Consider the following 55,587-nt stretch of genomic DNA (forward strand, 5'->3'; position numbering starts at 1 on the left):
ACAACGTCGTCGAGCCGCACGAGTACGAGCAGATGTTCCCGCCCTTCCTCGAGGACCCGTCGCTGCGGCGGCGCAACATCTTCGCCTACATCGACACCCGCGACCTCGGGCAGCTGACCCTGCGCGCGCTCGAGACCGACGGCCTGGGGTTCGAGGTCTTCAACGTGGCCAACGCCGACCTGTCGGTCGCCGCGACCGCGCAGGAGGTCATCGAGCGCTTCTACGCCGGCGTCGAGGTGCGCAAGGAGATGGGCCGCGACGAGACGTTCTACTCCATCGACAAGGCCCGTCGTCTGCTCGGCTACGAGCCCGAGCACTCCTGGCGCGACGTCCTCGCCGCCCCCCGCGCCTGAGGTCCGCGGGCCCGACCGGCGACCCCTCCAGCCTCAGCTGGACCACGCCTCCCGGGTCGTCGTGACCGGGGACCCGGTCCGGGCCGACTCGAGGATCGCCAGCGAGACCTGGTGGTCCTCGCAGGCCTCCTCGAGCGGGTAGGGCGCGGGCCCCTCGCCGCGCGCCCACGCCCCCGTGGCGGCGAGCAGCATCGCGACCGCGAGGTCGTCCTCCGACATGCGCGATCCGCGGAAGGGGTTGCGCCAGAGCACGCGGCCGTCGAGGCTCACGTGCTGCAGGTCGACGCCCTCGAGGTCAAGGTCGATGCCCGCCTGGCGGCGGACGAGCGAGGACGTCACGGGGGTGAACGCGTCGACGAGGCGGGTCACCTTCTCGTCGACGATCTCGCCGCGGGTGCCGCGCACGACGATCCGCCGGGCACGCAGCGGGTTCCACCACTGGTTGTCGGTGAAGTCGTAGAGCCCCGTGCGCTGCCCGCCGAAGTCGAGCGTGGCCAGCACGGTCTCGAGGTCCTCCGGCTCGTCGGAGCCCGACCAGCCGGCGGGGCTGAGCGGGTTGGCCAGCGGGCTGGTGAACGACTGCGCACGCACCTCGACCGGACCGCGGCCGACGCCGAGGAAGCCCCGGATCATCGAGACCGCGTGGTAGAGGTGCGTGGAGCTCACCTGGACCGACGTGACGTCGCCGATCACGCCCTCGCGCACCGCGGCCATCCGCGCCGCGTGCTGCGGCATCAGCAGGTACTGCTCGGCCACCTGCACCAAACCGGTGCCGCCCACCGCGTCCCACAGCGCGCGGAGCCCCTCGAGGTCGGCGGCAGGCGGGGTCTCGGCGAGCACCCGGACGCCGGCCTCGGCGAGCCGGCGCGTGGTCGGACCCATCTCGCCCCACGGCACGCAGGGCACGACGAAGTCCGGCCCGGCGGCGAGCAGCTCCTCCTCCGAGCCGGCCGTCGGCACGCCCCAGGCGCGCGCGACCTCGGCGGCCCGGTCGGGGCGCCGGCTCAGCACCCCGGTGACCGTGAAGGCGTCGGGCGCCTGCCGGGCGAGCCGCGCGAAGAACTCCGAGCGCCACCCGGTGCCGATCAGGGCGAAGCGGACCGGCGTACGCGGCTCGCTCGTGGTGCTGGCTGACGGTCCGGTCATCGCGCTCCTCGTGTCCCTGGCCCACGCCGCGATCGGGCCGAGCCTGTCCGGACAGGATCGACCCTGGCTCTTCACTTCATCGACCGGGTCTGATAAACCTTCTTACAGTGAGTTAGAAGGATAGCCGGCGAGCGGTCCTGCTCGTGCCCGGCGCCCCCACCTGCACGCCCTGTCTCGACGAGGAGATCCCGCCATGAGCGACCCGACCACGCCTGCGCAGCCCGACAGCACCGCCGGCACCGACCCCGGGGCGGGCAGCCCCTTCCAGCGCCGGACCTTCCTGCGCGCGGCCCTCGGCGGGGCGGCGGCGATCGGCGCCGGGTCCTTCCTCGCCGCGTGCGGCAGCGACGCCTCCTCGGGCAGCAGCGGCGGCCAGAACGCCGGCGGCAACCCGGCGACCGTCCGGCTCTGGAGCTGGTACGGCGAGCAGGAGAACGAGTTCCCCAAGCTGATCGACAAGTTCCAGCAGGCCAACCCGAACATCAAGGTGGAGAACCGCCTCTTCGGCAACCCCGACCAGTACCTGCCGGCCCTGCAGGCCGCCGTCTCCGGCGGCGACGTGCCGGAGATCTTCGCCCCGCACACCCGGGCCCTGACCTACGGCACCGGCGGCATCTCCGCCGACATCACCTCCGACATGTCCGACGTGCTGGGCGACGTCTTCGAGTCGGCCAACCAGGAGTACTCGCTCGACGGCAAGCAGTACGCGATCGGCTGGATGGCGCAGACCTTCGGCATGTTCTACAACCCCGACCTGATGGCCAAGGCCAAGGTCGACCCGGAGTCGCTGGAGACCTGGGACGACCTCATCGCCGCCGCGCCCAAGTTCAAGGACGCCGACACCTACGGCGTCTCGATCAGCTGCAACCCGGGCACCAGCGCCATGGACTTCTTCCTGCCGCTCATCACGCAGGTCAAGGACGACCCGACCTTCTTCCTCAAGCTCGACCAGGGCCAGGACGGCCTCACGTGGGAGGACCCCGCGGTCGTGGCGGCCCTCGAGCTGCAGAAGCGCATCGTCGACGCGGGCGTCTTCCAGCCGGGCGCCACCGGCACGTCGGGCGACCAGTGCGCGCAGATCTTCTACACCGAGAAGTCCGCGATGCTGTTCAACGGCTCCTGGAGCCCGCAGGGCTTCATCAAGAACGCCAGCAAGGACTTCGTCAGCAAGTACAAGGTCATGAAGAACCCGGCGATCAGGGCGGGCGCCAAGCACTGGACCGCCAACCAGGCCGGGGCGGGCTTCGCGGTGTCGGAGACGAGCAAGAACAAGGACGCGGCGATCACCTTCCTCAAGTTCCTCTACGACGAGGCCAACTACTCCCCCACCATGAACAACTCGAACTCGATGCCGGCGACCAAGAGCGCCGCCGCCCGCATCGAGAACCCGGTGATGAAGCAGATGACCTCCTGGCTCATCGAGGGCGAGGGGTGCCCGCACATCCCCTTCGGCAACGGCACGACGGCGGCCGCCGACCCGATGGTGCAGACCTTCGAGGGCAAGGGGACCCCGGCCGACGTGGCCAAGCAGATGCAGGCCGCGGTCGTCAACGCCCGGGGCTGACCGCATGACCACCACGGCGACCCCACCGCCCGTGGTCGCTCCGGGACCCGTGCCGCCGCCCTCCGGGTCGCGGTTCGGGTCCCGGCTCAAGCGGTCGCAGCGCCTCGCGGGCTACCTCTTCGTCCTCCCCACGCTGGCGCTGTTCCTCGCCTTCGTGGGCTGGCCGATCGTCCAGACGATCTACCTCAGCCTGTCGCGCTGGTCGGGCTTCGGCGACAAGACCTTCATCGGCGCCGACAACTACACGCGCATGCTCGGCGACCCGGTCGCGCACCGGGCCCTGTTCGTCACGGTCGTCTTCACCGCGGCCACGACGATCCTGCAGACGGTGATCGGCATGGTCGTCGCCGTGCTGGTGAACATGGTCTGGCGCAGCGTCGGCATCGTCGTGCGCACGATCCTCTTCGTCCCCGGCATCGTGTCCTTCGTCGTGACCGGCGTGCTGTGGAAGCTGATCTACGACCCCAACGTCGGCACGCTCAACCGCATCCTGGGCTCCGTCGGGCTGGAGGGGCTGCAGCACACCTGGCTCGCCGACCGCGGGACCGTCCTGCCTGCGCTGATCGCGGTGGCCGTCTGGGGCGGCGTCGGCATGAACATGCTGATCTTCTTCGCCGGCATCCAGGGCATCGGCCCCGGGCTCTACGAGGCCGCGGAGGTCGACGGCGCCGGACCGTTCCAGCGTTTCTGGAACATCACGGTCCCCCAGCTGCGGGTCGTCACCGGGATCGTGGTGAGCCTCGGCCTGCTCAACGGCTTCAAGGTCTTCGACCTGATGTACGTGATGACCGGCGGCGGGCCGAACCACGCCAGCGAGGTCTTCGGCACCTACCTCTACAACCTCGCGTTCGGCTCGACGTCGGGCGCGCTCCCCCAGTTCGGCTACGCGTCGGCCTTCAGCGTCCTCGTGATGGTGCTGTGCATCGTCGCGGTCGTCGTGCAGATGACCATCACCCGGAGGTCGGAACGATGAGCGCCACCCTGCGCCCGGCCCGCGCGACGTCCCGCGCGGCCGCCCGGACCACGCCCACCAGCACGTCGCGGCGGACGGGGACGCGTCGCCGGCTGCCCTTCGGCAAGACGTTCGCGACCTTCCTGCTGCTGCCGCTGTGCGTGCTGATGGTCTTCCCGTTCGTCTGGCTGCTGCTCACCTCGCTGCGGCCGCAGAACACGGTCTTCTCGGGCCCGTTCTTCCCCGAGTCGTTCACCGGGACCGCGTACGCCACGGCGTGGACCTCGATCGAGTTCCCGCTGCACTTCTTCAACAGCCTCTGGATCACCGCGGCCACCGTGGTCGGGGTGACGGTCTTCGCGACGCTGTCCGGCTACGCCTTCGCCAAGCTCGACTTCCCGTTCAAGAACACCCTCTACCTGCTGCTGCTGACCACGCTGATGATGCCGGGCACGGCGTTGATCATCCCGCTCTACCTCGAGCTCAAGAGCCTCGGCCTGCTGAACACCCAGGCCGGCCTGCTGGTCCTCTACATCAGCGGCTCGGCGCCGTTCTCGATGTTCCTGATGCGGGCCTTCTTCGCGACGCTGCCCGACGAGCTGATCGAGGCGGCCCGGGTGGACGGCTCCAGCGAGCTGTCGATCTTCGCCCGCGTCGTGCTGCCGCTGGCGCGCCCGGGCGTGGCGACGGTGGTGATCTTCCAGTTCCTGCAGACCTGGAACGAGTTCCTGATGGCCAACACGGTCCTGCAGGACACCGACAAGCTGCCGCTGCAGCCCGTCCTCTTCACCCTCACCGGGCAGTACTCCACCGACTGGCCGACCCTCACCGCCGGCCTGGTGCTGTCGATCATCCCGGTGGTCCTGGTCTACGTCCGCATGCAGAACCAGTTCGTCGCGGGCATGACCCTGGGCGCCGTGAAGTAGGCCCGCACCCCCCCCCGCGCACCCCCCAGCCATCCCCCTCGCGTAGCACCCCCCGTACGCAGACGATCAAGGAAGCAGCTCAGCCATGCCCATCTCCACGGTGATCATCAACGCCACCGACGTCCGGCGCTCCGCCGACTTCTACACCACCCACCTCGAGGCGCAGGTCGTCGAGTCGGGCGACGACCGCGTCGTCCTCGACGTCGTCACCGCCCGGATCGAGCTGCGGGCGACCCCGGCCGACGGCCCCGCGAGCACGTGGGTCCCCGACGACCAGCGGCGCGGCTTCCGTCACGTCGGCTTCAAGGTCGACCGGGTCGACCCGCGCGCGGCGGCGCTCAAGGCGGCCGGCGTCCCGTTCCACCTCGACCCCCTCGACGCCGAGGGCGGCGTGCGGATCTGCTTCTTCTACGACCCGGACGGCACCCTGCTGGAGCTCGTCGAGGGCGACCTGCAGTACGTCGAGGTGCTCGACGCCGACCTCGTGGCCGCCGAGCGCGCGCTCGGGGTGCCCGACCGGCCGCGCTTCGACCACGTCGCCGTGACCGTCGCCGACCGCGGCGCGACCGACGCCTTCTACGCACCGCTCGGCTTCGGCTTCATGGGCACCATCGAGCAGCCGCACGACCCGCGGGGGTTCCACATCGGCTACCTCAAGTCAGGGCCTACCGTGCTGGAGGTGTTCACCTACGACGCCGGCACGCGCGGCCGCACCCCCCAGCCGGACGTCCCCGGCTTCGCCGCCGCGGAGGTCGCCGGGCTCGACGGCCCCCGCCCGGACGGCGCGGTCGCGCTGCCGGACGCCCCGGGGGGAGACCGGCTGACCGACCCCGACGGCCTCGTGCTCGCCGTCACCGAGAGGATCGACGCATGACCACCCCCAGCAGCCCGGACTGGGTCCGCCCGCTCGGCGCCACCGGCCTCCAGGTCACCGCCCTGTCCGTCGGCGGCGGTCCGCTCGGCAGCATCCCGAAGCAGGCCGGCCGCGAGGACGCGCAGGACGACGGGGTGGCGCTGGCCGCACACGTGCTCGACTCCCCGTGCCGGGTGCTCGACACCTCCAACGGCTACAGCGACGGGGAGAGCGAGCGGCGCATCGGCGGCGCGATCGCGCTGCGCGGCGGGCTGCCCGAGGACTTCCTGGTGATGACCAAGGTCGACGCGCGCGGCCGCGACTACTCCGGCGACCGCGTCCGTGCGAGCGTCGCCGAGTCGAAGGAACGGCTCGGGCTCGACACCCTGCCGATGGTCTTCCTGCACGACCCCGAGTACTTCGACTTCGAGCAGATGTCGGCGCCGGGCGGTGCCGTCGACACCCTCGTCCGGCTCCGTGAGGAGGGCGAGATCGGCCACCTCGGACTGGCCGGCGGTCCGGCGCCGGAGATGCAGCGCTACCTGGCGCTGGGGCCCTTCGAGGTGCTGCTCGTCCACAACCGCTGGACCCTGGTCGACCGCAGCGCCACGGCGCTCCTCGAGCAGGCCGAGCAGGCCGGGATCCCGCTGGTCAACGCGGCGGTCCACGGCGGCGGCATCCTCGGCAAGCCGGGCACCACGACGCAGTACGCCTACCGCGAGGCCGACCCGGCCGTGCTCGCCGCGGTCGACGCCATGGCCCGGCTGTGCGAGGAGCACGGCACGACCCTCGCGACGGCGGCGCTGCAGGCCTCCGTGCGCGACCCGCGGGTCACGACCACGCTCGTCGGCCTCAGCTCCCCGGCCCGCCTGGACAGCCTGCTCGCCTCCCTCGAGGAGGACCTGCCCGACGAGCTCTTCACCGGGCTCGAGGGGCTCCGTCCCGCCCCCGAGCACTGGCTGGAACCGCCGCGAGCCTGACCCCCGGCCCGCGGCGCCCGCCGCGGGCACCCGCACCACCCGTAGGAGCACCTCATGGCACACCCCGCCCTGCCCGCCGACTTCGTCTGGGGCACGGCCACCGCGTCGTACCAGATCGAGGGCGCGGTCGCCGAGGACGGCCGCGGCCCCAGCATCTGGGACACCTTCGCCCGGGTGCCGGGGGCCATCTCCGACGGCACGAACGGCGACCGCGCCGACGACCACTACCACCGCTACGCCGCCGACATCGCACTGATGGCCGAGCTCGGCTTCGGCGCGTACCGGTTCTCCGTCGCCTGGCCGCGCGTGGTACCGACGGGCACCGGCGAGGTCAACCAGGCGAGCCTCGACTTCTACCGCCGCATCGCCGAGACCTGCCACGAGCACGGCATCACGCCGTGGGCCACGCTCTACCACTGGGACCTCCCCCAGCCGCTGGAGGACCGCGGCGGCTGGCTGGTGCCGGAGACCGCGCAGGCGTTCGCGGAGTACGCGGCGCTGACCCACGAGGCGCTCGGCGACGTCGTCTCGCACTGGATCACGCTCAACGAGCCGTGGTGCTCGGCGCTGCTGGGTTACGGCAACGGCGTGCACGCACCCGGGAAGCAGGTCGGCAGCGACGCGCTCAAGGCCGCCCACCACCTGCTGCTCGGCCACGGGCTGGCGGTGCAGAAGATGCGGGCGAGCTCCCACGACTCGACCCTCGGCATCACCCTGAACCTCTACTCCGTGCGCCCGGCCTCCGGCTCCGCGGCCGACGCCGAGGCCGCCCGGCGTACGGACGGCATGGGCAACCGCTTCTTCCTCGACCCGGTGCTCCTCGGCTCGTACCCCGACGACGTGCTGGCCGACGCGGGCGTGCAGGAGTGGTTCGCCGAGCGCTCCGGCGACCTCGCGACGATCAACCAGCCGCTCGACTTCGTGGGGATCAACTACTACAGCCGCCACACCGCCGCGGCGCCCGAGGACGGGCGGTTCGCCGACCCGTCGATCCCGAGCGCGACGCCGGGCAGCGAGCGGGTCGTGCACGTCGACACGGGCGCGGACAAGACGTTCATGGGCTGGGAGGTGCACCCCGACGGCCTGCTCGACGTCGTCGCCATGGTCGCCGAGCGCTCGCCCGGCACGCCGGTCTACATCACCGAGAACGGTGCCGCGTACGACGACGTGGTCTCGCCGGACGGTTCGGTCGAGGACGAGGACCGGCGCCGCTACCTCGAGCTGCACGCGCAGGCGTGCGCCGACGCCGTCGCCGCCGGGCTGCCGCTGCGCGGCTACTTCGCGTGGAGCTTCCTCGACAACTGGGAGTGGGCCTTCGGCGAGAGCCGCCGCTTCGGCATCGTCCGCGTCGACTACGAGACCCAGGAGCGGACGGTGAAGCGCAGCGGGTGGTGGTTCCGTGACCTGCTCGCCGCGCAGCCGAAGGGCTGATCTCCCACCACCCGTACACCGGGTGCCCTCGCACCCCCTGCCGCTCCTCGCACCCCTTACGGCTCCTCGCACCCGGTCTGCCCGGTGCAGGGAGCGACAAGGGGTGCAGGGAGCGCCAGGGGTGCCGGGCGTACGCCCTCAGCGGGCCAGGGCCAGGCGGCTCGAGGTCTGGTGCGGGGTGAGGCGGCTGTGCAGGACGAGGGTCGCGGCGCCGAGGGCGGCGGAGACGTCGCTGGACGCGGACAGGCTCACCGTCGTCGGGTGGACCGCGCGGACGAAGCTCAGGCGCTGCAGGTCCTCGCGGGCCTGGCGCAGGTAGATCTCCCCCGCCGCGGCGAAGCCGGGCCCGGCCAGGATGATCCGGCCGAGGTCGAGCAGGTTGGTGACCGAGACGAGCGCACGGGCCAGGTGCCTCGCCGACTCCTCGATCACCGGGAGGGCCTCGGCGTGACCGGCGGCGGCGGCCCGCGCCACCCGGTCGGAGTCCTCGCGCACCGTGCCCTCCTCCCCGTGCAGGCCCAGCTCCCCGGCGAGGCCGCGCTCGATGGCGAGGGCCACGATCCGCCGCGGCGCGGCCAGCACCTCCAGGCACCCGCGGCTGCCGCACCAGCAGGGCGGCCCGTCGATGTCGAGGACCAGGTGGCCGATCTCGCCCACGTTGGACGACGCGCCGCGGTAGACGTCGCCGCCGGTGACGAGGCCGAGCCCGAAGCCCGTGGCCAGGTAGACCGTGGCGAAGTCGGCCGACGCGGGGATGCGCCCCACCCAGTACTCGCCGATCGCCGCGCAGGTCGAGTCGTTCTCGACGACGACCGGGAGCCCGGTCGCGCTGCTCAGCGCGTCCTCGATGTCGAAGAGCTCCCAGTCGGAGGCGTTCGGGTTGCTGCGCAGCACGCGGTGGGCGCTGTCCTGGCGCCCCGCCGCGGCGACCCCGACGCCCATCAGCGAGGCGCGGTCCACGCCGGCGGACGACACGAGGTCGTCCAGCTCCGCGGCCAGCCGCGGCACGACGTCGCCGGGCGCGGCCATCCCGATGCCCTCGCCGTCGGCCCGGGCGACGACGGTCCCGCCGAGGTCGGTGACCACGTACGTCACGCGGGCGAAGTCGAGCGCGACCCCGGCCGCGTGCCGCGAGCCCGCGTTGAGCTGGAGCAGGGTGCGCCGCTTGCCGCCCGTGCGGTCGCCCGTCCCGATCTCGGCGACGAGGCCGTCGGTGAGCATCTGGCGCACGATGCGCGAGATCGACGCCTCGGTGAGCCCGGAGAGGTCGGCCAGCTCGACGCGGCTCACCACCCCGCCCGAGCGGATGAGGTCGAGGATCGCGCTGTGGGTCTGGGCGGCCGTCACGCCGCGCAGGGGTTTCGACACGGTCACCTCGGAACTTTATTCCACAGGTTAAGGAACCACCTCGGGCACGAGATACCCCTGGGAGCGACGAGGGACGTCCTCGCCGGCGGACCCCTTGTGGAGCGTACGGGCTCCGGAGTAAGTTCTCGCGCTTGTGCGTGCGACCGCGAGGACCTACGCCAGGCTGCTGGCCGCGGGCTTCCGGCGCGGGTCGGCCTACCCCCTCGCCGCGCTCGGCGGGCTGGTCGCGAACGCGACGTTCGGGCTGCTCAAGGTCGGCATCCTCTTCGCCACGCTCGACGCGGCGGGCGGTGAGCTGAACGGCTACGACGTGGGCGCGATGAGCGCGTACATCTGGCTGAGCCAGGGCCTGCTCGGCTCGGTGAACCTGTACGGGCGCACCGACGTCGCCGAGCGCATCAAGAACGGCGACATCGCCGTCGACTTCGCCCGGCCGCTCGACGTGCAGGCGGCGAGCATCGCCCTCGAGGTCGGCAGCCGGCTGTTCGCCCTGCTCCCCCGCGGCCTGCCGTCGGTGCTCATCGGCGTCCTGCTCGTGGGGATGAGCATGCCGACGACGCCGCTGCCCTACCTCCTCGGCGCCCTCAGCGTGCTGCTCGGGATCACGCTGTCGTGCACCACGGTCTACCTCGTCGCCGCGTCGCGCTTCTGGCTCGTCGAGGGCCGGGGCCTGGAGATCCTCTACATGGTCGCGTCGGGCTTCCTCGCCGGGCTGTTCGTGCCGGTCCCGCTCTTCCCCGGCTGGCTGCGCACCCTCGCCTCGGCCACGCCCTTCCCGTCGATGCTGCAGCACCCGGTCGACGTCCTCTCCGGACGCGTCGACCTCGCCACCTCGCTCGGCCTGGTGGCCGTGCAGGCGGCGTGGCTCGTGGTGACGGCCGCGCTCGGGGCCGTGCTCACGCGCGCCGGCCGCGTACGGCTGGAGGTGCAGGGCGGATGAGGGGCACCCTGGCCGCACGCACCGCCCCCTACCGCGCCGTGCTCGCGTCGCGGGTCCGCGCGCAGCGCAGCTATCGCGCGTCGTTCCGCATGGACCTGCTCGGCTCGCTGCTCGTCGGGCTGGTCGAGCTCGCCGAGGTCTGGGTGCTCTTCCACGGCGTCGGGCGCATCGGCGGGCTCGACCTCGGCCAGGTGCTCCTGGTCTTCGGGCTGGCCGACGTCGCGTACTCGGTCGCCGACCTGCTCGTCGGCCACTGCGACGGGCTCGCCGGCTTCGTCCGCCGCGGCACCTTCGACGTCTTCTACCTCCGCCCGCAGCCGCTGCTGCTCCAGCTCGTCACCAGCGACATCAGCCTGCGGCGGCTGGCCCGCGCGGCGGTCGGGATCGCCGCGCTCGTGACCGGGCTCGTGGTCAACGACGTGGCCCTCACCCCGGTCGCCGTCGGGCTGCTGGTGCTCGCCCTGGTCAGCGGGATCGCGGTCTCCTCGGCGATGTTCGTGCTGGCCGCCGGCGTGCAGTTCTTCGTCGTCGACGGCGCGGAGCTGACCAACGCCTTCGTCTACGGTGGCCGCTACGCCTCGACCCAGCCGGCCAGCGTCTGGTCACGTCCGGTCAAGGCGGCGTTCGTCTTCCTCTTCCCGGTCGCCTTCACCGGCTACCTGCCCGTCGTGACGCTGCTCGGCCTGCCCGGCACCGACTGGCTGCCCGCCTGGCTCGGCTGGTGCGCGCCGCTGGCCGCGGTGTGGGCGTGGGGGCTGGCCCTGCTGTCCTGGCGGGTCGGCGTACGGCACTACCAGGGAGGTGGCGGCTGATGACCGAGCCGGACGCGGTGATCGAGAGCCACGGCCTCGGGCGCGACTTTCGGGTGCGCGACGGCCTCCGGCGGCGGACCGTGGTCGCCGTCGACGACCTGACCGTGCGGGTCGGGGCGGGCGAGGCGGTCGGCTACATCGGCGCGAACGGCGCCGGCAAGTCCACGACGATCAAGATGCTCGTCGGCATCCTCGTGCCGACCCGCGGCTCGGTGCGCACCTGCGGCCACGACCCCGTCCACGACCGCCGCCGGCTGGTCCGGCAGGTCGGCGTGGTCTTCGGGCAGCGCTCGCAGCTGTGGTGGGACCTCCCGGTGCGCGAGTCGTTCCGGATCCTGGCCTCGATCCACGCCCTCGGCGCGGTGCGCGAGCGCGAGCGGACCGACGAGCTCGTCGAGCGCCTCGAGATGGGCGCGTACTGGTCGACGCCCGTGCGCCAGCTGTCGCTCGGCCAGCGGATGCGCGCCGAGGTCGCGGCGGCGCTGCTGCACGCGCCCCGGCTCGTCGTGCTCGACGAGCCGACCATCGGGCTCGACGTGCTGTCCAAGCAGCGGCTGCGCGAGTTCCTCGTGGCCGAGCGGCGCACGCACGGCACGACGCTGCTGCTCACCACCCACGACATGGGCGACGTCGAGCGGCTCTGCGACCGGGTGCTGCTCGTCGACCGCGGCCGGCTCGCGTACGAGGGCACGCTCGCCGGGCTCTCGCGCACCGTCGGCGCGGAGCGGGTGCTGGTGGTGGACCTGGCGGAGCCGGGGGCGGACCTGGTGACGGTTCCGGGGGCGCGGCACCTCGGGAGCGAGGCGGGCGGGCTGCGCCAGCGGCTGGCGTTCGACGCCGAGGTCACGACCGCGGCCAAGGTCCTCGCCGCCGTCGCCGAGCACGCCGAGGTGGTCGACCTCTCGGTCGAGGAGCCCGACGTCGAGGACGTCGTCCGACGGGTCTACGCGGCGCGCCGCTGAGGTCCGCACAGGCTCGAGGAGCGTCCCGCGGCTAGCGGTTGAGCAGCGCCGCGAGCGCGACCACCCCGGCGGTGGAGGTGCGCAGGACGTGGTCGCCGACGCGGACGGTCCGCGCGCCGGCCTCGTCGAACGCCGCCAGCTCCTCGGGGCTGATGCCGCCCTCGGGCCCGACGACGACCACGACCTCGCCGGCGGCGGGGAGCGGGACCTCGGCGATCGGGGCGCTGGCGTCCTCGTGGAGCACGAGCGCCAGGTCGGCGGCGGCCAGGCGGGCGGCGAGCGCCTTGGTGCCCACCGGGTCCGACACGAGCGGGACGCGGAGCCGGCGCGACTGCTTGGCCGCCTCCCGGGCCGTGCTGCGCCAGCGACCGAGACCGCGCTCGACGCGGTCGGCCGACCAGCGCGCGACCGAGCGCGACGCCTGCCACGGGACGACCTCGTCGACGCCGACCTCGGTCAGCATCTCGACGGCGAGCTCGGCCCGGTCGCCCTTGGCCAGCGCCTGCGCGACGACGAGGCGTACGGGACGGGCGGTCTCGGTGAGCACCTCGGTGACCCGGACCCGCAGACCCGCCTTGCTCGCCTCCACGACCTCGCCACGGACCCCGCCCCCGGAACCGTCGGCGACGAGCACGCGCTCGCCCGCCCGCAGGCGCCGGACGGCGACCGCGTGGTGCCCCTCGGACCCGTCGACCAGCACCTCGCCGCCGACCTGCGGCGAGGTCGAGGCCAGGCTCTCCAGGAGGAAGAGCGCGTCGGTCACCCGCGCGTCACTGCCCGGCGAAGGCGTCGCGCAGGCGGCCGAAGACGCCGCGGCCCTGCTTCTGCACCGTCACCTCGGGCCCGGTCTCCTCACGGAGCTCGGCGAGCTGGCGGAGCAGGTCGCGCTGCTCGTCGTCCAGGCGCGTGGGCGTCTGCACCAGCAGGGTGACGCCGAGGTCGCCGCGGCCGTTGGACCGCAGGCGCGGGACGCCCCAGCCCTCGAGGGCGACGCGGGTGCCCGACTGGGTGCCGGCCGGGACGCTGACGTGCACGTCGCGGTCCTCGTCGTCGGTGTCGGCCAGGTCGGCCTCGAGCGTCTGGACCGTGACCTCGGTGCCGAGCGCGGCCGCGGTCATGGGGATGCGCACCGTCACCTCGAGGTCGTCGCCCTCGCGACGGAACACCTCGTGCGGCGCGACGGCCAGCTCGACGTAGAGGTCGCCGGCCGGGCCGCCGCCGGGGCCGACCTCGCCGTGGGCGGAGAGGTGGATCCGGTTGCCGGTGCTGACGCCGGCCGGGATCTTGACGTTGATCGTGCGGGCCGAGCGGACGCGGCCGTCGCCGGAGCACTCGGGGCACGGGTCGGGGATGACCGAGCCGTAGCCGCCGCAGGTCGGGCAGGGCTGCGTCGTGCGGATGTCGCCGAGGAAGGAGCGCTGGACGTGCGTCACGTCGCCCTGGCCGTGGCAGGTGCGGCAGGTGACGGGCTCGGAACCCTCCTGCGCCCCGGACCCCTTGCAGAGCGGGCACAGCACGGCCGTGTCGACCCGCAGCGGCTTGGTGACGCCGAACGCCGCCTCCGCCAGCTCGAGGTCGAGCCGGACGAGCGCGTCCTGGCCGCGGCGCACGCGCGAGCGCGGGCCGCGGCTGGTCTGCCCGCCGAACATCGCGTCGACGAGGTTGCCGAAGTCGAAGCCGCCCTGGCCGCCGAAGTTGCCGGCGAACCCGCCGCCCATGCCCCCGCCCAGCGGGTCGGCGCCGCGGTCGTAGAGGTCCTTCTTCTTCGGGTCGGCGAGGACCTCGTACGCCTCGGCCACCGCCTTGAAGCGGTCGCCCGCGTCCGGCTCGGTGGCGACGTCGGGGTGGAGCTTCATCGCGAGCTGGCGGTAGGCCTTCTTGATCTGCTCGGGCGACGCGTCGCGGGAGACGCCGAGCGTCTCGTAGTAGTCAGCAGCCATGTCTGGGGTGGGTCATCCTTGCTCGAGGTACGCGATCAGGTGTGCGTGATCAGGGTTGCGCGAGGAAGCGGCCGACGTAGCGCGCGACCGCGCGCACGGAGGCCATCGTCGAGGGGTAGTCCATGCGGGTCGGCCCGACGACCCCGAGGGTGGCACGGCTGCCGTAGCCGCTGGCGACGACCGAGGTCGTCTGGAGCTCCTTCACCGGGTTCTCCTGCCCGATCCGGACGGTGACGCCGTCGGCCGTGGCCTCGCCGAGCAGGGTGAGCAGCACGACCTGCTCCTCCAGCGCCTCGAGCACGGGCTTCATGCTGCTCGGGTCGGCGCCGTAGCGGGTGAGGTAAGGCATCCCGCCGATCACCATGCGGGTCGAGGTCTCGCTGCCGAGCATCTCCAGCAGGGCGGCCACCACGGTGCGCCCGAGCGGCAGCGTCTCCGCTGGGAGCGCATCGAGCAGCGCCGGGAGCGCGGAGCCGGCCTCGACCGGCGTCCGCCCGGCGGCGGCCGCGTTGAGCGCCGTCCGCAGGTCGCCCAGACCGGTCTCCTCGACCTCGGGCACCTCGAGGGAGCGCTGCTCGACGCGCCCGGTGGAGGTGATGAGCACCAGCAACAGCCGGGTCGACGACAGCGACACGAGCTCGACGTGGCGGACCGTGGAGGTGCTCAGCGTCGGGTACTGCACGATCGCGACCTGCTGCGTCGCCTGGGCGAGGAGCCGGACGGTGCGCAGCAGGATGTCGTCGAGGTCGAGCGCCCCGGACAGGAAGGTCTGGATCGCGCGCTGCTCGGCGCTGGAGAGCGGCTTGACCTGCCCGAGCCGGTCGACGAAGAGCCGGTAGCCCTTGTCGGTGGGGATGCGCCCCGCGCTGGTGTGGGGCTGCGTGATGTAGCCCTCCTCCTCCAGCGCGGCCATGTCGTTGCGGACCGTCGCCGGGGAGACGCCGAGGTCGTGCTTGTCGACCAGCGCCTTGGACCCGACCGGCTCCTTGCTGGAGACGTAGTCGGTGACGATGGCCCGGAGCACCTGCAGCTTGCGGTCGTCCATGCTCGCTCCACCACCCCTTCGCCTGCTGTCGCTCGAGTCGCCGCCGTCGTACGCGCGCGAGGCCCTTGGCACTCGCGTGCGGTGAGTGCCAGTGTAGTGCCGTGACCGACGCCGGGCAGGACGCCGAGCCGACCCCGCTGCCGGGCCCCTGGGAGGAGCTCGGGCCCGGCGCCTGGCGCTGCGTCGCCGAGCCGGACGCGGTGAACCTCGTCCTGCTCGCCGGGTCGGAGCGCGCGCTCCTCGTCGACACGGGCTCGACCCCTGCGCAGGGCCGGGCCGTCCGGGCCTCGGTCGCGTCGGTGACCGACGTCCCGCTCGAGGTCGTCGTGGTGACCCACGCGCACCGCGACCACGCCTTCGGCCTGGCAGCGTTCGACGACCTCACCACCGTCGGCCACGAGGACGTCGCCGCGTCCTTGGCCTCGCCGGACGCCCACGCCGACGCGGAGCGGCTCGGGCTCGCGCCGGCCGACCTCGTCGCCCCGAACCGTCCGATCGTGCTCGCCGCGGCCTTCGACCTGGGCGGGCGCCGCGTCGAGGTCGCCCACATCGGCCGGGGCCACACCGGCGCCGACCTGGTCGTGGTCGTGCCCGACGCGGACCTCGTCGTCGCCGGCGACCTCGTCGAGCAGGCCGGTCCGCCGGCCCTGGGCCCGGACTCCTACCTGCACGAGTGGCCGGTCACGCTCGACGGCGTCATCGGCCTGATGACCGGCGCGACCCGAGCCGTCCCCGGTCACGGCGAGCCGGTCGACCGGCCCTTCGTCTACGAGCAGCGGGGCCGGCTCGCGTCGGTCGCCGGGCAGGTCCGGCACCTCGCCGAGACCGGCGTCGGGGTGGACGAGGCGGCCGAGCAGGAGTGGGCGTACCCGTACGCGGTCCTCGCCGCCGGGCTGCCCACGGCCTTCGCGCAGCTGGGTCCCGTGGCGCCGCGCCGCACCCTGCCACTGGCCTGAGGGCGGCCCGCAGGACCGGGCCCAAGGACGCGGGCAGGAGATCCGGGACCCGTTGCATCCGCAGCGGCATCTCGTGCGCAGGACCAGGCACAGGCAAGCCCAGCCCCGCCCCACCTGGAGGTCCGATGCCCACGCCCGCCCGTTCCCGACTGATCCGGGGTTCCCTCGCCCTGGCCGTCACGTCCGGCGCCCTGCTGCTGCCCGCCACCAGCGCTCAGGCCGCCGACACCGCCACCGTCTCGATCCTGCACGCCGTCCCCGGCGCGACCGTCGACGTCTACGCCAACGGCGAGGAGCTGCTCAGCGACTTCGAGCCCGGCACCCTGACCGACCCGCAGCAGCTGCCCGCCGGCACCTACGACCTCAAGGTCGTCGCGGCCGGCGACGGCGCCGACGGCAACGCCGTGGCCGAGCTGGAGGACGCCGAGGTCCCGGCCGGCGCGAACGTCACCGTCGTCGCCCACCTCAACGCCTCGGGCGACCCGCGCCTGACCGCGTACGCCAACGACACCTCCGGCCTCGACGCCGGCCAGGCGCGCCTGATCGTGCGCCACGACGCCGCGGCCCCGGCCGTGGACGTCCGCGCGAACGAGGAGGTCGCCTTCAGCGGCCTCGAGAACCCCGACGAGGACAGCGCCGACCTCGACGCCGGCACGATCAGCGCCGACGTGGTCCTGGCCGGGGAGAGCGACCCGGTCATCGGCCCGGCCGACGTGGACCTCGAGGAGGGCACGACCACCATCGTGTACGCCTGGGGCTCCGCCGAGGACGACAACCTCGACCTGGCCGTGCAGACGATCAGCGGCATGGGCGGCAACCCGGGCGGTGTCCCCGGCGGCTCCGGCGGCCAGGCGGCGATGAGCTCCCCGCTCGCGCTCGGCGCCTTCGGCCTGGGCCTGGTCGGCCTCGTGCTGGCCGGCACCCGGATGGCCGCGCGGACCCGGACCGTCCGGGCCTGAGCGTGCGGCAGGACGACGCGGTGACGCGTGCCGCACGGGTCGGGCCCGCGAGGACCCGGTGACCCGGTGACGCTCGCCACCGCACGACGGGGCGGCTGGCTGTGGCCGGCCGTCCTCGTCGTGTCCGCGCTCCTGCTCGCGGTGGCCGGCCACCAGCTCTTCACCCCGCGCAGCGTGGCGGCCGACGTGCCCGTGACCACGACGGTCGAGGACCCGGCCGGTACGCCGTCCGTAACCCCCTCACCCTCCCCGTCCGCCTCGTCGTCGCCGACGGGGCGGGCGTCCGGGCCGCGCTGGACCACCCGGCCGGCCGCGCCGCGACCGGCCCCCGAGGTCGTGCCGCCCGAGCGGCTCCTCGCCCGCTCGGTCGGGCTGGACCTGCCCGTCGTGGCCGAGGGCGTCGACGACCGCGGCCAGATGGCCCTGCCCGAGCGGCCCACCGAGCTCGGCTGGTACCGCTTCGGACCCACGCCGGCCGACCGCCGCGGCGCCGTGGTCCTTGCCGGTCACGTCGACAGCGAGCGCTACGGCGCCGGACCCCTGGAGCGCGCCGCCGGCCTGGAGAAGGGCGACCGCATCGAGGTGCGCGACCGTGCGGGCCGCACCACCACGTACGCGGTCGGCGCCGTCCAGCGGATCCGCAAGGCCGACTTCTCCCCCGACGACGTCTTCTCCCGGTCCGGGAAGCCCGTGCTGCGCCTGATCACCTGCGGCGGGCCCTACGAGCCGAGGCGCGGCGGCTACCAGGACAATCTCGTCGTGACGGCGGAGCGCCGGTGAGCGCCGAGGTCGCGGGCGCGCAGCCGTCCCCGCTGGTGCCCGTCGTGCAGGAGCTGGGCCGGCGGGCCGTCGAGCGGGTGGTCGGGACGGAGGACGCAGACCGTACGGGGCCGGAGGACCGGACCGTAGGGGTGCACGGCGCGGACGGGGAGGGGCGGGCGGACGAGGTGGTCGGCGAGCTCGGGGCGGACCCCGGGGTGGACCTCGGGGTGGACCTCGGGGTGGACCTCGGGGTGGAGGAGGCGCGCATCGCGCGCGGGTTCGCCGCGGGCGACCGCGCGTGCCTCGAGGAGGCCTACCGCCGCTGGGCCCCGCTGGTCCACACCCTCGCGCGCCGCGAGCTGCGCCGGACGGTCGACGCCGAGGACGTGACGCAGCAGGTCTTCGTCAGCGCGTGGCGCAGCCGCGCCGACTACTCCCCCGGCCGCGGGAGCCTCCCGGGCTGGCTGGTCGGCATCACCCGCCACCGGCTCCTCGACCACCACCGCCGCCAGCAGCGCCAGCAGCGCCTGGCCAGCACCCTCGAGGACGAGGCCGTCGTCGCGTGGGGACCGTCGGTCCCGACCACCGACGAGGAGCTGGACCGGCTGCTCATCGCCGCCGAGATCGCGCAGCTGCCCGATCCGCGCGGCACGATCCTCCGAATGGCCTTCTGGGAGGGCTACACCTACCCGCAGATCGCCGACGGGCTCGACCTGCCGCTCGGCACCGTCAAGAGCCACGTGCGCCGTACGCTGCTGCACCTGCGGGACCGGCTGAGGGAGGCGAGGACGTGGAGCACCTGAGCGCGGAGCGCATCGCGGCGATCGCCTCCGACCTCGGGCCCGGACCGATGGCGGCCGAGGCCGGTCACCTGGCCCGCTGCCGCGCCTGCAGCGACGACGTCGAGGAGCTCGCCGCGGTGACGAGCGGGGTCCGCGACGCCTCGGGGACGACGCTGCGCCCGCCGCACCCCGACGTCTGGGCCGCGATCGACGCGGAGGTGGGCGGGAGCGCCGCGACCCGTCGGCCACGCGCGTGGCTCCCCGTGGCCGTGGCCGCCGCCGCGGGCCTCGTCGTGGGCGCCGGTGCCGTGCTGGGCGTGCAGGCGCTGCGCGACGGGGGCGGCGGGTCCGGCACGGTGCTCGCCCGCACCGACCTGGCCGCGCTGCCCGGGCAGAGCGGTGAAGGTTCGGCGGAGCTGGTCCGGGCCAGCGACGCGCTCCAGCTCCGGGTGCACGCGAGCCTCCAGGGCTCGCCCGGCGCCGAGTACCACGAGGTCTGGCTGATCAACAGCGACGGGAAGCGGATGTACGCCCTCGGCGTGCTGCCGTCCTCGGGCGACGCCAGCTACTGGCTGCCGGCGCCGCTGGACCAGCAGCTCGACGGCTACTCCACCGTCGACATCTCCCTCGAGCCCGACGACGGCGACACCGCGCACTCGCAGCTCAGCCTCGTCCGGGGCACCCTCCCCGGCTGAGTCGCGCGACGGACCCGCGGCGCTATCGTCCGAGGATGATCCTGGTGACGGGGGCCAGCGGCAACGTGGGCCGGCAGGTGGTCGAGCAGCTGGTGGCGGCGGGCGAGCCGGTCCGCGCCCTGAGCCGTGACCCTGCGCGCACCGAATGGCCGGACGGGGTGGAGACCGTCGCGGGCGACCTCGTCGGCGGGGTACCGACGGAGGCGTTCAACGGTGTCCGGGCCCTGCACCTCTTCCCCGCACCTGAGGGCGTCGACGCCGTCGTGGCCGCGGCGGTGGCCGCCGGGGTCGTGCACGTCACGGTGCTGTCCTCCCTGTCGGCGAGCTGGGAGACCGACAGCCCGCTGCAGCGCCGTCACACCGTCGTCGAGCGCGCGGTGGAGGGCTCGGGCCTCGGGTGGACCCACCTGCGGCCCGGGATGTTCATGACCAACACCCTGGCCTGGGCGCCGGCGGTCAGGGCGGGCGAGCCCGTGCGGGCGCCGTTCGGGGACTCGGTCGCCGCTCCCGTGCACGAGGCCGACATCGCTGCCGTCGCCGTCGCGGCGCTGCTCGACCCCGCCCGGCACGCCGGCGCGGTGCACGAGCTGTCCGGCCCGGAGGCGCTCAGCCAGCGCGACCGGGTGCGGGTCCTCGGCGAGGTGCTCGGGCGCGAGGTGCGCTTCGAGGAGCAGAGCCGGGCGGAGGCGCGCGCCGACCTGCTGCGCAACCCCTGGATGAACGAGCAGCTCGCCGACTCGCTGCTCGCCATGCAGGAGCGCACCGTCGGCGTGCGCGACGGCCTCGTCCTCCCGGCCGTCGACGAGGTCCTCGATCGCCCCGGGCGGAGCTTCGCCGAGTGGGTCGCCGACCACCGCGAGGCCTTCACCGGCCCCGTCTGAGGCCGCAGGGGAGCGGTTCAGGCGACCCGGACGGGTCGTACGCTCCCCTCGTGACCCTCACCCAGGGCGCGTGGCTGGTCTCGCTGGGGCTGGTGCTCTTCGGCGCGTTCTTCCTCCTAATCGGCATCCGGACGGTCCGCGCGGACAGCCGGCGCCGCCGGACCTGGCGCCCCTACCCCGGCGAGGTCGTCGCGACGGACTGGGACGGCGAGCAGACCCGGTGCCAGGTCGCCTACCGCCGGGCGGACGGCACCACGGCGCTCTTCTGGAACACCTCCACCTCGACGGTCGTGCGCGACCCGCTCGGTCGCCCCGTCCAGGTGCTGGAGAACCCGGCCGACCCCCACGAGGCGGTCGTCGCCTCCGGGATCGTCAGCGGCGACCTGGTCGGCACGGTCTTCGCCGTGGTGGGCGGCGTCATCGTCGCGGCCGGCGTGGTCGTGGCCGCGGTGCTCCTCAGCCGCTAGGGGTGACGGCTCAGCGAACCAGCCCCGACTGGTAGGCGACGACGACGAGCTGGGCGCGATCCCGGGCGCCGAGCTTGGTCATCACCCGGCTGACGTGCGTCCGGGCGGTGGCCGGGCTGACGACGAGGCGGGTGCCGATCTCGTCGTTGCTCAGGCCCTCGCCGATCAGGCCGAGGACCTCGCGCTCGCGCTCGGTCAGGTCGCTCAGCCGGGGGTGGCCGCGCCGGGCCGGCGCGCTCCGGGCGAAGGAGTCGATCACGCGCCGCGTCACCGAGGGCGACAGCAGCGACTCCCCCGCCGCCGCCAGCCGGACCGCGCGCAGCATGTCGGCCGGCTCGGAGTCCTTGACCAGGAAGCCGGCCGCACCCGCCTGCAGCGCGTCGAAGACGTGCTCGTCGGTCTCGAAGGTCGTCAGCACCACGACCCGTACGCCGGCCAGCGTCGGGTCCGCGGCGATCGCCCGCATGGCCTCGATCCCGTCCAGCCGCGGCATCCGGATGTCCATCAGGGCGACGTCGGGACGCACCCGACGCACCAGGTCGAGCGCCGCCCGGCCGTCCTCGGCCTCGCCGACGAGCTCGAGGTCGTCCTCGGAGCCGATCAGGGTGCGCAGCCCCATTCGCACCAGCGGCTGGTCGTCGACCACGACGACCCGGACACGGGAGGCGCCTGCGTCGCTCACGAGGTGACCTCGGCGCCGACGAGCGGCAGCCGGGCCCGGACGACCAGGCCGCGTCGCGGGCCGGGGACGACCTCGACCTCGCCGCCGAGCGCCGCGGCCCGCTCGCGCATCCCGCGGATCCCGTTGCCCTCCGCGACGACCGCGCCCGGGCCCTCGTCGGCGACCTCGACGACCAGCGCGTCCGGGCGCCGTTCGACCCGGACGCTCGCGCCGGCGCCGTCGGCGTGGCGGACCACGTTGGTCAGGGCCTCCTGCACGATCCGGAACGCCGCCTGGTCCACCGCGGCGGGCAGCGGCGTGCCGTCGCCGTGGTCGTCCCGGACGACGCTCACCGGGCGGCCGGCGGTGCCCAGCGCCGCGACGAGGTCGTCGAGCCGCGCGAGCCCGGCGACCGGCGAGCGCGGCTCGGCCTCGCGGAACATGCCCAGCGTCGTCCGCAGCTCGGCGAGGGCGTCGCGGCTGGAGCGCCGGATCGCCTCCAGCGCCGCCGTCACCTCGGCCGGGACGCCCGCCCCGTCCTGCTTGTCGAGGACGTGCAGCGCGACCCCGGCCTGCATGGTAACCACCGACAGGCTGTGCCCGACGACGTCGTGCACCTCGCGCGCCACCCGCAGCCGCTCCTCGTACGCGCTGCGGCGCACCTCCTCCGCCCGCTCGCGCCGCTCGACCTCGCGCCGGCTGCGGCGCAGCAGGACGAGCAGCACCGGCGCGACGGCGAGGGCGAGGGCCATCACCAGCTCGGCGTAGACCACGGGCTCGAGCACGCCGAGGTAGGCCTCGTCGTGGTGCGCAGCCAGGACCGCGGGGACCAGGAGCGCCAGCAGCCACGCCCAGCGCCGGACCGGCAGCGCGACGGCCATCGGGTAGACGGTGAGCGCGAGGGCCAGCAGCGCCGGCGCGAAGAACGACGTCGTCGCGAAGAAGCCGCCGACCCCGACGACGCTCGCCACGAAGGCGGTGCGCGGCCGTGCCCGGCGCAGCGCGACGCCGAGGGCCAGCAGGAGCAGGAACGGTGCGGCCGTCCAGGGCACCGAGGTCGTGGTCCAGGGCCCGTCCGGTCCGCGGCCGCCGCCGGCCGGCCCGCCGAAGCGCGGCCCCCGCCCGTCGCGGTCGCCCGCCTGGCCGTCCGGGTCCTGCCAGGGCACGTGCGCCGCGGCCCAGCAGAACCAGGCGATCCCGAGCCCGAGGGCGGCGTTGAGCAGCAGCACGCGACGGGCGTGGCTCACGCTGCTCCTCCTGCTGTGGGCACGTCCCGACCCTAGGCGAGCGAGGGCCTCCGAGCGTCCCCCCTGGCGCGTACCCGGCGTACGTCAGGAGGCGTACGCAGGGTGTCGCCCGTCGCCCGATGTGCGCGGGGCCGCAGCGACGGAGGGTGGGGTCATGCCACCACACGGACCCGGCCTCGGCCCCGACGCCGCCGCCCAGCACGCCCAGTGGGCCGCCCACGGCGGACCCTTCCCCTTCCTCGGAGGTCTGATGTTCCTGCTCTTCCTGCTCCTGCTCGGCGCCACGTTCTTCTACCTCCGCCGCAGCGGTCGCCTGGACGGGCTGGCGCTCGGGGTCGCGCGAAGACCCCCGAGCACGAGGCGCGCGAGATCCTCGCGACCCGCTTCGCCACCGGGGACCTGTCCAGCGACGAGTTCCTGGAGCGCGCCAGCGTCCTCAACTGGACCCCGGGCGTCGAGCCGCTCCCGGTCCCGCGCAAGGGCCGTCGCTGACCCTTCCCGGTGCTCGCGCTGAGCAGTCCGGGGGATCGGTCCCGCGCTGCGGCGCGCCCTCGGTCGCGTCGCGCACCGCTAGAGTCCGCCAATGGCCAGGGTGACGCTCAAGACGGTGGCGACCGCGGTCGGCGTCTCGCCGGCCACGGTCTCCAACGCCTACAACCGGCCCGACCAGCTGTCGGCGGAGCTGCGCGAACGCATCCTCGCCGTGGCCGCGGAGCTGGGGTTCACGGGGCCGGACGCGGCCGGCCGGGCCCTGCGCACCGGACGCTCCGGCGCGGTCGGGGTGCTCCTGACCGGGCACCTCTCCTACGCCTTCTCCGACCCGTACGCGGTCGCGATGCTCGCCGGGCTCGCCTCGGCCGTCGAGCGCACCACCTCGATCGTGCTGCTGCCGCTGCCCCACGACGAGCACGGCGAGCCCGACCTGTCTGTGGTCCGCTCGGCCAGCATCGACGCCCTCGCCCTGCTCTCGCTGTCCGACGGCCACCCCGCCGCCGAGCTCGCCCGGGCCCGCGGCCTCGGCCTCGTGACGACCCACCGCGTCGACGACCCCGGCGCGAGCTGGGTCGCGATCGACGACCGGCGTACGGGGGTCCTCGTCGCCGAGCACCTGGCCGGGTTGGGCCACACCGACGTCCTCGTCGTCGCCCCGACGGTCGACGACCCCGACGACGCCGAGGTCCGGGTGGTCGACCCGCCGCGGATCGGCTACGCCGACTACGCCGCCCGCCTCGCCGGGATCTCCGACACCCTCGGCGGCCGGATCTCGATGGTCACCGCCGGGGTGAACGACTTCGACTCCGGGCTGCGGGCCGCCGCCTGGCTGCTCGCGCAGGACCGGCTCCCGACCGCGGTCGTCGCCCTGAGCGACGTCCTCGCGCTCGGGGTCCTCGAGGGCCTGACCGCGGCCGGCGTCGACGTTCCCGCGACGGTGTCGGTGTGCGGGTTCGACGACATCGCCGCCGCCGCGCCGCGCGGGCTCACCACCGTGCGCCAGCCGATCACCGAGCGCGGCCGCGAGATCGGCCGGATGCTCCTCGACCCCACCGACCCGCCGCGCCAGGTCCTGATGGACGTCGAGCTCGTCGTCCGGACCAGCTCGGGCCCGCCGCGAACCACCGCCTGACCGCCGTCCCCTCACCGCCGCCCCTTTGACCGCCGAGCGGTAGGTTGCGGCGCGCGACACGCCGATACAGGGCGCGGCAACCTACCTCTCGGCGGGTGGGGCGGGGCGGTCCGTGCGCGTCCAGCGCACCGAGGGCGGGCGCGAGGAGGCGTCAGGCCTCGTCGTCGGGCCAGGGCGCGGAGTACTGGACCCGCGCGTCGCGGGTGAGCTCGGCCGTGAGGCGCAGCAGCTCCTCGGTCGAGGCCGCGCGCAGCAGGGTGAGCCGGTCGAGGTCGCCGAGCGGGGCGATGCCGGCCAGCTGCCAGCAGCGCGGCATGGGCTCGTCGGCGAGCTCCACGTCCGGGGACCAGCCCGTCTCGGCGAACTCCGACGCCTGGGCGAGCGTGCTGCGCACGACCTGCTCGGTCTCCTCGAGCAGCGGCGCCAGGGCGTCGTCCCACTCCAGGTCGTCGAGCTCGCGGACCTCGGCCCGCGGGTAGGGGGTGCCGTCCAGCCACTCGACGACCTCGAAGCGCCGGCCGCCCTGCGCGGCGAGCCCCACGACCCCGTCCTCGGCGGCCACCTGGAGGATGTCGGCCACCGTGCCCGCGCCGAAGCGGTGGTCACCGCCGCCGACCTCGAAGCCGCGCTCGATGAGCACCACCCCGAACCGCGCGTCCTCGGCCGCCACCAGCTCGGAGAGCATCAGCAGGTAGCGCTCCTCGAAGACGCGCAGGTGCAGCGGCATCGCCGGGAGCAGGACCGAGCCGAGCGGGAACATCGCCATCGCGACCACGCCCCCAGCCTTCCAGGCGCCACCCAGCGGTGGGTGCGCGGGCGGGCGCCTGACGACCCGCCCGCGCGCACGACCTAGCCCCAGCCGGGGTCGGCCGGGCCGTCGCCGAAGTCGGGCACGGGCAGCCGTACGCCGTCGGCGTTCGCCGAGTCCCACGCGACGATGCCCGGCAGCGTGAACCGCGCCGCCCGCCACGCGTTGACCGGCGGCTGCGTAACGGTGGTCACCGCACGGACGAAGTCGTCGGCGAGGAAGTGGTGGCTGCCCTCGTGGCCGTTGGGCGCACCGTCGAACTCCTTCGGCAGCCGGCTGGTGTCGTGCACCTTCGCCAGGCCCGACTCGAAGGAGTGCCGCAGGGCCGGGTCGAGGCCTTCGAGCACGGTCGGGTCGACCGCCTGACCGCCGTGGGTGTAGGTCCGGAACAGCTCGCCGATGTCCTCGATCTCGTCGCGCGTGCTCCACGAGGCGCCCGTGGAGGTCTGCTCCATGACGCCGTCGGTGCCGTAGAAGCGGAAGCGCGACTCGTGCACCCGCCCGGGGTGCCCCACCCGACGGAACTCGTTGGTGCGCATCGTGCCGCCGTCGGCGAGGCCGAAGAGCGCGGTCATGTTGCTGAACTCGTTGCCCCACAGCGACACGTCGGCGTCGAACACCCCGTCGCCGCGGTCGTCCTTGATCCCGATGCAGGACACCGACGTCGCGTGCGTGGGCAGGGCGCCGAGCACGCCGCCGACGGCGTGGGTCGGGTAGAGCATGGGCGGGTACGACGCGGTCGCCTTCCAGCCCTCGCCACCGCTGAACTGGTACGCGGCGTAGAAGCCGTTGTCCATGTCGTGCACGTAGTCGCCCTCGGAGTAGAAGACGCGGCCGAACGCGCGCTTGGCGTTCTGCTCACGGGCCCACACGACCGCCGGGTTGTAGTAGCTGGTCTCGCCCATCATGTAGACGAGCCCGGTCTCCTCGACCTTGCGCACGATGGCCTCGATCTCGTCCACCTGCAGCGCCATCGGCACCGCGGAGTAGACGTGCTTGCCGGCGTCGAGGGCCTTCAGCACGAGCTCGGCGTGCGTCCAGCGCTGGGTGAAGACGGCCACCGCGTCGACGTCGGAGGCGATCAGGGCGTCGGCGTCGTCGTACGCGCCGGCGATGCCGTAGCGCTCGACGTGCTCGGCCGCCCGCTCGGGCACGAGGTCGGTGACGTGGATGTCCCCGACGTCGGGGTGGCGCTGCCACAGCCCGATGAAGCTCCCTGCGAACTGCCCCGTCCCGATGACGCCGATCTTCACGTGCCCGTCCTCCCGATCCGGCGGGCCGTCTGCACCGCCGCCCGCTAATCTAAACGATTAGATGACGAGCTCGTGCACCGGGCGCGAGTGGGTCCGCCGCGACCGCACGAGAGGGTGGTGACGTGCCGCAGACCGAGGAGCCCGCACGTCGGGCGACCGCCGCCGAGGTCGCGCGCCGGGCCGGGGTGAGCCCGGCGGTGGTGAGCTACGTGGTCAACGGCGGTCCGCGCAACGTCGCCCCGGGGACCGCGGCGCGGGTGCGCGACGCGGTGCGCGACCTCGGTTACCGCCCCAACCGGGCGGCGCGGGCCCTGCGCCGCGGCTCGACCGGCATCGTCGGCCTCGTCATCCCCCGGGTGGCGAACCCGTTCATGGCCGAGCTGTCGGAGGCCGTCCAGGACGCGGCCGCCCGCCGCGGGCTCGCTGTCCTCGCGGCCGGGTCGGGCAACGAGCCGGACGTGGAGCGCGAGCTGCTGCAGACGCTCCCGCGCCACGGCGTCGACGGGCTCCTGGTCGCGACCGTGCTCGGCCACGCCGACCCGCCGCCGGGCACGGCGCCAGGGCTCCCCACCGTCTACCTGAACGCCCCCTTCCCGGTCGGCGGGCGCTGCGCCGTCGGTCCGGACGCGACCCAGGGCGCCCGGCTGGTCGTCGACCACCTGCTCGCGGTGCACGGCCACCGCTCGGTCGCGCTGGTCACCGGGGAGTCCGGCGCGCGGCGCGCCGGGGCCCGCGAGCTCGGCTGGCAGCAGGCGCTCGCGGCCTACGACGCCGCGCCCGGGCCGGTCGTCCGCGTCGGCTGGGACCGCCGGGGCGGCAGCGCCGCGGTCGCCGCGCTGCTCGCGGGTCCGCAGCGGCCGACCGCCGTCTTCGCCACCTCCGACGCCCAGGCGCTCGGCGTCCTGCACGGCCTGCGCGCCGCCGGGGTGCGGGTGCCCGAGGACGTGGCCGTGGTCGGCTTCGACGGCATCGAGGAGGCCGCGTACGCCGCTCCCCCGCTCACCACCGCGAAACAGCCGGTCGCCGCCATGGCCGAGGCGGCGCTGGACGCCCTCGAACGGCCCGGCGGACCCGTCGAGGGCCACCAGGTGCTCGGCCTGGACCTCGTCGTGCGCGAGTCCTGCGGGTGCCCCGCACCACCCGACTGAGCTGCTGCCGCGTCAACCACCCCAGAGGTGGCCGACGCACCAGGGGTTGTGGGGGACTCGCGCCGGGCGGCTCCCCCGCTACGGCCACGACCGCTCCTACGCTGCCGCCGTGAGCCCCCTCGACCGCTACAACGGTGACGTCCTCAGCGCGGGCTGGAACGCCCCGCGCAAGCCGGTCAGCGAATCGCTGACCCTCGAGCGCGACCTCGTGGTCGAGGACGCGACGAGCGGCTTCTGCGGCGCGGTCCTGCGCTGGGAGAACGGCCTCGTCCTGCTCGAGGACCGCCGCGGCAAGGTCCGCGCCTTCGAGGTCGGCCCGGGCTTCCTCGTGGACGGCAAGCCCGTCTCCCTCCAGGTCCCGGTGCGCGCCGCGGCCAGGACGGCGAGGCGGACCGCGTCGGGTTCGGTCGCCACGCCGGGTGGGGACAAGGCCAGGGTCGCGCTGCCCAGCCGGATCTACGTCGAGGGCCGCCACGACGCCGAGCTCGTCGAACGCATCTGGGGCGACGACCTGCGCCACGTCGGTGTGGTCGTGGAGTTCCTCGGCGGGATCGACGACCTCGCCGCGGTGGTCGAGGAGTTCGCCCCGGGCCCGGGCCGCCGCCTCGGCGTCCTCGCCGACCACCTCGTCCCCGGCAGCAAGGAGACGCGCATCGCCCAGGCCGTCGAGCGCGGCCGGTACGGCGCCCACGTCCGCGTGCTCGGCCACCCGTACGTCGACGTCTGGCAGGCCGTGAAGCCCGAGCGCGTCGGCCTCAAGCGCTGGCCGGACATCCCCCGCGACGTCGAGTGGAAGGCCGGGATCTGCGAGATCCTCAGGCTGCCCCACGCCGACCAGGCCGACATCGCGCGGGCCTGGCAGGCCATCCTCGGGCGGGTGCGCAACTGGTCCGACATCGAGCGACCGCTGCTCACCTGCGTGGAGGAGCTCATCGACTTCGTCACCGCCGGCCACGTGCCCACCGACACCTGAGACCGACGGCCGGCCGGTGGCCGGGCATTGCTCCGGGCTGGGAATCACCGCGTCGAGGTCGGTCGCGGAGGTTCCCCACGGCTGGCCCCCACCACCCCCGCGGGCTGCCAGGCTGCCGCCACCGGCCCTGCGGGGTCGGCGCGTGACCCGTCCCGGGCGTCCCTCCCGCCCGGGACGGAACCTCGACCCCGGCGTCCCGACGCCGGGCGGGCCTCAGACGACGGGGCTGGGCACCAGCCGTTGCGCGGGTGGCATCCGGCGACGGGCGACGCCGCTGCTGCGCCAGCTGACGGCGTACGCGAGCGTGTGCTCGACCCGCTCCTGCAGCACGTCGATGCCGGCGCCGGTGGAGCTCAGCAGGGCGAGGTGGGTGACGTCGAGCGGTTCGGGACGGCGCCGGAGCTCCTCGGTGAGGGCGGTGCTGCGCCGCAGCTGCTGGAGGTCGTCGTAGACCGACTGGCCCACGCCGGGGTGCCGCACCTCGAGCCACGCGCCCGGGTTGACGCGGGACGCGCGGGCGACGGCGCCGACGACGGACCCGCCGGCCGACGGCGTGAGGGTCGAGGACACCTCGACGTCGAAGGCCGCCACCTCGGAGCTGGTGTTGGTCAGCGCGAACACCCCGGGCTCGATCCACTGCAGCTGCCAGTCGACGTCGCCGGACCGCTCACCCCCGGCTGCCGCCGTCTCCAGCACGAGCCGGGTGACCGCGTGCACCCGGACGAGGGCGACGACCGCGACGACGAGGGCGGTCGACGCCACCACGAGCGTCACGAGCAGCAACTGCTCCCCCCTCCCGGGTCCTGGACCGGCCTCCGCGGTCCTGCGTCCCACCCGCTGCGCGGACGGTCCCGTACGACGCAGGGGTCAGGCGGGACGGACGCTCGGGGGTTCATCCGGTCCCGCCTGACGACCTCCAGGTAACCGCATTTATTCGGGCACTAACAGAACCTGGGCTGTCACATGCCGGTCATGTCCCCAAGCGGACAGGACCGGGCGGGAGGAACCAGGGCGTCGGCAGGGCGGAGCAGGCGGACCCGTCCGGCCGGACCGTCCGCAGACCCTCGTGGGGTCGTCCCCGGAGCACGTCAGGACCGGGGTGCGCTCACCCCGGCCCTGACTGGGTGCCCTCGGACCCCCCGACAGCATCCGACCCGTGCATAACCCGTCGGCCGGTTGCCCAAACCGCTGCCTGGGTACGAGTTCACGCCCCTGGACGCCGGCTCAGGCGGCGACGAGCAGCCCTCGTCGGGCTGACGTCAGGAGGGCGCCGAGCTCCGTGGCGGTGCGCGGGGCCGCGAAGGCGGGGGTCCCGACGGCGAATCCGGCGCCGCGGGCGAGGGGCCCGGCGTCGACGGCGTCGAAGCCCAGGCTCTCGACCAGGTCCGCCACCCGGCGCGCGGCGGCGCGGTCGTCGCCGGCGACCGCGAGGGCACGCCGGGGCGACGCGCCGTGGAGCGGCTCGTCGTCGAGGTCGTGGTAGCCGATGTGGTTGAACGCCTTGACGACGTGGGCGCCGGGGAGGTCGCGCTGCACGCGCAGGCTGCTGTCCTCGGCCGCGGTGCCCGCCCCGGAGGCGGGACCCGTCGTCCAGTCGTTCATCGCGTCGACGACCACGTGGCTGGCGAGCAGGGTCGGGTCGAGGCGGCGGTGCTCCCCCAGCGGCAGGGCCAGGACGACGAGGTCGGCGCCCTGCAGGGCGACCTCGACCGAGGACGCGCGCGCCCCGGGGACGGTGCGCGCGACGCGCTCGCGGAAGGCCGTCCCGTCCGTGCGCCCGGCCACCGAGACGGTGTGCCCGGCCGCCAGCGCGCGACGCGCCAGCGCCCCGCCCAGCTTGCCCGCTCCGATGACGGCGACGACGGCCACGAGTCCTCCTGCAGCTCGACCGACCCACCCGGGCCGGTTCGTTGAGCAGTCAACTACATGGAGGGCCCTCGTGTTCCCGATTCCGGCCGCTGGTGCCCGTCAGCCCTCGAGGACGGCGAGCAGCGCCCGGACGCGCGGGCTCCTGAAGACGTCCTCGAGGCGGACGGGCCGGCCGTCGGCGTCGGTCAGGGGGACGCGCCAGTTCGGGTACTCGTCCGTCGTGCCCGGCTGGTTCTGAGCGCGCCGGTCGCCGACCGCATCGGTCAGGGCCAAGTTGAGCAGCCGCGACGGCGTGAGCGTCAGGTAGCGGTGCAGCGCCTGCACGGTCTCCTCCACGTCCGCCCCGTCGGCCAGCACCCCGTGCGCGCGGAGCGTGTCGAGCCACGCCCCCCGCTCGGCCTCGTCGAGGGCCAGCTCCTCCTCGAAGGGCCGGGTGAGCACGCCGAGCCGCTCGCGCAGGCGCACGTGGTCGCCGGCCAGGTAGGCCGTCGTCGGCGGCAGGTCGTGCGTGGTGACCGAGGCCAGGCAGTACTCGCGCCACAGCTCGGGGGCGAGCGGGCTCCCGTCGCCGTCGAAGTCGAACTCGAACCACAGGATCGAGGTCCCGAGGATGCCGCGGCTGCGCAGGTCGTCGCGGACCCAGGGCTCGACCGTGCCGAGGTCCTCCCCCACCACCAGCGCCTCGGCCCGGTGCGCCTCCAGCGCGAGGATGCCGACCATGGCCTCGTGGTCGAGGCGGACGTAGGTCCCGGCCTTGGGCCCGAGCCCCTGCGGGATCCACCAGAGCCGGAAGAGCCCGATCACGTGGTCGACGCGGATGCCGCCCGCGTGACGCAGGATCGTCGACACCATGGCCCGCCACGGCTCGTACGCCGCCTCGGCGAGCCGGTCGGGGCGCCAGGGCGGCTGGCTCCAGTCCTGGCCGTGCTGGTTGTACGGGTCCGGCGGCGCGCCGACGGTGATGCCGCGCGCGTACGTGTCCTGCAGGCTCCACGCGTCGGCGCCGCGCGGGTTCACGCCGACGGCGAGGTCGTGCATCACGCCGAGCCGCATGCCCGCGCGCAGGGCCGCCGCCTGGGTGCCGTCGAGCTGCTCGTCGAGCGCCCACTGCAGCCAGCACTCGAAGGCGACCTCGTCCTCGTGCTCGCGCGCCCAGGCCAGCACCGCCGGCGAGCCCGGGTGCCGCAGGGCCTCCGGCCAGGTCGGCCAGTCCGGCCCGAGGCCGACGGCGAGCGCGGACCAGGTGGCGAAGTCCTGCAGGCCACTGCCCTCGCGCGCGCGGTAGGCGGCGAAGGCGGCCTCGCGACCCGCTGTCCGCGGCACCGCGAACAGCGCCTGCAGCGCGGCCCGCTTGGCCGTCCAGGCCGCGTCTCGGTCGATGGCGTCGACGCCCTCCAGGCGTGCGGCGAGGTCCGCGCGCAGCCGGGCGACCTCGGCCCGGACCGCGTCGGGCGCGGTGGCGTGCTCGGGGATGCGCTCGACGCGGAGGTAGAGCGGGTTGGCGAAGCGCCGCGAGGTCGGCAGGTAGGGCGAGGGCTCCAGCGGCGGGACCGGCTCGGCGGCGTGCAGCGGGTTGACCAGGACGTGGTCGGCGCCGCTCGTCGCGGCCGACCAGACGGCCAGGTCCTCGAGGTCGACGAGGTCGCCGACGCCCCACGACTGCTCGGAGGTCACGCTGTAGAGCTGCGTCGCGACGCCCCAGGTGCGCCGCTCCCCCACCGAGGCGGGGAAGCCGAGCCAGGCCGGCGTGACGACCAGCCGCGCGGACGCCTCGTGCAGCTGCCCCGCGGCGTCGGTGCTGCTCGCGCGGAGCGTGTGGTAGCCGAGCGGCAGCGCGTCGGGGAGCTCGAACGTCGCCTCGCCCACCGGGCCGCCGCCGGGGTACGGGCCGTCGAGGTGCCGGGCCGGGGTCCAGTTCTCGAGCTGGCGGAGGTGCTCCCAGACGCCGCCGGTCTCGAGGTCGATCCACACCCTCAGGCCGTCGCCGTCGCGCAGGTGCACGTCGACCCGGCCCGTGCGCCCCGCCCGCAGCGCGACGAAGGGCGGCAGCATCCGCGTCCACGGCTCCTGCTCGCGCGCCTCGAGCGCCGCGTGGGCCGCCTCCGGCGTGCTCGCGTCGACGTCGAGCGCGGCGAGCACCGCCTCGACCGTCTCGCGGGCCACCACGACGTGGCGGCCCTGCCAGTCCCAGTACTCGGTGGCGATGCCGTACGCGTCGGCGAGGGCTCTCAGGGCCGGGTCGAGGTCGGGCACGGCCGCCATGCTCCCAGACCGCACCGTCACGCTCCGGGACGTCCGGCAGACTCCTGGGCCGTGGGGCAGGCCGTGAGTCGCGCGGTGCTGGGAGCGTGGCTGCTGAAGGGCAACCCGGCCGTCTGGGACGTGCGCCGCTTCCTCGCCGAGGGGCACTCGATGATTACGTCGTGGTCGGTGCGGCCCGGCTACCGCAGCGCGCTGATACGCCGGGGCGACCGCGTCGTCTTCTGGCTGTCGGGGCCCGGCACCGGCGGGCTGCCGCGCGGCGTCTGGGGTCTCGGCCACGTGGTCGGGCCCGCCGAGCCCTGGACCGACGGCGACCGCGGCTGGTGGCTCGACGACGCGGCGCGTCACGCGCTGCGCGCCCGGGTCGAGGTGCACGTCCCGCTGCTCGACGACCCGCTGCCCGTCGCCGAGCTCCGCGCCGCCGGCGTCACCGACCTCGAGGTGCAGCGCGTCCCCCAGGGGTCGAACCCCTCCTGGGTGTCCCGTGACCAGCTCGCCGCGCTCGAGCCCCTGCTGCCGCCCTGGCCGTCACCGCCGCGCTGAGCCGGGCGGGCGGGTCAGCCGAGGGTGCGGGCCTCGCGGTTGGCCGAGCGGGAGCCGAAGAGGTCCCCGGTCCGCAGCCGCGCGGCGCCGAGGTTCTCCAGCGCGGTCCGCAGCCGGGCGTTGTACGCCCCCGGGTCCGCTGAAGCCCGGGGACGCAGCAGCTCGACCACCCGCTCGGCCGCCGCCCGGGTCTCGCGCCGACCACCGGACGACCGGGCCGCGGCGTACGCGGCCTCGGCCTGGTCCAGCTCGTCGGGCTCGGGTTCGGAGGGTTCGGGTGCGGGCGGCCCTTCGACGGGCTCAGGGGTCGTGGTCGGCTCGGGGGTCGTGGCCTGCTCCGGCTCGGCGGTCGGGGTCGGCTCCGGCGCGGGAGGCCCTTCGACAGGCTCAGGGATCGTGGGCGGCTCAGGGACCGTGGTCGGCTCGGGCGCTGACGGCGCTGCGACGACCTCCGGGGTCGGGGCCTGCTCGAGGGCGGCGTCGGCCGCGTCCAGCGAACCGCGCTCGGCGAGCAGGCGGTCGCGCTCGGGCTCCTCGGCGGCGTCGAGCTCGGCGAGCCGGGCGTCGATCTCGTCGCGGCGCACGCCGCGGGCGGCGCGCTCGCGCTCGTCGACCTCGGCCTGGTGCTGGCGCAGGCGCTCCTCGCGGCGGCGCTTGCGCTCGGCCTGGTCGGCCTCCTCCGCGGCGCGCCGGGCGGTCTCCTCGCGCTCGCGCTCCTCGGCCTCGGCGCTCGCGCGGGCGGCGGCCGCCGCACGGGCGGCCTCCTGCTCACGGGCCGCCTCCGCCACCTGGGCCTCGGCCTCGCGACGGACCTCGTCGGCGCGCTGCGCCTCCTGGCGCTGGGCCTCGGCGCGCTCCTGCTCGAGCCAGGTCGGGGTCGCGGCGACCACGCCGTCGGCCTGCCCGAGGGGTGCGCCGTACGCGCGGTCGGACCCGAGGGGCGACCACGAGACCGCCGAGCTGCCGCGGCCCACGACGCCGCGGGCCCGGTCGGGCGACACCTCGACGCCGTCGAGCGCGGCGCGGGCGGCCTCCTCGAGGCCCTCGGCGCGGAGCAGCTCGGCGAGCGCGGCGGACGCGACGCCCCGCACGGTGGGACCGGCCGCCTCGCCCTCGCCGGCCAGGAGCCCGCGCAGCGGACCGGCGGGGGCAGGGTGCCCGGCGGCGAGCGAGGCCCGGGCGAGGACCGCGGCGGCCAGCAGCCGCGGGCCCGACGGGACCGCGCGGTCGGCCGCGGCCGACTCGGCCTCGGCGGCGACGCCGTACGCCTCCTCCGCCCGGTCCGCGGCCAGCAGGTCGGAGGCGAGGTCGGTCAGCGCGGACACCAGCGCCGGGCGCAGGGCCTCGACCCGCGCGACCAGGCTGCGGAGGCGGTCGACGAGCAGCCGCCGGTTGGCGAGCGCGAGGTCGCGCTCCCCCAGCGCGCCGAGGCGGTCGGCGAGGTCGCGGTAGAGCGCCGGGAGCGGTTCGGAGAGCCGTTCGGCCAGGGCCGGCGCGAGCCGTCCGGGCTCGTCGAGGCGCTCGCCGCCCGCGCGCTCGTACGCCTCCTTGGCGCTGTGCAGGAAGCCGAGCGACTGCTCGGCCCGCCCGCCGGCCCAGCGGGCGTCGGAGGCGAGCCGCTCGAGGTCCACCATCACGAACCCGGGGTCGTCACCGGGGCGCGGCACGGCCAGGGCCGCGTCCGCGTACGCGTTGGCCAGGGCGGCGTCGCCCTCGGCGAGCGCCACCCGCCCGGCGACGAGGAGGGCCCGCCGGCCGGTGCCGGCGTCGAGCTCGACGACGGTGCCGGCCTCGGCGACCTGTCCCCGCAGCCCGTCCCAGGAGGCGAGCGTCGCGCCGGCGGGCTCCACCAGCCCGATCCCCGCCTGCAGCGCGGCGAGCTGCACCAGGGCCGTGCCGCAGCGGACGACGTCGGGCGCGCTGCTGTAGGGACCCACCGGGCCGCTGGCCAGCAGGTGCTCGGCGGAGCGCTTGACCGCCTCCTGCGCCTCGGCGCCGGCCGCGGCGTACGCGTGCCCGTCGAGGCGGTGCGCGACCAGCGCGTTCAGGGCGTCGACGAGCTCGGGCAGCCGGGCGGCGTCGGTGCTGAGCCAGCCGCGCAGCCGCTGGACCGCCGAGGCGAGGGCCTTGCCCTGCGCGGCGTACGGGTCCTTGGTCTGCGGGCTCTTCGGCTTGGCTGCGGGCATCGTCCGCCTAGTCCACCACGTCGGCGCGCCGGGGCGAATCTCCCGCGTCCCGACCGTGGACCGGGACGGCGATGCAGGACGATGCTGGCGTGCGCGTCGTCCTGCTCTCCGACACCCACGCCCCGCGGTTCTGGAAGGGGCTGCCCCCGGCCGTCGCCGCGCACCTCGGCGGGGCCGACCTGGTCCTGCACGCGGGCGACGTCTGCGTCCCGGGCGTGCTCGACGAGCTGGCGGCCTTCGCGCCGGTGAAGGCGGTGCTCGGCAACAACGACGGGCCGGAGGTCGCGGCCTGGGGCGCGCCCGAGACGCTGGAGCTCGAGCTCGAGGGGCTGCGGGTCGCGATGGTCCACGACGCCGGGGCGAAGCAGGGGCGGGTCGCCCGGATGCACCGACGCTTCCCCGACGCGGACCTGGTCGTCTTCGGCCACTCCCACATCCCGCTCGACGAGGCGCAGCCCTTTCCTGACGGCACCCGGCTGCGGATCCTCAACCCGGGCTCGCCGACCGACAAGCGCCGACAGCCGCACCGCACGCTCGGCCTCCTGGACGTCGCGGACGGGCAGGTCGGCGCCTACGAGCTCGTCACGCTGCCGTGAGGGCTCAGCGCTGCTCGGTGCGCACCGCGGGCAGGTAGAGCGCCGCGCCCAGGGCGCTGAATGCGCCCGCCACGACCGTCGCCACCCCGGTGCTCGTCGCGGCGGCCAGCGGACCGAGGACCAGGACGCCGAGTGAGTAGCAGCCGCCGGAGACCATCGAGTTGATCGACAGGACGGTGGCCCGGTTGCCCGCGCTCGCCCGGCGGTGCAGGAGGGTCGCGTGGACGGGGTTGTTGGCGCCGTGGAGCGTGTACGCGGCGAGGTAGGCCACGACCAGCCCGACCGGGCCCGTCGCCAGGCCCATGACGACGACGAGCAGCCCGCAGGCGAGCCGGGCACCGACGGCGGTCCAGGCGACGCCGAGGCGACGCCCGACGAGCCCGGCCGCGCCGGCACCGACCGCGTACAGGCCCCAGGCGCCGGCCGCCGCCGGACCGAGGACGACGGCGGCCCGCTCCACGCCGCCGAGCTGCTCGGCGAGCCGCGCGGGCATCAGCGTCTCGAAGCCGATCATGCCCACGCCCCAGAAGACCTCGACCAGCACGACGCAACGCAGCACCCGGTCGGCCCGCAGGAGCCGTACGCCGTCCACCACCAGCCGCGGCGCCTGCCGGGTCGAGGCGAGCAGCGCGGCCCCCCGTGCGCGCTCGCGGTGGGGCGCCTCGGTCACGAGCACCGCGGTGAGCACCAGGTGGACGAGCATGCCCGCGAGCGCGGCGCCGAAGGGCAGCAGGAGCGCGCTCGAGCCGGCGACGGGGTGCCAGGCGACCAGCCCGGCCGAGACCAGCGCACCGACGGCGATGGCGGCCCCGAGGACGGTGCCCGCGCGGCTCAGCGCGCGCTCGACCGGGGTGGACGGGTCGTCGGCCAGGGCGGTGTCGACGAACCACGCCTCGAGCGGTCCGGAGTCCAGGGCCCGGTAGACCCCCTGCAGGGCGAGCGCGACCACGAAGACCCAGGCCTGCTGGGCCAGCACGAGGACGAGGGTCGAGGCGACGCCGAGCACGCCGGCGAGGAGCAGCACCGGACGGCGCCCGACCGCGTCGGCCAGCCCCCCGCTGGGCAGCTCGAGCGCCAGCACGACGAACCCCTGCGTGGCGACCATCGCCCCGACGTCGGCCAGGGACAGGCCCCGCTGCAGCGGCAGCAGCACGGTGAGCCCGAAGACCAGCCCCGTGGGCAGCCACCGGGTGCAGGTGAGCAGCAGCAGCCGACGCTCGGCCGTCCGCGCGGTGGTCACGAGCCGGGCGCCCGGTCCACGTCCACGGGATGGGTGAGCAGCGAGACCTTCACCTGGCGGGCGTCCGGGTCGTCGCTCGGGGCCGCCCGGTAGCGCTCGGTCACCGCCCGCAGCTCCTCGGTGAGGGCGCGGAGCCGGGCCGGCGTCACCGTGACGACGGTGTCGTTCAGCCCGGTCGCGTCGGCCCACTCGGCGGGCCAGTCGCCGACGGCGTCGAGCCACGCCTCCGCACCGGTCGCGACCTGGCGGACGTACGAGCGCTCGAGCCAGTCGAGGGCGACCTCGGCGTCCTCGTCGTCGGCGAAGGTGCTGCGGTGCCAGCCGTGCGCGACGGTGGTCGCGCGCCACAGCCGCCGCTTGCCCTCGCCCTCTCCCGTGTCCGTCACGAGGCCCACGGCCTCGAGCCGACGCAGGTGGTAGCTGGTGGCCCCGGTGTTCGTGCTCAGCGCGCTCGCCAGGTCCGTGGCCGTCGCCGGACCGGTCACCCGCAGCCGCGACAGCAGCCGGGAGCGCAGCGGGTGGGCCAGGACGCGTACGGCGGTCGCGTCGAGCCAGGCGGTGTTCTCGTCGGAAGGCACAGGAGGACCGTACTCGTGCAGAACTTCTCTGCACAAGTTTTGTGCAGAAGTCTTCTGCACGAGCGCCGGACCGCGCTCCTCAGTGCCGTCGTCAGGCGCGGCGGCCGGTGACCTCCTCCCCGACGGCGGCGGGCAGCCGGACGGCGTCGACGAGCGGCACCAGCAGCACCACCGCGAGGACGACGAAGGCGGTGCGGTAGGCCAGCAGCCCGTCGGCGTCGAACCCCGAGCCCGACCCCAGGGCCTGCCCGACGCGCAGCAGCAGCGCTCCCCCGGCGACCCCGAGGGCACCGGCGACCTGCTGCACCGTCGCCGACAGCACGTTGGCGCCGCGGAGGCGCTCGGGGTCCACGTCGGCGAACTGGAGCGAGTTGTACGCGCTGAAGCCGACCGAGCGCAGCGCGCCGCTCAGCACCAGGGCGCCGGCGAGGACGGGCACCGGCGTCGACGGGCCGACCAGGGCGAGCCCGAGCAGCACGAGCGCCCCGCCGGCGATGCTCCAGACCAGCACCGCGCGGAAGCCGAAGCAGCGCAGCAGCGGTGTCGTGAGCGGCTTGACCCCGACGTTGCCCACGAACAGCGCCATGAGCAGCAGGCCGGCCCGGGCGGCCGACCAGCCGAGGCCGACCTGGAGCAGCAGCGGGACGACGAACGGCACGGCGCTGATCACGGCGCGGTAGACCGAGCCCTCCACGTTCGCGGCGCGGAAGCTCCGCACCCCCAGCCCGTCGAGGTCGAGGAGCGGGTCCGGCGCACGCCGCAACCAGCGGACGGCAGCCACGCCCAGCAGCCCACCGACCCCGAGCAGCAGGACGCCGAGGAGCGGGGACGACCCCGGCCGGAGGAGCTCGAGGCCCACCAGCACGCTCACGAGCACGGCCGTCGTCAACGCCAGCCCGCGGCGGTCGAGGCGCGCGGGGAGCGGTTCGGTGGTCCGCGGCACCAGCCGGACGGCCGCCACGCAGGCGACGACGCCGAGGGGGACGTTGACGAGGAAGATCCAGTGCCACGAGGCCACCGTCACCACCCAGCCGCCGAGCGAGGGCGCGACGACGGGCGCCAGGAGCGCGGGCCAGGTGAGGTAGGCGATCGTCGGCAGCAGGTCCTCCTTGGGCGTCGACCGCAGGACCACGAGCCGGCCGACCGGCACCATCAACGCACCGCCGCCGCCCTGCAGGACGCGGTCCAGGACCATCACGGGCAGGCTCGTGCTCGCCGCGCACAGGGCGGAGGCGACCGTGAAGAGCACGATCCCGAGCAGCAGGACCCGCCGGCTGCCCCAGCGGGCGGCCAGCCAGCCGCTGACCGGGATGCCGGCCGCGAGGGCGACGAGGTAGGCCGTCACCGCCAGGTTCACGTCGACGGGCGCCACGCCGAAGTCGGCGGCGATCGCTGGCGCTGCCGTGGCGAGGACGGTGCCGTCGAGGATCTCCATGAAGAAGGTGCCGGCGACGAGCAGCGCGAGCGGACGGTTCAGGACCCGACTCCCGACCGGCGTACGCCGGCGCTCGTCCGCGCCGCACCGACGCGGGCCACGTCGCGTCCGCGGAGTCGTCGCACGCCAGCATCGTGTCCCCTTCTGCACCCACCGCCCGGTGCCGTCCATGCGATTGCTTGGCAGACCAAAAACATTGGGCTAGCCTAGAGAAGTGCCACGACGGGAAGCAGGACTCCGCGACCGCAAGAAGGCGGAGACGCGCGAGCGGCTCGCGGACGTGGCGGCGGCCCTCTTCGCCGACCGCGGCTACGACGCGGTCTCGGTGCTCGACGTGGCCCGCGCGGCCGACGTCTCCGACCAGACCGTCTACAACTACTTCCCGGCCAAGCACGACCTCGTGCTCGACCGCGCCGAGGAGATCCGGCTCCGCTACGACCGGCTCGTCCGTGACCGGGCGCCGGGCGCCAGCCCCGCCGAGGTGGTGCGGGCCCTCGTGCACGAGGACGTCGACCGGCTGCGGACCGAGGACCGCGCGCTGGCCCGCGGCGAGTTCGCCGCGCTCTGCCTCGGCAGCCCGGTGCTGCGGCGCTACGCGCTGGAGTTCCGCGAGCGGCAGACGGCCACGGTGGCGGCCGCCGTCGTCGACACCACCGCGGGGGTCGAGGCGCTGGTCGCCCACGCGCACGCGGCCGCGCTCGTCGCCGTTGTCCAGTGGGTCACCGACCAGGTCGGCCGGGCGGTGCTCGACGACCTGCCCTTCGACCCGGTCGGAGGCACCACGAGGCGCAGCGCCGACCTCGCTCTCGACGACCTCGACCGGCACTTCCGCACCCTCGGCGCCCCCTGAGCACGTAGCGCCCCGCAAGACCACCCCGCAGCACCCACCCGCGCCGACCGGCGCGGGCGGTCCCCGCACGTCCTGAGGAGCTCTTCGTGCAGACCCGTGTCCTCGTCTCCGGCGCCAGCATCGCCGGACCCGCCCTCGCCCACTGGCTCGACCGCTTCGGCTTCGACGTCACCGTCGTGGAGAAGGCCCCGGCCGTGCGTCCCGGCGGCCAGGCCGTCGACTTCAAGGGCGCGGTGCACCGCACCGTCCTCGAGCGCACCGGCATCCTCGACGCCGTCCGCGCCGCCGCCGTCCCGAGCCCCGACGGGGTCGTCGTGGACGCGGCGGGGCGCACGATCGCGACCGTCCCCGGTGCGTTCGGCGGCGGGGAGATCAACGTGCCCCGCGGCGACGTGGCCCGCGTCCTGCACGACCTCACCGCGGAGCGCGTCACGTACGTCTTCGGCGACTCCGTCTCCGCGCTCGATCAGCGCGCCGACGGCGTGCACGTGACCTTCGAGCACGGCGAGCCCCGGACCTACGACCTCGTCGTGGGCGCGGACGGCATCCACTCCAACGTCCGCCGGCTGGCCTTCGGCCCCGAGCCCGACTTCGTCCGTCACCTCGGCTACTCCTACGTCCTCACCGACCTGACGATCGACGGGGCCGACGAGGTCGCGTACAGCGAGCCCGGGCGGACCGTCCTGCTCGGCAGCGGCAAGGCGCCGGCGTTCTTCGTCTTCGCCTCGGATGCCTCCGCGGTAGACCGCGGGGACGTGGAGGCGCAGAAGGCGACGCTCCTCGCGGCCTTCGCGGGCGCGGGCTGGCGGGTGCCCGAGCTGATGGCGCAGGTCCCGGCGGCGGACGAGGTCTACCTCGACGCGATCGCGCGGGTCAGGGCCGACCGCTGGTCGTCGGGACGCGTGGTCCTGCTCGGGGACGCCGCGTGGGGCAACACGCTCGGCGGCTACGGCACCGGTCTCGCGCTGGTCGGCGCGTACGTGCTGGCGGGCGAGCTCGCGCTGGCCGACGGGGACCACGAGCGTGCGCTGGCGCGGTTCGAGGAGAGGTTCCGTGACTACGCGTCGATCTCGGAGAAGGTGAACGCCGGTCGTATCCTCGCCCCGCGCACCCGGTTATGCCTGCGCCTGCGCAACCTGGCCTTCTCGACGATGGCGCTCGCGGCTCCGCTGCTCCGCCTGCTCGAGCGCCCCGCGGCCGACCTCGACCTGCCCGACTACGAGGCCCTGCTCGCCGACCGCGCGCCCGAGCCCACGAACGCCGCCTGAGCCGGCGGCCGGGCTCGACGCCGGTGCGCCGACAGCAGGAACCTCAGACCAGCGCCCGCGCCGGGGGCGCGGTGACCGAGGCGTCGACGTCGGCGCTGCCGGCGGCGAGCTGCCCGCAGGCCCCGTCGATCTCGCGGCCCCGGGTGTCGCGGACCGTCACCGGGACGCCGCGCGCCTGGAGCCGGCGGACGAACTCGTCCTCGTCGCGGCGGCGCGAGGCGGTCCAGCGCGAGCCCGGCGTCGGGTTGAGCGGGATGAGGTTGACGTGCACCCAGCCCCAGCTGCCGCGCCGCTTGAGGACCTTGGCGAGCTGCTCGGCCCGCTGCGGCTGGTCGTTCACGTCGCGGATGAGGATGTACTCGATCGAGACGCGGCGCCGGGTCGTCCGGGCGTACTCCCAGGCGGCGTCGACGACCTCGTCGACGTTCCAGCGGGTGTTGACCGGGACGAGCTCGTCGCGCAGCTCGTCGTCGGGCGCGTGCAGCGAGAGCGCCAGCGTGACCGGGAGGCCCTCCTCGGAGAGCTGGTGGATGCGCGGCACGAGGCCCACCGTCGAGACGGTGATGCCGCGCGCGCTCATGCCCAGGCCGTCCGGCTTCGGCGTGGTCAGCTGGCGCAGCGCGCCGACGACGGCCTTGTAGTTGGCCAGCGGCTCGCCCATGCCCATGAACACGACGTTGCTGACCCGCGGCGCCGCGCCCGGCTCGTCGTCGCCGAAGTGGCCGTGCGCGAGCTTGCGGGCGCCGTCGACGACCTGCTCGACGATCTCGGCGGTGCTCATGTTGCGCTGCAGGCCGCCCTGGCCGGTCGCGCAGAAGGGGCACGCCATGCCGCAGCCGGCCTGGCTCGAGACGCACATGGTGACCCGGTCGGGGTAGCGCATCAGCACGCTCTCGACCAGCGCGCCGTCGTGCAGGCGCCACAGGTTCTTGACCGTGTCGCCGTCGTCGCAGGTCAGCTCGCGCACCGAGGTGAGCAGCGGCGGCATGAACGCCGAGGCGAGCTCGCTGCGCACGCCCGCCGGCAGGTCGGTCCAGGTGTCGGGGTCGCTGCGCAGCCCCTCGAAGTAGTGCGCCGAGATCTGTCGGGCCCGGTACGCCCGGTGGCCCGCCTGCTCGACGGCCGTACGCCGGGCGGCCGGGTCGAGGTCGGCCCAGTGGACCGGCGGCTTGCCCCGACGCGGGGCGGTGAAGACGAGCGGCAGCGACGACTTGTCGGGCGGCTGCACGTACTCCGGGATCTCGACGGTCGCGACCGGCAGGTCGGGGGATCCTGCTGCGCTCACGGTCAGCCTCCAGGGACGAGCACGTACATGATGAGCCAGGCTACCGGGGCCGCCACGAGGAGGCTGTCGAGACGATCCATGACCCCGCCGTGCCCGGGCAGGAACGAGCTCATGTCCTTGATGCCGAGGTCGCGCTTGACCATCGACTCGATGAGGTCGCCGCAGGTGCCGACGGCGACCAGGGCGACGCCGATGAGCACGCCGATCCAGACCGGCACCTTCAGGCCCAGCACGGCCATGGCCACCCCGGACGCGACGCCGAAGACCAGCGAGCCGACCAGGCCCTCCCACGACTTCTTGGGGCTGATCCGGGGTGCCATCGGGTGCTTGCCCAGGAGGACGCCGAAGACGTAGCCGCCGGTGTCGCTCATCACCACCACGAGGATGAAGGTGACCAGCCGCGCTCCCCCGTTCTCGCCGGCGAGCATGAGCGCCGTGAACGAGCCGAGCAGCGGCACGTAGCAGATGATGAAGAGGCTGGCCGCCGCGTCCTTCACGTAGCCGTGCGCCCCGCCGGGCATCCGCCACACCAGCGCGGCGAGCACCGTGAGCGCCAGGGCGCCGAGCAGCACGCTGGTCGTGGAGTAGACGATCGGGCGCTGGATGCCGGCCAGGTAGGAGCCGATGGCGATCGCCACGGTGCCGACCATGATCGGCACGATCGCCGCGTTCATGCCCTGCCGCTTGAGCGCGGCGTGCAGCTCGCGCGAGCCGAGCACCAGGGCGACGGCGACGAGCAGCACGAAGGCCGGCTTGAGAAACAGCAGGCTGAGCACGACGTACGCGCCCAGCCCGACGCCGATGCCGATGGCCTTGGGCAGGTCGCGGCCCGCGCGGCTGGTGTGCGCGGGCGGCGCGAGGGGCTCCGGCGCCGCCGGCGGACCCGGGGGCGGTGCGGCGTCTGAGGTCACGAGCGGTGGGAGGACCGGCTGCTCAGACCTCGAGCAGCTCGGACTCCTTGTGCTTGAGGACCTCGTCGACCTGGTCGACGTACTTCTTGGTCGAGGCGTCCAGCTGCTTCTCGGCGCGGGTCACCTCGTCCTCGCCGACCTCCTTGTCCTTCACCAGCTTGTCCAGGGCGTCCTTGGCGGTGCGACGCGAGCCACGGATGGAGATCCGGGCGTCCTCGGCCTTGGTGCGGGCGAGCTTGATGTACTCCTTGCGCCGCTGCTCGGTGAGCTCGGGCAGGACCAGGCGGATCGAGTTGCCGTCGTTCGACGGGTTGACGCCGAGGTCGGACTGGCGGATGGCCTTCTCGATCGCCGGCAGCGAGGCGCGGTCGTACGGGGTCACCAGGACCATCCGAGCCTCGGGGACCTGGAAGCTCGCGAGCTGCTGCAGGGGGGTGTAGGCCCCGTAGTACTCGGCGGTGATCTTGGCGAACATCGCCGGGTGGGCCCGCCCGGTGCGGATGGCGGCGAACTCCTCCTTGGCGTACTCGACAGCCAGCTCCATGCTGTCGTCGGCGTCGGAGAGGATCTCGGCGGCGGTCACGGAAGGGCTCCTTCGTACGGTCGTGCAGGGGGTGCCGGGCGGGGCCCGGTCTGGTGCGGTCCTGGTCGGGCGGCTGCGGACGTCCGCGGTCCGCGCTCAGCCCGTCCGGGGACGCTCAGGCGTGGACCGTGGTCCCGATCTTCTCACCCGACACGACGGCGACGATGCTGCCGGGGTTGTCGAGGCCGAAGAAGACCATCGCCAGCTTGTTGTCCCGGGCCATGCTGATCGCCGTCGCGTCGGCCACCTTGAGGTCCTTCAGCAGGAAGTCGTCGTAGGTCAGCTCGTCGAACTTGACCGCCGAGGGGTCGCGCTTGGGGTCGGCGGAGTAGACGCCGTCGACACCCTGCTTGCCCATCAGGAGCACGTCCGCGCCCACCTCGAGCGCGCGCTGCGCGGCGACGGTGTCGGTGGAGAAGTAGGGCATCCCGGAGCCGGCGCCGAAGATCACGACGCGGCCCTTCTCCAGGTGCCGCTCGGCCCGGCGCGGGATGTAGGGCTCGGCGATCTGGCCCATGGCGATCGCGGTCTGCACGCGGGTCTGCACGCCCTCCTTCTCCAGGAAGTCCTGGAGGGCGAGGCAGTTCATGACGGTGCCGAGCATGCCCATGTAGTCGGCGCGGTCGCGGTCCATGCCGCCCTGCTGGAGCTCGGCGCCCCGGAAGAAGTTGCCGCCGCCGACGACCACGGCGACCTGCGTGCCCGCCTTGACGACCTCGGCGATCTGGGTGGCGACGCCGTGCACCACGATGGGGTCGACCCCGACGCTGCCGCCGCCGAACACCTCGCCGGAGAGCTTGAGCATCACGCGTGCGTACGGTCCGGTCATCGATGGGCTCCTCGGGGGACGGTGCGGGACGGGTGCTGCTCCGGTCGTGCTGTGCTGCTCCGGTCGTGCGACGTGCCCTGAGCCTCGAGAGGCTCAGGGCACGTCGTCGGCGATCAGGAGCCGGCGGCCTCGAAGCGGACGAACCGCTTGACGGTGACGCCGGCGGCCTCGAGCTGCTTGCCGACCGAGGTCTTGCCGTCGGTGACCGACGGCTGGTCGAGCAGGGCGACGTCCTTGAAGAAGGAGTTCACCCGGCCCTCGACGATCATCGGCAGGGCACGCTCGGGCTTGCCCTCCTCCTTGGCCTGGGCCTCCGCGATGCGCCGCTCGTTCTCGACGAGGTCGGCGGGCACCTCGTCCCGGCTCAGGTAGGTCGGCCGCATGGCCGCGATCTGCATCGCGACCGCACGGGCGGCCGTCTCGTCGGTGCCGTCGTACTCGACGAGCACGCCCACCTGGGGCGGCAGGTCCGAGGCGCGACGGTGCAGGTAGACGACGGTCTTGCCGTCGAAGTACGCCGCGTTGCTCACCTCGAGCTTCTCGCCGATCTTGACCGCGAGGGCCTCGACGGCCTCGCCGACGGTCTGGCCGGACGGCAGCGACGCGGCGTTGGCCGCCTCGACGCCGGTGGCCTGGTTGGCCGCCACGGCCTTGACCGCCTCGCTCGCCAGGTCCTGGAACTCCTGGTTCTTGGCGACGAAGTCGGTCTCGGCCCCGAGCTGGAGCAGCGCCCCGTCCTCGAAGGCGACCAGGCCGTTGGTGGCGGAGCGCTCGGCGCCCCGCTTCGCGGCCTTGGCCTGGCCGTTGACCCGCAGCACCTCGACCGCGGCGTCGTAGTCGCCGTCGGTCTCGGTCAGGGCCTTCTTGCAGTCCATCATCCCGGCGCCCGTGGCGTCGCGGAGCTTCTTCACGTCAGCGGCGGAGATCGCCATTCGTGTCCTCGTCCTCGTCTGTTCGTTCGACCCCGGAGGCCGGGATCAGTGCTGGTCGGTCAGCTGGTGCGTGGTGCCGGCGGCGGCGTCGTAGGTGTTCTCGGCGGGGGCGTCGGCCTGCTGCTCCACGTCGACCTGCGCGTCGGCGGCCTGCTCGGCCTCCACCGCGGCGGGGCCGGGCTGCTCGTCACCGGGCACCGGGGCGGCGTCGGCGGCCGGCTGGGCGTCGGGGACGGACCCGGCGGGCTCCTGCGAGGCGCCCAGGAGCTCGCGCTCCCAGTCGGGCATGGGCTCGACCTCGGCCTCGGCACCGGTCTGCGAGCCGCCGGAGCGGGAGACCAGGCCCTCGGCGACCGCGTCGGCGAGCACGCGGGTCAGCAGCGAGACGGAGCGGATCGCGTCGTCGTTGCCCGGGATGGCGAAGTCGACCTCGTCGGGGTCGCAGTTGGTGTCGAGGATGCCGATGACGGGGATGCGCAGCTTGCGCGCCTCGTCGACGGCGAGGTGCTCCTTCTTCGTGTCGATGATCCAGACCGCCTGCGGGGTCTTGGCCATGTCACGGATGCCGCCGAGGGTCTTCTCGAGCTTGTCCTTCTCGCGGCGCAGCCCGAGGAGCTCCTTCTTCGTCAGGCCGGAGGCCGCGACGTCGTCGAAGTCCATGACCTCGAGCTCCTTGAGGCGCTGGATGCGCTTGGCGATGGTGCCGAAGTTGGTGAGCATGCCGCCCAGCCAGCGGTGGTTCACGTAGGGCATGCCGACGCGGGTCGCCTGCTCGGCGACGGCCTCCTGGGCCTGCTTCTTGGTGCCGATGAAGAGCACCTGGCCGCCGCGGCCGACCGTGTCCTTGACGAACGCGTACGCGCGGTCGATGTAGGTCAGCGACTGCTGCAGGTCGATGATGTAGATGCCGTTGCGCTCGGTGAAGATGAAGCGCTTCATCTTGGGGTTCCAGCGACGGGTCTGGTGCCCGAAGTGGACGCCGCTCTCGAGGAGCTGGCGGGTGGTGACGACGGCCATGGCCGTTCCTCCTCTTGCCGGCGCGCGCGGGCGCCGACGTACGGTTCGTCGAGCACCGAGCGGTTCGGTGCTCCCTGGTGCCCACGCGGGCGCCTGCCCGACGAGGTCGGGACCGTGGCGCCGCCCGGTCGGTGAGGACCGGAGGTGGGCACGCGAAGTCAGGCCCAGGTGGGCCTGCTGGTGCCCAGGGTACCCGTCCGCGAGGGTGCGACCGAATCGTCCTGCAGCGGTCGCGGGGCGTCGCCGTGCCGGTCGTCCACAGCACCGGTGACGGTTCCGTCCGTCGTCCACAGGCGGGTCCCGGCGGGCGGCACGGACGGGCACCTCCGCACCATCCTCCGGGCGTGACGACCACCTCCGCCCGACGCGGCGGCCGACTGCCCGCCCTGCTCGTGGCCGTGCTGCTCGGCGTGCTCGGCGTCCTGGCCACGCCGCTCCCCCGCACCGCGGACGCCGCCCCCGAGCCGGGCGGCACCGCCGGGACCGCGACGGGTGGCTGGCCCCTCGACGGGACGCCGACCGTCACCGAGGGGTTCGACCCGCCGGACGTCGCGTGGGGTCCCGGGCACCGCGGGGTGGACCTCGAGGCGCGACCGGGTCAGCGCGTGCTGGCGCCGGGCGACGGGACGGTGGTCTTCGTCGGCCGGGTCGCCGGCAAGCCCGTCGTGGTGGTCGACCACGGCGGGGTCCGCTCGACGCTCGAGCCCGTCGAGGGCACGGTCCGGGTGGGGACGCGCGTGCACCGCGGCGACGTGGTCGGCCGCGTCGGGCGCGAGGAGCACTGCCAGGACCGCTGCCTGCACTGGGGCCTCAAGCGCGGGTCGACCTACCTGGACCCGCTCGCCCCGCCGGACGGCGCGTTCTCGGCGGGCACGGCCGGGACGCTGCGCCTGGTCCCGTCCTCGCGCCGCGCGGTCGTGGTCGCCGAGGCGCTGGCCCGCGAGGCGGCGCGCAAGGCGGTCGAGTCGGCGGCGCTCGGCTTCGTCGGCGGCCCGGTGGGCGCCGTCGGCGCGGTCGGGCCGCCCGGCAGCCACGGCTTCGTCCGGCCGGTGCCCGGTGCCCTCACCTCGCCGTTCGGACGGCGCTTCCACCCCGTCCTGCACGTGTGGAAGCTCCACGACGGGGCCGACCTCGGCGCCGCCTGCGGCACCCCGATCCGGGCCGCCTACGCCGGCCGTGTGACCCGCCGGGTGTCGAGCGTCGGCTACGGCAACCGGCTGTTCATCGACCACGGCCGGGTCGACGGCCACGAGGTCGTCACCGCGTACAACCACGCGGTCCGCTACGTCGTCTCCCCCGGCGCGCACGTGCGTCGCGGCCAGGTCGTGGGTTACGTCGGGCAGACGGGCTTCGCCACCGGGTGCCACCTGCACCTGATGGTCTGGCTCGACGGCCGCATGGTCGACCCGATGACGTGGCTGTGACGACGGCCGCCCCGGGCCGGGCCGGCGACCGGGTGCGACGCTGCCGCCATGACCCAGGACCCCTTCGCCCTGCCCCAGGACCCGCGCTGGTTCGCGGTCCGCTGCCTGTTCGAGGAGGGCTGGCTTCCCGACGACCGGGAGGAGTCGGTCTACGAGGAGCGCATCACCTTGTGGCGCGCCACCTCCGTCGAGGAGGCGGTGGCCCGGGCCGAGGCCGAGGCGCGGACGTACGCGGCGGCCATCCCGGACGCGCCCGACCGCTACCTCGGCCTGGCGCAGGCCTTCGCGCTGTCCGACGGCCCGGCCGACGGGGCGGAGGTCTTCTCGCTCCTGCGCGGGAGCACGCTGCCGGCCGAGGCCTACCTCGACGCGTTCTTCGACACCGGCTCGGAGAGGCTGCGCACGCTCTGACCGGCTCAGGCGCGCGGGTGGGCCTGGAGGTAGGCCGAGCGCAGGCGCTCGTCGGTGACGTGGGTGTAGATCTGCGTCGTCGCCAGGGAGGCGTGGCCGAGCATCTCCTGCACGCTGCGCAGGTCGGCGCCGCCCTCGAGCAGGTGGGTCGCCATGGCGTGGCGCAGGCCGTGGGGCCCGAGGTCCGGGGCGCCGTCGACCGTCCGCAGGGCGCGGTGGACGATCCGCCGGACCACGCGCGGGTCGAGGCGGCCCCCGCGCTCGCCGACGAAGGTCGCCGCTCCGCTCGCCGCAGTGGCCAGGGCGGGACGGCCGCGGGCCAGCCAGGACTCCAGCGCGTCGAGGGCGGGCACGCCGAGCGGGACGGAACGTTCCTTGGCCCCCTTGCCGAAGACCCGCAGCACCCGTCGGTCGCGGTCGAGGTCGCCGAGGTCCAGCCCGCAGAGCTCGGCGACGCGCACGCCCGTGGCGTAGAGCACCTCGAGCAGCGCGACGTCGCGCAGCCCCACCGGTCCCCCGTCCTCGCGGGCGATCGCGATGGCGTCCTCCAGCAGCTGCTGTGCCTCGGCCTGGCTGAGCGTCTCGGGCAGGCGCCGGTGCGGGCGGGGCGAGCGCAGCGCGGCCGAGGGGTCGGTGGGCAGCCGGTGCGTCTGCTCGGCCCAGCGGAAGAAGCCGTGCACGGCGGCCGAGCGCCGCTGCATCGTGGTGCGGGCCCGGCCCGCGGCCTGCTCGGCGGCGAGCCAGCCCCGCAGGTCGCGCAGGTCGGCGTCGGCGAGGTCGTCGACGCCGTGCTCGTGCAGGTGGACGAGCAGGCCCAGCAGGTCGGTGCGGTAGGCGCGCAGCGTGTGCGGGGAGAGCCCGCGCCGCAGCCGGAGGTCGCGCAGGTAGTCCTCCAGCGGTCCAGCGAGCGCGTCGGGCAGCGGTGCGCGGTCGTCAGCGCCAACGCCGGCCCTGGTGCCGGCGGCCGCCGCCGCCTCCTCGACCCTCGCTCCCATCCGGTCACTGTGCGTGCCTGCGGGGGCCTGGGCAAGGCGCCACCCCGCAGCCGGCGGGCGCGGACCTGCCCGACAGGCGGTCGGCGCACCGCCGCCGGCCTGGCCGGGTTCGCTAACCTGCCCGCCGTGACCGACGACGACCTGACGGTCGGGGGCCGCGTGCTCCCGATCACCCGCTGGGGCACCCCGGTGATGCACGCGAAGACCCGCCCGGTGGAGACCTTCGACGACGAGCTGCGCACCCTCGTGCGCGACATGTTCGCCACGATGGAGGCGGCCTCGGGTGTCGGGCTCGCGGCGACGCAGGTCGGCCTCGACCTCGCGGTGTTCGTCTACGACTGCCCCGACGAGGCCGAGGTCCGCCATGTCGGCGTCGTCTGCAACCCGGTCGTCGAGCTGCCCGAGGGCAAGGACCGCAACCTCGACGCGATCGACGAGGGCTGCCTGTCCTTCCCCGGCGGCTACCAGGAGCTCGCGCGGCCCGACCACGCGATCTGCCGGGGCCAGGACGTCGACGGCAACCCGGTCGAGATCCACGGCGACGGCCTGCTCGCCCGCTGCCTGCAGCACGAGACCGACCACCTGAACGGCATCGTCTTCGGCGACCGGCTGTCGGCCCGCGGCCGCAAGAAGCTCCGCCAGCAGCACGACGACCTCGCCGAGCGATACCCCGACGACTGGCCCGTCTCCCCCCGCCGCGGCCCCGCGCCGGAGGCCGAGGAGGACGAGCTCTGACCTCACCCGTCCGGCGACGGCGTCAGGCCGAGGGCGCCAGGGCGTAGCAGGCGATCGCCGCCGCGGCCGCGACGTTGAGCGAGTCGACGCCGGCGCGCATGGGGATGCGCGCGCGCACGGTGGCCGTCGAGGACCAGTGCGCGGACAGACCCGCACCCTCGGTGCCGAGCAGCACCGCGACCCGGTCGTCGTCGCCGAACCGGCCGGCGACCTCGCCCAGGTCGACGCTGTCGTCGGCCAGCGTGAGGGCCACGGTCGTCACGCCCGCCTCGGCCAGCAGCGCGGGCGCGTCGCGCCAGCTCGGGAGCCGGGTCCAGGGCAGGGCGAAGACCGCGCCCATGCTCACCTTGACCGCCCGGCGGTAGAGCGGGTCGGCGCACCGCGGCGAGAGCAGCGCCCCGTCCCAGCCGAGCCCGGCGGCGCTGCGCAGCACGGCCCCGACGTTCGCGTGGTCCACGACGTCCTCGAGCACCACGAGCCGCCGCAGCCCGAGCAGGGCGTCCACGCCCGGCAGGTCGGCGCGGTGGAACGAGGCCAGCGCGCCGCGGTGGACGTGGAAGCCGGTGACCTGCTCGGCCACGGCCTCGTCGACGACGTAGACGGGGACGTCCGGCCAGCGGGACAGCACGTCGTCGAGCCCGGCGAGCCAGCGTGGCGCCAGCAGGAACGAGCGCGGCACGTGCCCGGCCTCGGCCGCGCGGCGGATGACCTTCTCGCCCTCGGCGATGAACAGCCCCCGCTCGGACTCCAGGCTGCGCCGCAGCGACGACTCCCGCAGGCGTACGTAGTCCCCGAGCCGCGGGTCGTCAGCGTCCTGCACCGTCTCCCGCACGCGCCCATCCTGCCGTGCGTCCTACGCCCGAGGAGTCGTACGCCAGCCCCACCATCCGCCGAGAGGTAGGTTGCCGCGCCAATTTCGACCCTGAAGGCGCGGCAACCTACCGCTCGGCGGGGTTCGAGGAGGGTCGAGGGGGACCGACGGCCCGCGCCCTAGGCTGACGTCGTGCCCGCCCCCACCCTCGGAACCCTCCCCTGGCGCCCCGCGCTCGAGCATCTCGACCTCCTGGCCGCGCCGACGGCCGCGGCGCTCGGTTCGGCGGACGCGAGCTGGGCGGCGGACGTCCACGCCGCCGCCATCGACGAGGACCTCGCCGACACCGCGGCGTTCTGCGAGGCGTACGAGGTGCCGCTCGCGGCGTCCGCCAACTGCGTGGTCGTCGCCGGGCGCCGGGGCGAGTCGACGACCCTCGCGGCCTGCCTGGTCCTGGCCACCGACCGCGCCGACGTCAACAAGGCGGTGCGTCACCAGCTGGGCGTCCGCAAGATCTCCTTCGCGCCGATGGACGAGGCGGTGGAGCGCACGGGCATGGCGTACGGCGGGATCACCCCGGTCGGGCTGCCCGGCGAGTGGCCGGTCCTCGTGGACGAGGCCGTGCTCGAGCAGCCCTGGGTCGTGGTCGGCAGCGGGACCCGCGGCAGCAAGCTGCTGCTGCCCGGCACCCACCTCGCCGACCTGACCGGCGCCCACGTGATGCTGCTGCGCCAGGTCGGCTGAACCCCCGCCTGCGGGACCGGCCTCAGCGCAGCAGGTTGACGATCGCCGCCACGCCGACGGCGACGATGACGACGCGGTAGACGGTCGGCGGCAATCGGCGACCCACCCTCGCGCCGAGCTGCGCGCCGAGCACGGCGCCGACCCCGATCGCGACGGCCACGGGCCAGTCGACGTCGCTGACGATGATGAAGACGATCCCGGCGACGCCGTTCACGAGCATCGCCAGCACGTTCTTGAGGGCGTTGATGCGCGGCAGGGGCTCGTCGAGCCCGATGCCGAGGATGCCGATCAGCAGCACGCCCTGCGCGGCGCCGAAGTAGCCGCCGTAGACACCGGTCCCGAGCACGCCGGCCCCGAGGGCGACGGCCCCGCCGCGTCGCAGCTCGCCGCTGCCCACGCCGGCCCGCTCACGCCGGGCCGCGACCCGCCGCGAGAGCGCCGGCTGCAGGAGGACGAGCACGCAGCCGATGGCGATCAGCACCGGGACGATCGCCGCGAAGGCCGAGGCCGGCAGCAGCAGGAGCAGGACCGCGCCGATGATGCCGCCGGCGAGCGACAGGGGCCCGAGCCGCAGGATCCGCGACCGCTGGCCCCTGAGCTCCGGGCGCATGGCCCACGCCCCGGCGAAGGAACCGGGCGCGAGGCCGATCGTGTTCGACACGTTGGCCACCACCGGCGGCACACCCAGGGCCAGCAGCACCGGGAACGTGATGAGGGTGCCCGAGCCGACCACCGTGTTGATGAAGCCGGCCCAGACACCCGCCAGGCCAACCAGGAGGAGGTCGACCCAGGTCACCGCTGCACGTTAGCGGGCTTCCTCCACCGGCTCGGGCTCGGCGGACGGCGTGGACGACGGCTGCGCCGCGGGGGCGTCGGCGGTGCCGTCGCGCTGCTCCGAGCCGTCGGTCACCGCCTGGATCTTGTCGCCCGCCGACACCGGCTGCGAGAGCCGTACGTTCGGGCGCTCGAGCTGCTGCGCCGCCGCGATGGCCTCCTCGACGGTGCGGCGCGAGGCCTCCTCGTCGTCGCGCGACTGCTGGTCGATCTCGGCCTGCACGTCGATCTTCGGCGGGGCCGTGAACTGCCCGGACGCCGCCGGGATGCCGTTCGAGGCCGGCGCCGCGGACTGGCCGCCGACGGCCTGCCCGACGATCCCGCCGAGGCCCTTGAGGGCGTCGTTCAGCTCGCTGGGCACGATCCACATCTTGTTGGCGTCGCCCTTGGCCAGCGCCGGCAGCATCTGCAGGTACTGGTACGCGAGCAGCGCCTGGTCGGGCTGGCCGGCGTGGATGGCGTTGAACACCGTCCCGATGGCCTGCGCCTCGCCCTCGGCGCGCAGCATCTGCGCCTGGCGGTCGGCCTGCGCGCGGAGCACAGCGGCCTCGCGGTCACCCTGCGCCCGCAGGATGGCCGACTCCTTCTCACCGCCGGCCGAGAGGATGCTCGACTGGCGCTGGCCCTCGGCGATGAGGATGGCGGCCCGCTTGTCGCGCTCGGCGCGGGCACCCTTCTCCATCGCGTCGCGGATCGTGGGCGGCGGGTCGATGGCCCGCAGCTCGACGCGGTTGACCTTGATCCCCCACTTGCCGGTCGCCTCGTCGAGGACGACGCGCAGCTTCTGGTTGATCTCCTCGCGGCTGGTCAGGGTCTGCTCGAGGTCGAGGCCACCGATGATGTTGCGCAGCGTGGTCTGGGTGAGCTGCTCGATCGCCTTGACGTAGTCCTGCGCCTCGTACGCGGCGCGGACCGGGTCGATGATCTGGAAGTAGATGACCGAGTCGATGCCGACCATCAGGTTGTCCTCGGTGATCACGCCCTGCGGCGGGAACGGGACGACCTGCTCGCGCATGTCGAGGTTGAGCCGGACCTTGTCCAGCACGGGGATGAGCAGGTGCGGGCCGGGCTCGAGCGTCCGGTTGAAGCGGCCGAGGCGCTCCACCATCCCGACGCGCTGCTGGCGGATGACCCGCACGGAGCTGGCCAGGATGAAGATCACCGCGAAGGCGACGACCAGGGCGATGATGAGTGACGACGGGTCCATCGTTCCCTCCAGGGGGATTGGTCCGGCACCCCAGTGTGCCTCGCCGTACCGCGGAGCGGCCTACGACCCCGTCACACCGGCCCCACAGGACCCAGCCCGACGACACCCGCCATGGGCGCCCGTGACGAGCGTCAGGGCAGCTCGCCGTACTTGGGGTAGACGACCGCGATCGCGCCGTCGATCTCGTAGACCTCGATCTCGGTGCCCTGCTCGATGACCACGTCGGAGGCGTACGTCCGCGCCGACCAGGTCTGCCCGTCGACCTTGATCTCGCCGCTGCCGCGGTCGATCTGCGAGGTGGCCATGCCGCTGCTGCCGACCATCTTGTCGGTCGAGGAGCGGTAGCCGGGCATGGCGCGCACCGTCGCCAGCACGCTGGGCCGCAGGAAGATCAGCATCCCCGCGCTGACGCCGGCGCCGACCAGGATCTGCAGCACCCACAGGTCGGGCGCGACCGCGGCGGTGCCGGCCGCGGCCAGGGCGCCGACGGCGAGCATGATCAGCACGAGGTCGAGCGACACCACCTCGGCGACGGCGAGGACAAGCGCGAGCGCCAGCCAGAGGGCCCAGGCGTGCTCGCCGAGCCAGTCGGTCAGATTCATGGTCCACCTCCTCCGGCCAACGGGCCAGTACGCCCATGGTGCCAGGCGGAGCCTGACGGGCGGGGGCTCAGCGCGCCTGGGCCGACCAGCGGCCGGCGCGCGAGGTGAGCTCGACCTCGAGGTCGAAGGTCTCCCCCAGCCGCTGCGCCGTCAGCGTCTCCTCGATCGGACCCGCGGCCACGACCCGGCCGTGCTTGAGCAGCAGCACGTGGGTGACGCCGACCGGGATCTCCTCGACGTGGTGCGTGACGAGGACCGAGGCCGGCGCGTACGGGTCGGAGGCCAGCTCGCCGAGCGTGCGCAGCAGCGTCTCGCGCCCGGTGAGGTCGAGGCCGGCGGACGGCTCGTCGAGCAGCAGCAGCTCGGGGTCGGTCATCAGCGCCCGCGCGATCTGCACGCGCTTGCGCTCGCCCTCGCTCAGCGTGCCGAAGGTCCGGTCCGCGAGCCCGGCGATCGCCAGCGACTCCAGGAGCTCGTCGGCGCGCTCGTGGTCGAGGTCGTCGTAGGACTCGCGCCAGCGCCCGAGCACGGCGTACGAGGCGGAGACGACGACGTCGTGCACGCGCTCGGAGCGCGGGATGCGCTCGGCCAGAGCGGCGGAGGTGAGGCCGATGCGCGGGCGCAGCTCGAAGACGTCGACGGTGCCGAGCACCTCGTCGAGGAGCCCGACGACCCCGGTCGAGGGGTGGATCTGCGCCGCGAGCAGCTGCAGCAGCGTCGTCTTGCCGGCCCCGTTGGGGCCGAGGACGACCCACCGGTCGCTCTCGTCCACGGTCCATGTCACGTCGTCGAGCAGGGTCGCTGAGCCCCGGACGACGCCCACCCCGGCGAGATCGACGACTGCAGCCACGCGGCGACCCTACCGGTCCCGCACGGCCCGTCCGGGACTCCGGTCCGCGTGCCCGCCCGGACGTACGGTGTCTGCCGTGGAAGCCCCCCTGCCGGCGAGCGA

57 protein-coding genes (2 of these 57 only partly in view) are annotated in these 55,587 nt (G+C 74.5%); 29 read left to right on the forward strand and 28 right to left on the reverse strand.

The features are described from left to right. Positions 1-353 carry the 3' end of an NAD-dependent epimerase/dehydratase family protein gene (locus BLU42_RS10660; RefSeq protein ID WP_091080153.1) on the forward strand. 559 nt of this gene lie to the left of the window's left edge, so the window shows 353 of its 912 coding nt (coding positions 560-912); its start codon lies off the left edge, out of view; the stop codon is at positions 351-353. 33 nt (positions 354-386) lie between these two features. Here BLU42_RS10660 and BLU42_RS10665 read toward each other — a convergent pair whose 3' ends face one another. Next, positions 387-1,499 carry a Gfo/Idh/MocA family protein gene (locus BLU42_RS10665; protein ID WP_091074409.1) on the reverse strand — a complete coding sequence of 371 codons (1,113 nt, stop codon included), beginning with the start codon at positions 1,497-1,499 and terminating at the stop codon, positions 387-389. A 193-nt stretch (positions 1,500-1,692) separates the two neighbouring features. Between BLU42_RS10665 and BLU42_RS10670 the strand changes: the two genes are divergently transcribed. From BLU42_RS10670 to BLU42_RS10695, 6 genes are all read left to right on the forward strand, one after another. Then, positions 1,693-3,063, forward strand: a complete 1,371-nt coding sequence (locus BLU42_RS10670; RefSeq protein ID WP_091074410.1) for an ABC transporter substrate-binding protein — start codon at positions 1,693-1,695, stop codon at positions 3,061-3,063. 4 nt (positions 3,064-3,067) lie between these two features. Beyond that, positions 3,068-4,036 (forward strand): carbohydrate ABC transporter permease, encoded by a 969-nt coding sequence (locus BLU42_RS10675; RefSeq protein ID WP_091074411.1) that lies wholly within the window; start codon positions 3,068-3,070, stop codon positions 4,034-4,036. After that, positions 4,033-4,941 carry a carbohydrate ABC transporter permease gene (locus BLU42_RS10680; RefSeq protein ID WP_091074412.1) on the forward strand — a complete coding sequence of 303 codons (909 nt, stop codon included), beginning with the start codon at positions 4,033-4,035 and terminating at the stop codon, positions 4,939-4,941. The genes BLU42_RS10675 and BLU42_RS10680 overlap by 4 nt, the downstream gene beginning before the upstream one ends. An 85-nt stretch (positions 4,942-5,026) precedes the next feature. Continuing rightward, positions 5,027-5,815, forward strand: coding sequence for a VOC family protein (locus BLU42_RS10685; protein WP_091074413.1), 789 nt, complete (start codon positions 5,027-5,029; stop codon positions 5,813-5,815). Further along, entirely contained in the window at positions 5,812-6,774 is a 963-nt protein-coding gene (locus BLU42_RS10690) for an aldo/keto reductase (protein ID WP_091074414.1), read from the forward strand. Before BLU42_RS10685 ends, BLU42_RS10690 begins: the two co-directional genes overlap by 4 nt. 54 nt (positions 6,775-6,828) lie before the next feature. After that, positions 6,829-8,205: a GH1 family beta-glucosidase gene (locus tag BLU42_RS10695; RefSeq protein ID WP_091074415.1), complete on the forward strand. Its 1,377-nt coding sequence runs from the start codon at positions 6,829-6,831 to the stop codon at positions 8,203-8,205. Positions 8,206-8,343: 138 nt separating this feature from the next. Here BLU42_RS10695 and BLU42_RS10700 read toward each other — a convergent pair whose 3' ends face one another. Continuing rightward, on the reverse strand, positions 8,344-9,579 hold the full coding sequence (locus BLU42_RS10700; RefSeq protein WP_091074416.1) for an ROK family transcriptional regulator: 1,236 nt from the start codon (positions 9,577-9,579) through the stop codon (positions 8,344-8,346). Positions 9,580-9,706: 127 nt separating this feature from the next. Between BLU42_RS10700 and BLU42_RS10705 the strand changes: the two genes are divergently transcribed. Genes BLU42_RS10705 through BLU42_RS10715 form a run of 3 tightly spaced genes read left to right on the forward strand, consistent with a single transcriptional unit; the run spans position 9,707 to position 12,287 of the window. Beyond that, a complete protein-coding gene (locus tag BLU42_RS10705) occupies positions 9,707-10,513 on the forward strand; it encodes an ABC transporter permease (protein ID WP_091074417.1) in 807 nt (268 codons plus the stop codon). Further along, on the forward strand, positions 10,510-11,325 hold the full coding sequence (locus BLU42_RS10710; RefSeq protein ID WP_091074418.1) for an ABC transporter permease: 816 nt from the start codon (positions 10,510-10,512) through the stop codon (positions 11,323-11,325). The genes BLU42_RS10705 and BLU42_RS10710 overlap by 4 nt, the downstream gene beginning before the upstream one ends. Beyond that, the gene (locus tag BLU42_RS10715) at positions 11,325-12,287 is read left to right on the forward strand and encodes an ABC transporter ATP-binding protein (protein WP_091074419.1); all 963 of its coding nucleotides are present in this window, start codon (positions 11,325-11,327) and stop codon (positions 12,285-12,287) included. Before BLU42_RS10710 ends, BLU42_RS10715 begins: the two co-directional genes overlap by 1 nt. Positions 12,288-12,318: 31 nt before the next feature. On the opposite strand, the gene BLU42_RS10720 is transcribed toward BLU42_RS10715, so the two are convergent. Genes BLU42_RS10720 through hrcA form a run of 3 tightly spaced genes read right to left on the reverse strand, consistent with a single transcriptional unit; the run spans position 12,319 to position 15,272 of the window. Then, on the reverse strand, positions 12,319-13,050 hold the full coding sequence (locus BLU42_RS10720; RefSeq protein WP_091074420.1) for a 16S rRNA (uracil(1498)-N(3))-methyltransferase: 732 nt from the start codon (positions 13,048-13,050) through the stop codon (positions 12,319-12,321). A 7-nt stretch (positions 13,051-13,057) separates the two neighbouring features. Further along, complete coding sequence (gene dnaJ, locus BLU42_RS10725; protein ID WP_091074421.1) at positions 13,058-14,227, reverse strand: molecular chaperone DnaJ; 1,170 nt, start codon at positions 14,225-14,227, stop codon at positions 13,058-13,060. Between the two features lie 49 nt (positions 14,228-14,276). Further along, entirely contained in the window at positions 14,277-15,272 is a 996-nt protein-coding gene (hrcA, locus tag BLU42_RS10730) for a heat-inducible transcriptional repressor HrcA (RefSeq protein WP_091074422.1), read from the reverse strand. A 101-nt stretch (positions 15,273-15,373) separates the two neighbouring features. On the opposite strand from hrcA, the gene BLU42_RS10735 reads away from it, so the two are divergent. From BLU42_RS10735 to BLU42_RS10765, 7 genes are all read left to right on the forward strand, one after another. Then, on the forward strand, positions 15,374-16,228 hold the full coding sequence (locus BLU42_RS10735) for an MBL fold metallo-hydrolase (RefSeq protein WP_172825782.1): 855 nt from the start codon (positions 15,374-15,376) through the stop codon (positions 16,226-16,228). A 125-nt stretch (positions 16,229-16,353) separates the two neighbouring features. Next, positions 16,354-17,187, forward strand: a complete 834-nt coding sequence (locus BLU42_RS10740) for a DUF4397 domain-containing protein (protein WP_091074424.1) — start codon at positions 16,354-16,356, stop codon at positions 17,185-17,187. A gap of 66 nt (positions 17,188-17,253) precedes the next feature. Continuing rightward, positions 17,254-17,967: a class F sortase gene (locus BLU42_RS10745; protein WP_157719931.1), complete on the forward strand. Its 714-nt coding sequence runs from the start codon at positions 17,254-17,256 to the stop codon at positions 17,965-17,967. Continuing rightward, entirely contained in the window at positions 17,964-18,752 is a 789-nt protein-coding gene (locus tag BLU42_RS10750) for an RNA polymerase sigma factor (protein WP_231918096.1), read from the forward strand. Before BLU42_RS10745 ends, BLU42_RS10750 begins: the two co-directional genes overlap by 4 nt. Further along, on the forward strand, positions 18,740-19,426 hold the full coding sequence (locus BLU42_RS10755) for an anti-sigma factor (RefSeq protein WP_091074426.1): 687 nt from the start codon (positions 18,740-18,742) through the stop codon (positions 19,424-19,426). The genes BLU42_RS10750 and BLU42_RS10755 overlap by 13 nt, the downstream gene beginning before the upstream one ends. A gap of 35 nt (positions 19,427-19,461) precedes the next feature. Then, a complete protein-coding gene (locus BLU42_RS10760; RefSeq protein WP_091074427.1) occupies positions 19,462-20,307 on the forward strand; it encodes an NmrA family NAD(P)-binding protein in 846 nt (281 codons plus the stop codon). Positions 20,308-20,357: 50 nt separating this feature from the next. Then, positions 20,358-20,774, forward strand: coding sequence for a DUF3592 domain-containing protein (locus BLU42_RS10765; protein WP_157719932.1), 417 nt, complete (start codon positions 20,358-20,360; stop codon positions 20,772-20,774). Positions 20,775-20,784: 10 nt separating this feature from the next. Here the strand turns inward: BLU42_RS10765 and BLU42_RS21105 are convergent, their stop codons facing one another. After that, a complete protein-coding gene (locus tag BLU42_RS21105) occupies positions 20,785-21,456 on the reverse strand; it encodes a response regulator (protein WP_197680408.1) in 672 nt (223 codons plus the stop codon). Then, positions 21,453-22,682 (reverse strand): sensor histidine kinase, encoded by a 1,230-nt coding sequence (locus BLU42_RS21110; protein ID WP_091074429.1) that lies wholly within the window; start codon positions 22,680-22,682, stop codon positions 21,453-21,455. Before BLU42_RS21110 ends, BLU42_RS21105 begins: the two co-directional genes overlap by 4 nt. 583 nt (positions 22,683-23,265) lie before the next feature. On the opposite strand from BLU42_RS21110, the gene BLU42_RS10780 reads away from it, so the two are divergent. After that, positions 23,266-24,306 (forward strand): LacI family DNA-binding transcriptional regulator, encoded by a 1,041-nt coding sequence (locus BLU42_RS10780; RefSeq protein ID WP_091074430.1) that lies wholly within the window; start codon positions 23,266-23,268, stop codon positions 24,304-24,306. Positions 24,307-24,457: 151 nt separating this feature from the next. Here the strand turns inward: BLU42_RS10780 and BLU42_RS10785 are convergent, their stop codons facing one another. Next, entirely contained in the window at positions 24,458-25,072 is a 615-nt protein-coding gene (locus BLU42_RS10785) for an LON peptidase substrate-binding domain-containing protein (RefSeq protein WP_231918588.1), read from the reverse strand. An 83-nt stretch (positions 25,073-25,155) separates the two neighbouring features. Continuing rightward, a complete protein-coding gene (locus tag BLU42_RS10790; RefSeq protein WP_091074431.1) occupies positions 25,156-26,367 on the reverse strand; it encodes a Gfo/Idh/MocA family protein in 1,212 nt (403 codons plus the stop codon). Positions 26,368-26,489: 122 nt separating this feature from the next. Between BLU42_RS10790 and BLU42_RS10795 the strand changes: the two genes are divergently transcribed. Together BLU42_RS10795 and BLU42_RS10800 are read left to right on the forward strand one after the other, a co-directional pair. Continuing rightward, on the forward strand, positions 26,490-27,515 hold the full coding sequence (locus tag BLU42_RS10795) for a LacI family DNA-binding transcriptional regulator (RefSeq protein ID WP_091074432.1): 1,026 nt from the start codon (positions 26,490-26,492) through the stop codon (positions 27,513-27,515). Positions 27,516-27,624: 109 nt separating this feature from the next. Further along, positions 27,625-28,488 (forward strand): DUF3097 domain-containing protein, encoded by an 864-nt coding sequence (locus BLU42_RS10800; protein WP_091074433.1) that lies wholly within the window; start codon positions 27,625-27,627, stop codon positions 28,486-28,488. A gap of 213 nt (positions 28,489-28,701) precedes the next feature. Here the strand turns inward: BLU42_RS10800 and BLU42_RS10805 are convergent, their stop codons facing one another. The 3 genes from BLU42_RS10805 to malQ all read right to left on the reverse strand — a co-directional run bounded on the left by BLU42_RS10805 (position 28,702) and on the right by malQ (position 32,619). Beyond that, positions 28,702-29,271 (reverse strand): hypothetical protein, encoded by a 570-nt coding sequence (locus BLU42_RS10805; protein WP_091074434.1) that lies wholly within the window; start codon positions 29,269-29,271, stop codon positions 28,702-28,704. 441 nt (positions 29,272-29,712) lie between these two features. Then, complete coding sequence (locus BLU42_RS20870) at positions 29,713-30,357, reverse strand: NADPH-dependent F420 reductase (RefSeq protein WP_172825783.1); 645 nt, start codon at positions 30,355-30,357, stop codon at positions 29,713-29,715. Between the two features lie 99 nt (positions 30,358-30,456). Continuing rightward, on the reverse strand, positions 30,457-32,619 hold the full coding sequence (gene malQ, locus BLU42_RS10815; RefSeq protein WP_172825784.1) for a 4-alpha-glucanotransferase: 2,163 nt from the start codon (positions 32,617-32,619) through the stop codon (positions 30,457-30,459). Positions 32,620-32,670: 51 nt separating this feature from the next. Between malQ and BLU42_RS10820 the strand changes: the two genes are divergently transcribed. Next, positions 32,671-33,162, forward strand: a complete 492-nt coding sequence (locus tag BLU42_RS10820) for an EVE domain-containing protein (RefSeq protein ID WP_091074436.1) — start codon at positions 32,671-32,673, stop codon at positions 33,160-33,162. A gap of 14 nt (positions 33,163-33,176) precedes the next feature. Here the strand turns inward: BLU42_RS10820 and BLU42_RS10825 are convergent, their stop codons facing one another. Further along, entirely contained in the window at positions 33,177-35,348 is a 2,172-nt protein-coding gene (locus BLU42_RS10825; protein WP_091074437.1) for a hypothetical protein, read from the reverse strand. A gap of 89 nt (positions 35,349-35,437) precedes the next feature. Between BLU42_RS10825 and BLU42_RS10830 the strand changes: the two genes are divergently transcribed. Then, entirely contained in the window at positions 35,438-35,944 is a 507-nt protein-coding gene (locus BLU42_RS10830; protein WP_091074438.1) for a metallophosphoesterase family protein, read from the forward strand. 4 nt (positions 35,945-35,948) lie between these two features. Here the strand turns inward: BLU42_RS10830 and BLU42_RS10835 are convergent, their stop codons facing one another. From BLU42_RS10835 to BLU42_RS10845, 3 genes are all read right to left on the reverse strand, one after another. Next, positions 35,949-37,184 (reverse strand): MFS transporter, encoded by a 1,236-nt coding sequence (locus BLU42_RS10835; RefSeq protein WP_091074439.1) that lies wholly within the window; start codon positions 37,182-37,184, stop codon positions 35,949-35,951. Continuing rightward, on the reverse strand, positions 37,181-37,762 hold the full coding sequence (locus BLU42_RS10840) for an ArsR/SmtB family transcription factor (protein ID WP_091074440.1): 582 nt from the start codon (positions 37,760-37,762) through the stop codon (positions 37,181-37,183). Before BLU42_RS10840 ends, BLU42_RS10835 begins: the two co-directional genes overlap by 4 nt. A 91-nt stretch (positions 37,763-37,853) precedes the next feature. Next, a complete protein-coding gene (locus tag BLU42_RS10845; protein WP_231918097.1) occupies positions 37,854-39,197 on the reverse strand; it encodes an MFS transporter in 1,344 nt (447 codons plus the stop codon). 214 nt (positions 39,198-39,411) lie between these two features. Between BLU42_RS10845 and BLU42_RS10850 the strand changes: the two genes are divergently transcribed. Further along, positions 39,412-40,047 (forward strand): TetR/AcrR family transcriptional regulator, encoded by a 636-nt coding sequence (locus BLU42_RS10850; RefSeq protein ID WP_091074442.1) that lies wholly within the window; start codon positions 39,412-39,414, stop codon positions 40,045-40,047. An 86-nt stretch (positions 40,048-40,133) separates the two neighbouring features. Further along, positions 40,134-41,315 (forward strand): FAD-dependent monooxygenase, encoded by a 1,182-nt coding sequence (locus tag BLU42_RS10855; protein WP_091074443.1) that lies wholly within the window; start codon positions 40,134-40,136, stop codon positions 41,313-41,315. A 43-nt stretch (positions 41,316-41,358) separates the two neighbouring features. On the opposite strand, the gene rlmN is transcribed toward BLU42_RS10855, so the two are convergent. The 6 genes from rlmN to rpsB form a co-directional block, all read right to left on the reverse strand. Beyond that, a complete protein-coding gene (gene rlmN, locus BLU42_RS10860; RefSeq protein WP_091080164.1) occupies positions 41,359-42,543 on the reverse strand; it encodes a 23S rRNA (adenine(2503)-C(2))-methyltransferase RlmN in 1,185 nt (394 codons plus the stop codon). Between the two features lie 59 nt (positions 42,544-42,602). Next, positions 42,603-43,511, reverse strand: a complete 909-nt coding sequence (locus BLU42_RS10865) for a phosphatidate cytidylyltransferase (RefSeq protein WP_091074444.1) — start codon at positions 43,509-43,511, stop codon at positions 42,603-42,605. A gap of 22 nt (positions 43,512-43,533) precedes the next feature. Beyond that, entirely contained in the window at positions 43,534-44,055 is a 522-nt protein-coding gene (gene frr / locus BLU42_RS10870) for a ribosome recycling factor (RefSeq protein ID WP_197680800.1), read from the reverse strand. A 154-nt stretch (positions 44,056-44,209) separates the two neighbouring features. Then, positions 44,210-44,923, reverse strand: coding sequence for a UMP kinase (pyrH, locus tag BLU42_RS10875; protein WP_091074446.1), 714 nt, complete (start codon positions 44,921-44,923; stop codon positions 44,210-44,212). Positions 44,924-45,036: 113 nt separating this feature from the next. Then, on the reverse strand, positions 45,037-45,855 hold the full coding sequence (gene tsf / locus BLU42_RS10880; protein WP_091074447.1) for a translation elongation factor Ts: 819 nt from the start codon (positions 45,853-45,855) through the stop codon (positions 45,037-45,039). 45 nt (positions 45,856-45,900) lie between these two features. Further along, complete coding sequence (rpsB, locus tag BLU42_RS10885) at positions 45,901-46,872, reverse strand: 30S ribosomal protein S2 (protein WP_091074448.1); 972 nt, start codon at positions 46,870-46,872, stop codon at positions 45,901-45,903. Between the two features lie 344 nt (positions 46,873-47,216). On the opposite strand from rpsB, the gene BLU42_RS20615 reads away from it, so the two are divergent. Then, complete coding sequence (locus BLU42_RS20615) at positions 47,217-48,296, forward strand: peptidoglycan DD-metalloendopeptidase family protein (RefSeq protein WP_157719933.1); 1,080 nt, start codon at positions 47,217-47,219, stop codon at positions 48,294-48,296. Between the two features lie 48 nt (positions 48,297-48,344). Continuing rightward, positions 48,345-48,707, forward strand: a complete 363-nt coding sequence (locus tag BLU42_RS10895) for a hypothetical protein (protein ID WP_091074449.1) — start codon at positions 48,345-48,347, stop codon at positions 48,705-48,707. A gap of 5 nt (positions 48,708-48,712) precedes the next feature. Here BLU42_RS10895 and BLU42_RS10900 read toward each other — a convergent pair whose 3' ends face one another. Then, positions 48,713-49,702, reverse strand: a complete 990-nt coding sequence (locus tag BLU42_RS10900; protein ID WP_091074450.1) for a tyrosine recombinase XerC — start codon at positions 49,700-49,702, stop codon at positions 48,713-48,715. 126 nt (positions 49,703-49,828) lie between these two features. Here BLU42_RS10900 and def point away from each other — a divergent pair, with 126 nt between their 5' ends. Then, on the forward strand, positions 49,829-50,437 hold the full coding sequence (gene def, locus BLU42_RS10905) for a peptide deformylase (RefSeq protein ID WP_091074451.1): 609 nt from the start codon (positions 49,829-49,831) through the stop codon (positions 50,435-50,437). Positions 50,438-50,459: 22 nt separating this feature from the next. On the opposite strand, the gene BLU42_RS10910 is transcribed toward def, so the two are convergent. Then, positions 50,460-51,269 (reverse strand): TrmH family RNA methyltransferase, encoded by an 810-nt coding sequence (locus BLU42_RS10910; RefSeq protein WP_091074452.1) that lies wholly within the window; start codon positions 51,267-51,269, stop codon positions 50,460-50,462. 171 nt (positions 51,270-51,440) lie between these two features. On the opposite strand from BLU42_RS10910, the gene BLU42_RS10915 reads away from it, so the two are divergent. Then, positions 51,441-51,992, forward strand: coding sequence for a YbaK/EbsC family protein (locus BLU42_RS10915; RefSeq protein WP_091074453.1), 552 nt, complete (start codon positions 51,441-51,443; stop codon positions 51,990-51,992). Positions 51,993-52,014: 22 nt separating this feature from the next. Here the strand turns inward: BLU42_RS10915 and BLU42_RS10920 are convergent, their stop codons facing one another. From BLU42_RS10920 to BLU42_RS10935, 4 genes are all read right to left on the reverse strand, one after another. Beyond that, positions 52,015-52,788, reverse strand: coding sequence for a sulfite exporter TauE/SafE family protein (locus BLU42_RS10920; RefSeq protein WP_091074454.1), 774 nt, complete (start codon positions 52,786-52,788; stop codon positions 52,015-52,017). A gap of 9 nt (positions 52,789-52,797) precedes the next feature. Next, complete coding sequence (locus BLU42_RS10925) at positions 52,798-54,033, reverse strand: SPFH domain-containing protein (protein WP_091074455.1); 1,236 nt, start codon at positions 54,031-54,033, stop codon at positions 52,798-52,800. 131 nt (positions 54,034-54,164) lie between these two features. Next, positions 54,165-54,635: an NfeD family protein gene (locus tag BLU42_RS10930; protein WP_091074456.1), complete on the reverse strand. Its 471-nt coding sequence runs from the start codon at positions 54,633-54,635 to the stop codon at positions 54,165-54,167. A gap of 67 nt (positions 54,636-54,702) precedes the next feature. After that, positions 54,703-55,485, reverse strand: coding sequence for an ABC transporter ATP-binding protein (locus BLU42_RS10935; RefSeq protein WP_091074457.1), 783 nt, complete (start codon positions 55,483-55,485; stop codon positions 54,703-54,705). 76 nt (positions 55,486-55,561) lie between these two features. Here BLU42_RS10935 and BLU42_RS10940 point away from each other — a divergent pair, with 76 nt between their 5' ends. Then, positions 55,562-55,587 carry the 5' portion of a hypothetical protein gene (locus BLU42_RS10940; RefSeq protein ID WP_091074458.1) on the forward strand. The gene runs 703 nt beyond the window's last position, so 26 of the gene's 729 nt are visible here — the first part of the coding sequence; the start codon lies at positions 55,562-55,564; its stop codon lies beyond the right edge, outside the window.

Origin of the sequence: Microlunatus sagamiharensis, assembly GCF_900105785.1 — a bacterium.
Taxonomy (GTDB): domain Bacteria; phylum Actinomycetota; class Actinomycetes; order Propionibacteriales; family Propionibacteriaceae; genus Microlunatus; species Microlunatus sagamiharensis.

Bases quoted from the DNA above. Each gene is read 5' to 3' on its own strand.
- BLU42_RS10740 (WP_091074424.1), top strand. From the start codon at position 16,354: ATGCCCACGCCCGCCCGTTCCCGACTGATCCGGGGTTCCCTCGCCCTG.
- BLU42_RS10685 (WP_091074413.1), top strand. From the start codon at position 5,027: ATGCCCATCTCCACGGTGATCATCAACGCCACCGACGTCCGGCGCTCC.
- BLU42_RS10785 (WP_231918588.1), bottom strand. From the start codon at position 25,072: ATGGCGATGTTCCCGCTCGGCTCGGTCCTGCTCCCGGCGATGCCGCTG.
- BLU42_RS10670 (WP_091074410.1), top strand. From the start codon at position 1,693: ATGAGCGACCCGACCACGCCTGCGCAGCCCGACAGCACCGCCGGCACC.
- rpsB (WP_091074448.1), bottom strand. From the start codon at position 46,872: ATGGCCGTCGTCACCACCCGCCAGCTCCTCGAGAGCGGCGTCCACTTC.
- BLU42_RS10715 (WP_091074419.1), top strand. From the start codon at position 11,325: ATGACCGAGCCGGACGCGGTGATCGAGAGCCACGGCCTCGGGCGCGAC.
- BLU42_RS10900 (WP_091074450.1), bottom strand. From the start codon at position 49,702: ATGGGAGCGAGGGTCGAGGAGGCGGCGGCGGCCGCCGGCACCAGGGCC.
- BLU42_RS10710 (WP_091074418.1), top strand. From the start codon at position 10,510: ATGAGGGGCACCCTGGCCGCACGCACCGCCCCCTACCGCGCCGTGCTC.
- malQ (WP_172825784.1), bottom strand. From the start codon at position 32,619: ATGGCGGCCGTGCCCGACCTCGACCCGGCCCTGAGAGCCCTCGCCGAC.
- hrcA (WP_091074422.1), bottom strand. From the start codon at position 15,272: ATGGACGACCGCAAGCTGCAGGTGCTCCGGGCCATCGTCACCGACTAC.
- BLU42_RS10930 (WP_091074456.1), bottom strand. From the start codon at position 54,635: ATGAATCTGACCGACTGGCTCGGCGAGCACGCCTGGGCCCTCTGGCTG.
- frr (WP_197680800.1), bottom strand. From the start codon at position 44,055: ATGGAGCTGGCTGTCGAGTACGCCAAGGAGGAGTTCGCCGCCATCCGC.
- BLU42_RS10780 (WP_091074430.1), top strand. From the start codon at position 23,266: ATGGCCAGGGTGACGCTCAAGACGGTGGCGACCGCGGTCGGCGTCTCG.
- BLU42_RS10695 (WP_091074415.1), top strand. From the start codon at position 6,829: ATGGCACACCCCGCCCTGCCCGCCGACTTCGTCTGGGGCACGGCCACC.
- BLU42_RS10825 (WP_091074437.1), bottom strand. From the start codon at position 35,348: ATGCCCGCAGCCAAGCCGAAGAGCCCGCAGACCAAGGACCCGTACGCC.
- dnaJ (WP_091074421.1), bottom strand. From the start codon at position 14,227: ATGGCTGCTGACTACTACGAGACGCTCGGCGTCTCCCGCGACGCGTCG.
- BLU42_RS10895 (WP_091074449.1), top strand. From the start codon at position 48,345: ATGACCCAGGACCCCTTCGCCCTGCCCCAGGACCCGCGCTGGTTCGCG.
- tsf (WP_091074447.1), bottom strand. From the start codon at position 45,855: ATGGCGATCTCCGCCGCTGACGTGAAGAAGCTCCGCGACGCCACGGGC.
- BLU42_RS10760 (WP_091074427.1), top strand. From the start codon at position 19,462: ATGATCCTGGTGACGGGGGCCAGCGGCAACGTGGGCCGGCAGGTGGTC.
- BLU42_RS10680 (WP_091074412.1), top strand. From the start codon at position 4,033: ATGAGCGCCACCCTGCGCCCGGCCCGCGCGACGTCCCGCGCGGCCGCC.
- BLU42_RS10845 (WP_231918097.1), bottom strand. From the start codon at position 39,197: ATGGAGATCCTCGACGGCACCGTCCTCGCCACGGCAGCGCCAGCGATC.
- BLU42_RS10665 (WP_091074409.1), bottom strand. From the start codon at position 1,499: ATGACCGGACCGTCAGCCAGCACCACGAGCGAGCCGCGTACGCCGGTC.
- BLU42_RS10675 (WP_091074411.1), top strand. From the start codon at position 3,068: ATGACCACCACGGCGACCCCACCGCCCGTGGTCGCTCCGGGACCCGTG.
- BLU42_RS10690 (WP_091074414.1), top strand. From the start codon at position 5,812: ATGACCACCCCCAGCAGCCCGGACTGGGTCCGCCCGCTCGGCGCCACC.
- pyrH (WP_091074446.1), bottom strand. From the start codon at position 44,923: ATGACCGGACCGTACGCACGCGTGATGCTCAAGCTCTCCGGCGAGGTG.
- BLU42_RS10925 (WP_091074455.1), bottom strand. From the start codon at position 54,033: ATGGACCCGTCGTCACTCATCATCGCCCTGGTCGTCGCCTTCGCGGTG.